Here is a 57671-nt window from a genome sequence, read left to right on the forward strand (position 1 = left end):
GCAGTTTCGCACACAAATTAATTTATTCGCTATCGCTCATATAAATTTGGTGCTCATTGCGAATGACCTACCACTATTTTTCAGAAAAACATCCGAAAAATAGGGTTAGGTCATCTTTCGAGCAAGCTCTCAGAATGACAACGTCCATATACTCTGTCATAAATACAATGAGCAATGCTCATCTATTATATTATCTGTTTGGTACGTGAATTGCTCTTTTTTCCACTGCAAGAGCTGCTTCTTTTATTGATTCTGCAACTGTTGGATGTGCATGAATTGTAGCAATTACTTCATCTATTGTTGCTTCAAGTGCAATTGCCAATGCCAATTCACCTATAAGGTCTGTTGCTCTTGGTCCAAGTATGTGAGCACCTAGAATTTCTTTGTATTTCTTTCCGGCAATTATTTTAACCATACCGTCTTCGCCCATAATCATGGACTTTCCGTTGGCTGCCAACGGGAATTTTCCTACAGTATATTCTATTCCGCTGGCTTTTGCTGTTTCTTCAGTCAGACCTACTGATGCAAATTCAGGTTTTGTGTATACACATGATGGATTAGTCTTTGCATCAAACAAATTGTTGTGACCCAATGCATTTTCTGCTGCAATTTCTCCTTGCGCTGAAGCGATGTGTGCAAGCATGATTTGACCTACACAGTCACCTACTGCATATATTCCAGGAACGTTTGTTTCCATTTTATCATTGACTGTTATTCTGCCTCTGTCATTTGCAATACCTGCTTTTTCAAGACCTATAGTTGCAGTGTTTGTTCTTCTTCCTATGGAAATAAGTGCTTTTTCTCCTGCAAAAACTTTCTTTGTTCCGTCGCTCATTTCAACAGAAACTTCTACATTTTCTCCTGCATCCTTGAATGATAAAACCTTTGCTCCTGTGTTTATTTCAACACCTTTTTTTGCAAGCTTTGCACGTATCATCTTTGTAAGCTCGCCGTCCATCATTGGAAGTATTTCAGCAAGCATTTCAATGATTGTAACCTTGCAGCCCAGTGTGCTGTAAAGTGTTGCTATTTCAACACCTATTACACCGCCTCCAACAATAACCATTGTCTTTGGAATTTCTTTAAGCTCAAGAGCTCCTGTTGAATCTATGCATTGTTTTGAATCTATTCCAGGAATAGGTGGCTTTGCAGGAATAGAACCGGTAGCTATTATGAATTTGTCTGCCTTTATAGTTTCAGTTCCTTTTTCAGTCTTTACCTCTATTGTGTCCTTGCTAGTAAATGCTGCTTCTCCTGAAATAACTTTTACTTTATTTGCTGCAAGAAGTCCTTTGACGCCGTTTACCAGTTGTTTTGTAACAGATTGTTTTCTTTCCTGAACCTTTGCAAAATCTACTTTTAAATCTCCTGCTATTACGCCGTATTTAGCTCCTTCTTTAGCTTCTTCATACAAATCCGCAGAATGAAGCAATGCTTTTGTAGGAATGCATCCCACATTCAGACATGTTCCTCCAAGATATTGTTTTTCAACCAGTGTTACTTCACCGCCAAGCTGTGCAGCTCTTATGGCTGCAACATATCCTCCAGGACCTCCGCCTATTACAACTACTTTTGTTTTATCGCTCATAATATATTAGTGAGACATGCTCACTAAAATTCACTTCCTTTCGTTTATAATATTATGTGGATATAGCCGCTTCACCCCATAAGGTTTGGGAAAGCGGCCATATATGAAATGATTATACGTACATGTTGTCTGGATCTTCCAGGTAGCCCTTCAAAGCTTTAAGGAATTCTGCAGCCTGTGCTCCGTCTACCACTCTGTGGTCAAATGACATGCTTAATACCATCATAGATGCCGGCACTATTTCATCATTTTCATTGACTATTGGTTTTTTCACAATACGTCCCACGCCTAAAATTGCAGCTTCAGGAAGATTTATAACAGGAGTGAAACCATCAATGTCATAGCTTCCCAGGTTGCTTATTGTAAATGTAGCTCCTGACATTTCATCAGGTGAAAGTGTGTTTGTTCTTGCTTTATTTATAAGATCCTTTGTTTCTTTTGTGATTGCTTTCAAGCCTTTGCGGTCAGCATTGCTTACAACAGGAACAATCAGTCCGTCATCTAATGCAACAGCAACTCCGATATTTATTTTGTCATGGAATATCATGCTGTCATCTGTGATTGATGCATTGATTTTCGGATAATTTCTAAGAGCTGTTGCACACATTTTAACAAGTATGTCAGTATAGCTGAATCTTACGTCTGCATTTTTTGCATTAAGTTTGCTTCTAAGAGCTATTGTTTTGTCAACATTAACTTCTGTTGTTATTGTAACGTGAGGAGCAGTGTTCTTGCTTTGCTGCATTCTCTTTGCAATAACCTTTCGCATGTTAGTCAATGGTTTTACAACATCTGCATTTGCTGGTTGTACCGGTGCTGCAGCTGGTGCTGCTTTAACTTCCGGTGCAGCTTTCTCAACAACTGCTGGTTTTACTTCAGCTGCCAGAACATCTTTTTGAACAATGCGTCCGTTAGGTCCTGAACCTGCTACTGTTGAAAGATCAACTCCAAGTTCTGATGCAATTTTCTTAGCCAGTGGAGATGCTTTTACTCTTCCGCCTTCAGTAACTGAGGCAGCTTTTGGTAGTGCTTCCGCCTTTGGTGCTTCAGTTTGAACTTCTTCTTTTTTTGTCTGCCGGAGCTGAGGCTGCACCTACCTGCTCGCCTTCTGCTCCAATTATTGCCAACAATCCCTTAACAGGAATGTCTTCGCCTTCTTGTGCTACTATTTTTAATAAAACACCTTCAACTTCGCTTTCTATTTCACTTGAAAGTTTGTCAGTTGTGATTTCAACTAATACATCCCCAACTGCTACTTTGTCGCCTACTTGCTTAATCCATTTTGCAATGGTACCCTCTTCCATGGTTAAACCAAGCTGGGGCATTATAATTTCTGTTGCCATATTAATGACCTCCTCTTACTTATTTAATAACTTTTTAACTGCTTTTACTATGTCTGCAGGATGTGGGAAAAATGCATCTTCCAATGTTGGTGCAAACGGAGGTACAACATTTAATGCTGCAACACGTTCAACAGGAGCATCAAGTTCATCAAACAGCTCTTCAGTAATTTGAGCTGAAAGCTCTCCTCCAAATCCGCTTCTTTTTACACCTTCATGTACTACAACAACATTGTGAGTTTTGCAAACTGATTCTTTTATTGCATCCCAATCAAGCGGAACAAGTGAACGAAGGTCTAATACTTCAACATCAATTCCTTCTTTTTCAAGTTCTTCAGCTGCTTCCAGAGCAAAATAAACCTGACGTGACCACGTGATTATTGTCACATCTTTTCCTTCACGTTTAATATCTGCTTTTCCTAATGGAATAATATATTCTTCTTCTGGAATTTCTTCTTTCTTAGCATAAAGAAGTCTGTGCTCCAAAAATACTACAGGATCGTCATCACGAATTGCTGCTTTAATAAGTCCTTTTGCATCCTTGGCAGTTGATGGGCAAACAACCTTGAGTCCAGGCATGTGTGTAAATAATGTTTCAAGGCATGATGAATGCTGTCCGGCATTTCTTCTTCCTGAACCCATAGGTGCACGTAGTACCATAGGCACTGTAACTTGTCCACCTGTCATATATCTCATTTTTGCTGCTTGGTTCATGATAGGGTCATATGAAACTCCTATAAAGTCAACATACATGAGTTCCACAACAGGACGGATTCCTCTCATGGCTGCTCCAACAGACATTCCTAAAAATCCTGATTCGCTTATAGGTGTATCAATTACTCTGTTTGGTCCGAATTCCTCAAGAAATCCTTGTGTAATGGCAAATACGTTTCCCATTTTTGCCATGTCTTCACCAAGAACTATTACATTTTCATCTCTTAGCATTTCCTCATGAAGACCTTCGCTAATTGCTTTACTAATGCTTATCTTTTTCATCTTGCAACACACCTCTCATTATCACTTGAATATACGTCTGTTGTAACTTCACTTGGATCAGGCAACGGAGATTCCAATGCAAATTCAATTGCGTCGTTTATTTCTTTTTCCATTGCTTCGTCAATTTTAGCTATTTCAGCTTCTTCTATTCCTTCAGCCAACAATCTCGTTCTGAAGTTATCAATAGGGTCTTTCTTTGCCCATTCATCTGTTATTGCTCTGTCACGGTATGCAGCAGGATCACCTTCATAGTGTCCTCTCATACGCCATGTCATACATTCAACTATTGATGGACCGTTTCCTTCACGGGCATATTCAACAGCTTGTTTAACAGCTTCATATACAGCTATTGGATCATTTCCGTCAACCACTACTCCAGGGATGTTGTATCCTTTTGCACGGTCTGAAATATATTCAACATTAGTTACAGTGTGAATGTTTACTGAAACACCGTAATTGTTATTTTCACATAAAAATACTGCCGGCAACTTCCATGCAGAAGCCATGTTAATTGCTTCGTGGAATGTACCTTGGTTTGATGCAGCATCACCAAAGATTGCAACAGTAACTTCTTTTGTACCTTTAATTTTTGAAGCAAGGGCTGAGCCTGCAGCTATTGGTATTCCGGCTCCAACTATACCGTTCGCTCCAAGTATTCCCAATGAAACGTCAGCAACGTGCATTGAACCACCCTTGCCCTGGCAATAGCCTGTTTTTCTTCCAAAAAGTTCAGCCATCATTATTTTAGTGTCTGCACCTTTTGCTATTATCTGTCCATGTCCGCGGTGTGTAGCAGTAATTAAATCTGTTTTCTCCAAAGCTTTGTTTGTTCCAGTAGCAACTGCTTCCTGACCTATTGAAGTATGAATATTTCCATACAGCATTCCTTTAGTAAAGTATTCTGTCAACTTAGTTTCAAATTTTCTGATCCTGACCATTGTTTCATAAAAGTCAAGAAGCATTTCTTTTGAATATTTTTTGTTTTTCAAAATTGAATACCACCTTTCCTAATTTTTCTTTTACTAAAAATATAGCAATAATTGTGCCAAATCCTTTTATCCTATGGAAATCAAAAATACATAAATATAAAATTGTTCAAAATCAGGACAGTTACAAATTATATTCCTTCATTTTACCGTACAATGTATTTCTGCCTATTCCAAGTATCTTTGCCGCCTTTGTAATATTGCCTCCCGTATGCTCTAATGCCTTTACAACAGCAACTGCTTCAGCTTCTTTGATAGTCATGAGAGGATTTTCCTTAATTTTGATATTTACCTTGGAAATTTTGTTCTGCATGTGCTCAGGTAAAATAATATTATCCTTTGCAATACAATAAGCATATTCAATGGCTCTCTCCAGCTCCCTGACGTTGCCCGGCCAGCACCATTTATGAAGCAAATTCCTTGCTTCTTCTGAAAGTTCTTTGTTAGTGCCATTAATCATATTGTATTGGTTTAATGTCTGATTTGCTATTAAATCTATATCCTCATGCCTTTCTCTCAAAGGAGGTGTTTCAATGTGCAGAATATTTATCAGTTTATAAAGATCCTCTCTGAAATTATTTTCTGCAACCATATCTTCAAGATTGATGTTTGAAGCACAAACAACCCTTATATCTATGGGTATTTCATTGAAGCCTCCAATCCTTACAACGGCCTTATTAATAAGTGCATTGGAAAGCTTGCTTTGAAGATCAAGGGGCATATACCCCACATTGTTTAAAAACAAAGTTCCCCCATAAGCCAGTTCTATTTTTCCAGGGCGTCCTCCTGTATTTTTTTTCGAAAAAGATCCTTCTTCATATCCGAAAAGTTCACTTTCCAAAAGGTTTCTGGGAAGTGCTTCACAGTCTACAGTAACAAATGGCCCGTCGCTGCGGATGCTGAAATTATGTATGGATTGAGCTATAATATCCTTGCCTGTACCGCTTTCTCCTTCTATTAAAACCGGATTCTCGTTTGAACCTGCCATCTTAATCAATTTTTTAATTTCTTTTATTTGTATGGATTCACCAATTATATTGAAAATTGAATACTTAGCTTGTGCCCCGTTCATTCTGTTAACCATTGTGGTAACTTCTCTGATACTTCTGAAAATATCCAAAACTCCAACCATTTCCCCTTTTTCATCCCTTAAGGGAATGGCAGTCTTCACAAAATGAACAACCCCTCTTTTGCTTTTGAGCCTGAACTCTTTGTCAACATAACCCTTTTGGGTCTTCAATACATGAAGTATTGTGGGCTCAAAATCTACGCCTTCAGTAATATGTTTTCCTACTACGTCTTTGTCAATTTTAAGAATTTTCATTCCTGCAGGATTTATAAATGTTATTATTCCCTTCATATCAACAGAAAGCATTCCGTCAGATGAGGCATCAATCAGCAGTCCCCTAAAATTATTTTGGCTTTCAAGTTCTTTGTTTTTTCTATGCATATTAGATAAATTGCTTATGGATTTGCAGATAACAGGCATGAAAGAGTTTAATCCACAGCCTTCTTCTTCTTTGAATAATGTGAGAATTAAAAACACTTTTGCTTCAGAATTGAATTTTATTGTATATACATGGTTTAAGATGTTTCCGTAATCATATGTAATTTGTTCGAAGTCAGCACTATCATTATTTTGATTTAAAATACGAAGTTCTATCAACTGGTTTTCTGCTTTATTTATGTACACGCGGTTCTTTATAAGATTAATTAAAATTCCAACCTTTTCAGAGTCATTGCTCTTGTCAACGTATAAAACATTTGAGTTTGAATCTGTTAGCATTATAACAAAATTTTTGCTGCAAAACTGCAGGCACAACTCCCTTAAAATAGAACCAGCAAGCTTAATCAGCCAATCGTTTTTTTCAGCAATGTTTTTGATTTGTTCATGTAAATCCACATCTTTTCGTTCCATCATACCTATCCTCCGAATACCTTTTATGCACCCCGTTGCCACAAAAATGTAAAACAACCCTATAAAATGTATGCAATTTTTATGCCAGTTAACTTTAAAATTTTATTTGCAAAAACTATCAATTTCAGAGCATCAAAAAACACATTTTAATATACTCAAAATAAAATGTTTATTTTTTGCACAATAAAATGCTCAAATATTTAGCATTGCGCAATTATTTAACGCAATTGTATTTGAGCATTACAATTTATATTATTTAATTAGCTGAACAGGCACTCAAGAAATTCTTCCTTTGTTATTCTTCCAAGGTAATCCTCCACTGAAAAGTCTTTCAATGAATTTTTCACTTTATCAATATCGTATTTTATACCTTTCAGTCTGTCTTCAAGAATTGATATATCTCCTTTTGCAAAGAAATCACCGTAAATTTTGCAGTTGTCTATGAGTCCGTCTTCAACCTGGAGTCTTGCTTCTACACAACCGCCTGCAAACCTGTTATATCCTTTATAGTTGAATTTTGGTGATCTCCCGTAATTCCACTCCCATGTGCCATACCTTTCATCAACCATTTTTTGAATGTTTTCTTTATCTTCCTGGGATAATTCGTATGTTTCTATAGGCTCATTGAAATATTCAAATATGTTGGTAAGGAGAAGATTTTTAAATTTCAGCACATCCGCATCTTCTGTAACATATGATTTAATATTTGTAACTCTGCTTTCAACAGATTTTACTCCTTTTGATTCAATCTTATCTCTTTTAACATTTAAGGCCTTTGATAATGTTTCAAGTTTTGAATCAAAAAGAAGCGTTCCGTGATTTAGTACTTTTCCTTTTGTAATACTTTGTGCTATTCCGGAAAATTTCTTTCCATCAATAACAAGGTCATTTCGTCCCGATAATTCGCATTTTACACCAAGCTTTTCCAAAGCCTTTATAATCGGAACATTGTATGTTTTAAAATCTATTTTTTCATTGCTGTCCGCCTTTGCTATAAAAGAGAAATTAAGATTACCCAGATCATGGTAGACTGCTCCTCCCCCTGTAACCCTGCGCACAACATTTATATTGTTTTCTTTAACAAATTCCATATTTATTTCTTCAACAGTATTCTGATTTTTCCCTACAATTATAGATGGGCCGTTTCTCCACAAAAGCACGAAGTCCTCATCCTGATTTAAATATTTAAAAATGTACTCCTCGAATGCCAGATTATAATGAGGATCAATTGAGGTATTTTCAATAAATTTCATATGTACTCCTTTTAGATTAAACTATTTTCTGTCAAAAAACACATTTTTGGGTCCTACATACAAAGGAATTCCGTAAATGATTTTTACATCTTCCCCCAGAAGCTTAAGTTCAACAGCAGCAACTCCCACGGAATGCATGATTCTGTTATCAATTCTTTCATCCATGGCTACACTTGCAGCAGAGCCTACAGCTATACCTAGATCTCCAGTGTTTAATGCGCACGGAACATCAGTATTTTTTAGCTTTTCTTCGCAATTTTCATATCCGCAAAATCCGCAGTACTTGATTCCAAGTGGTTTAATCCTTGTCCCAAGCAACACAACAATGTGAGAATTTAAAATGTTTTGTGCATCTCTTAAGAAATATTCAGGCCCTTTGCCCTCATTAACCAGTTCTATCAGTTTTTCAGACAGCTTTACAACAGTATCTCCTTCGGCAATTGCTATTTCAATATTGTCAATTCCCTTTGCCTTTGGAGCAGTCCGTGCTGCAGTCATCATTTTTTCAGCAGTCCTTCTTAAAACGTCATTTCTGATTTCAAATTCATTTACAATACCCATAAAAACTCCTTCTAATACTGGAACTTACATTACAAAGTGCCAGCAAGTTTTTAAAAATTATACAGTAAAACTGATAAAACTTCAAGAACATATTTCTAATGATAATTTTGAACCAATGAATTACATGATTTGTTCTGTTTTTTTATACTGAATTACAAATTTGTTTATTATTTTGCTAATATTTTTTAACTATCTTTAAAACTATTAAATTTCAAAGAATATTCGCTGTCGAAAATATAGTTTTCTTGATATTTTTTGCTGTCTATGTTAAAATTATTGTAATTTATGAAAGATTATTAACAGTGTAACAAAATATTCCAAAATTTGCATACATTGTTTTGAGGTACATATGGAATATAAGAAAGTTTATGTGAAGACTGTACTTACTTTAATATTGATATACAGCACATTTTTTATATCGTCTTTGTTTAGGTCGGATTTTTACGGAAATATTTTTTCGCCCCTAGCATGCATGGTTACTCTTGTAATAATGTACCGAAATACTTCTCGTATAAATGGGGAGTTTCAGCCGTTAAGCAAAAGAATTTGGACACATCTTACCCTTGCAGTGCTGGCATGGACATTATCAGATATTGTATGGTCATATTATTACTTTTTCACTCCTTTTGATCCTGGAGAGAGTCTTTTCTTGATACACTCTTATTCTGTTTCAAATGTTTTTTTATTTGCAGCAGAAATTATATGTGCTGTTGAAATTTTTAAAAAATGGAACTTGCTTCAATTGATTCTTGATTCAGTATCCATTGCCTTGTCAACAATAATTTTGTTATGGGTTGTATACTTCAACAGCAGCTTTGAAATTGTTAAGATGATATCCCAGCAGCACACAGTGGACAACATAATGTTTGTACTTGACATTGCAGCGTTGATTGGCATACTTGTAACAGCTTTCTCAATTAGAGAAGGAAAGGTAACCCTATACACAAAGTTGGTCATATGCGGAGTCTTTGTTTTTATCCTTGGTGATTTACATTATCTTTACCTGAGTTTTTATGACCTTTACAACCCCAACAGCATGACTGATTTTACATACATGATTGGTTTCTTGCTCATTGCAATAGGCTCAATTACAAAAAACTACTGGGAACACATGAAAATAAGGGAAACTTTCTCATATATCAATGTAGGACTTCAGCATAGACGTCTCACAATTTTTATATTTCCTTTAATTGCCCTTTTGTTCAGGAATTTCGATGTTCATATAATAACAAACTTTCTTGTAATCATAGTTTTTCGTGAAACATTGAGCTCATACCTGCAGAAATATATTGAACATGAAAAGCTTCTTAGCAAGGAAAAGGAAATGAACTTGCTCCTTGAAGATAAAATCAGACAAAGGACCATGGAAATTACCCAAAAAAACAAACAATTGGAAATCAAAAACTCTGAACTTGATTATATGTCAAAGAAAGATCATCTGACAAATTTGTACAACAGACGATATTTTTTCGAAAAATTCAACGATGAATTTTTGTCTACGTTAGATTCCGGAAAAACTGCTTTGTTTTACATTGACCTTGATCGTTTCAAAATTATAAATGACATGTACGGTCATAACGTTGGAGACATGGCACTTATTGAAATATCCAGAAGGTTGAAATCATATGACAACTTTGATACCATACTGGCGAGGCTTGGGGGAGACGAGTTTGTTCTTGTGAAATATGGTGATTTTACATATGACGAATTTTCTCAACTGGCAGACTCTATCATACATGATTGCAATGCTCCCATTGAAATCGGCGAATACATGCTTTATGTATCAGCCAGCATAGGAATATCCGTATACCCCGTAGATGCCAAGGACAGCTATACACTCATGAGAAATGCAGATTTGGCAATGCATGAAATGAAGGACAACGGAAAAAACGGATTTATATTCTTTGATTCAAAATTCAGCGATAAGGCAAAAAGAAAGCTTCTTTTGGAAAATTTATTAAAAAGTGCAGATTACGACAAAGAATTCAGCATTTTATATCAACCTCAGTTCAGCATAGACAACAAAAAAATAATAGGCGCTGAAGCTCTTCTCAGGTGGCACAACAAGGAACTTGGGAGTGTTTCGCCTTCTGAGTTTATTCCTATTGCTGAAGAAACAGACTGCATTAACAGCATTGGCCAATGGGTCATGGAACAAGTAATTAAGCAATCTGCCATTTGGAACAGCATTGGCTACAATATTAAAGTGGGAATCAATGTATCACCAAAACAGCTGGACAGCAAGAATTTAATCGAAACACTCACAAGAATACTTGAGGAAAACTGTCTCTCTCCAAAGTATATAGACATTGAAATAACAGAAAATGTAGCAGTAGCAGGTGAATACAAAATCCATCAGATAAACTCGCTTTTTGGAAGCCTTGGAGTGTCAGTTTCTATAGACGACTTCGGAACAGGCTATTCAGCACTCAGTTATCTTAAAATATTTCCTTTTGAAAGAATTAAAATTGCAAAGGCTCTAATAGATGTTATTGCAACTGATAACTTTGATTATGAAATTGTAAAAGCAGTAATCACTCTTGCAAAATCCATAGGCATAAGAACAATAGCCGAAGGGGTTGAATCTCAAGATCAGCTTGAAATACTAACAAGTCTTGGCTGCGATGAAATTCAGGGATTTCTTTTAGGAAAACCCATGGATAAATATGAATTTGAAAAACTTCTAAAAAACAATTAAACACAACAATATGCATACGTAATAACGGGGGGTAAAATGAAAAAAAGAATATGGACAGCATTATTATCTTTCATGATAATGCTTACGGTAGTATTGCCGTCAAAGGCATACGGGTTAAATTGGGATGTTAATAATCAGGCAGAATTCATGCAATACACATTGAAGGGAATTTTTGGTTTTGCAGAAAGTTCTGATCTGACAATCAATAAGCCAGGAACCAAAATTGAGAATAAAGTTTACAACAACATATATATATCCAAAAATGTAAAAAACGGAAAAACAATCATGAGCAATGTTGTTGTAACAGGTGGTTTGTTTGTTGAAGGAACCGGACAAAATTCAGTCTTAATCGAAAACTCGAAAGTAAAGCACCTTACAGTGAATAAGGAAGACGGAAGCGCAAAAATAATTATAAAGGGCAACACGGGAATAGATGCTGCAAAAATATATTCTGATACAATCCTGGAGCAGCAAAGTCTATCAGGTAATGGCCTTAAAAATATCAGCATTAACAAAGATATTTCTCTGTCTTTAAAAACTGACAAAAAAGTATCCTGGTCTCTGGACAAAAAAATTGCATCAATAAATTCAGGCGGCGAATTTTTGGCAAAAGATCTGGGCGATGTTATACTTTATGCAAAAAACAACGGAATAAAATTAGAATTTTGCAAAATCAAAATTGTTGAGCCCGAAATTCCAACAATTAAAATTCTTGCCATAGGAAACTCATTTTCACAGGATTCATTGAGCATGGTATATGACATTGCCAAGTCTGCAGGAATTGATGTTGTTACAGCCAACCTTAACTTCAACGGTTGTTCTCTTCAAACACACTGGATTAATGCAAGCAGCAACAACGCATATTACACGTATCAAAAATGGACATCCGCCGGTATGCGTCAAAAGCCAAAACAGACTATGAAAACAGCCTTGCTGGATGAGGATTGGGACTACATAATTCTGCAGCAGTATTCAGGATACTCTGGAATTTATTCAACATTTAAGCCGTATCTTAATTACCTTGCTTCATATGTAAAAGAGTTATCTCCAAATGCAACTCTATCATTGAACATGACTTGGGCATACGCATCTGACAGCAGCCATCAAGACTATGAAAGCTACAGAAGAAGTCAGGACACCATGTACAAAGCCATTGTCAAGACATACCAACAGGCTGCTGATGAAAGCAAAATTGATATAATTATTCCTTGCGGAACATCAATCCAAAATGCAAGAACAAATCCTTATCTCAAGGTTATAGGTGACGAGCTTACAAGGGACGGTTTCCACTTAGATGAAGAGATGGGAAGGTACATAGCAGGCCTTACAGTCTTTGAGACATTGATTGTTAATGAGGAAAATATCAACATAGATTTGTATGATGATGTTACATTCATTCCAGTAGAAGATCAGAACAATAATCTGGCCAAATATGCCAAGAAATCTGTTATGGATGCTGTTAAAAAACCTTTTAAAGCAACAATTCAGTAATACATTCATTTGAATTAAATGATTACCATACGTAAAAAGCTTATAAGGAATAAACCTTATAAGCTTTTTTCATAATCATATTATTAAAAATTCTACGCGTTTTTTTCTATTTCTCCAGCCTTTATCAAAGCCATCTTGGTAACAAGCGGGCCTACAAGCTCATAAATAACTGTTCCGCACAAAATAATAGTCTGTACTTTATATCCATATTCCGGAACTATTGATGTTGCCATTCCTGCAAGTCCTATTGCAACACCTGCTTGAGGTATCAACGTAAATCCGAGATATTTCTTCACAACAGGTTCAGCCTTGGAAACCTGGGCTCCAAATGCAGCTCCCAAAACCTTTCCAACCACCCTGAATACAACATACATGGCTCCGATTGTTCCTACTGTTGGAAGTATTGTAATATCCAACTCTGCTCCTGATATGAAAAAGAACAACAAATAGATCGGAGGAGTAATCCTGTCAACCTGTTTAAAAACTTCTTCACTGAGTTCTGATATGTTTGTGAAAACAGCACTCATGGCCATGCAAGCTAAAAGAGCAGAAAGGCCAAGCATGTCAGATACACCTATGCATAAAAATACCATTGCCACTGCAATGGTAAGCCTGTTTCCTTTTCCAGTATACCATGATGTGAGAAATTTCAAAATTACTCCAAGTATAGAACCGAACAACAATGCTCCAACTATTTCTATTACAGGATCTATTAACGTTGTAAGCATTGAACCTGCTTCCATTGAATTGATGGATTTTGCAATGGCAACAGACAATCCGAAACACATCAATGCCACAGCATCATCTATTGCAACAACCGGCAACAGTGTATTAGTAACCGGCCCTTTTGCGTTATATTGTCTTACAACCATCAATGTTGCTGCAGGGGCAGTGGCCGCTGCTATAGCTCCTAATACAAGAGAAAAAGCAACATCGTTGCCTGTTAATATGAGAACCAAATCAACAACCAGCACAGCACCCACTGCTTCAGTAAATGCTATGATTATTGGAGACTTACCGACTTTTTTCAAATATGAAAGCTTAAACTCAGCACCTATGGAAAATGCAATGAATCCAAGCGCAATATCCGGAATCAGAGAAAAGTTTTCTACTGCTTCCAGCGTAAGAATATTCAAGCAATATGGACCTGCTATAAGACCAATAATAATATATCCTGTTACGTTAGGAAATTTAATCTTGTCCATAATCTTACTTGAAAGCAATCCCAATATCATTGCGATTGCTAAATACATATAAATATTTAAACTTTCCAAACTTACTCACCAAATCCTTCCACATCTTTAATAGGGATAGAGAACATTATACCTGTATTTGGCTCACTTAGATCACCTATTACTTCCTTAATTGTTTCTCTTGTTACCTTTACCTGTTCTTCCTTCAAAACAAATATCAACAGCTTGCTTGTCATTTTTTCCTCATCAACAAGCATGTGTCTTAACATTCCAAAAATTGGAATATCCTCCATGTTGACCAAAGCCTTTGCCATACCGGTTCCTTCAACGATAGTACCGCCTTTAACTCCTGTTTCAGCTAATTTTTGCATAACTTCATCAACTAGTTCAACTTTTTTAAGAATCACCATCAACATTTCCATTTTTTTCACCTCTTTATAATTATATTAACAATTATTAATAATACTCCTATATTATTAGTTTGTCAAATTCCTGAATAGAAATGTTATGGCATAACAACCCTACAAATTAAAAAAGGCATCTTCAGCAGATACCTTTTTTACCTTTGTCATGCTTTTCAGCACTGCTTATGATTTTATTAACTGCTTCCTGAATATATCCGTCATTTAAAATTTCTATATCGCAGTATGACTTATACAATTTTATTCTTTCATCATACAAATCATATACTTTTTTTATTCCGTCTTTTAGAAGGGGGCGTGTGCTCATGTCTATGTCAGATACTATGTCTTCCACACATCTGTTTATGAACACAATGGTGGAGCTTTGTTTAAGGAAGTCAATATTTTCTTTCCTTTTAATTATTCCTCCGCCTGCAGATATGATGCAATTATCCATTTTGCTCAGCTCTTCGGCGCATCTTGTTTCTGCATCCCTGAAACATTCCTCGCTTATAGCAAAAAGCTCCTTGATTGTTTTATGTTCCATTTTTTCAACATGTTCATCCATATCTATAAACTTCATACAAAGCTTTTGGGAAAGCATGAGTCCAACCGTGCTTTTGCCGCTTCCGGGCATTCCAATCAATACAATGTTTTTCATATGTCACCTTTAGTTTTGTTGAAAAAAAGTTCACCTTCCCGTTCCATGATTAAATCAAGAACAACAAGTGCAGCAGCTGCATCGATTACAGGAATCGCTCTTTGCACAATGCAGGGGTCGTGACGTCCGCTTATTTGCAGTGTTGTGTTTTCCATAGTTGAAACATTTATTGTTTCCTGCAGCTTAGAAATTGACGGTGTAGGCTTTATAGCCGTCCTGAAAACAACCGGCATTCCGTTTGTAATGCCCCCAAGGATTCCTCCATTGTTGTTGCTTTTTAAAAACACGTTTCCATCCTGTGTATAGTATGGGTCGTTTGACTCCGAGCCCCTCATGTTTGTTATGTTGAAACCCTGTCCGAACTCAATTCCCTTTACTGCAGGTATGGAAAAAATCATGTGTGAAATTTTGCTCTCCACAGAATCAAAGAATGGCTCACCGTATCCTGCAGGAATGTTGAGTATGATTGTTTCTGCAACTCCCCCAACAGAATCACCCTCTTCTTTAGCCTTCAATATCTCCTGCTGCATGAGTTTTTTTGCTTGCTCATCTATGACAGGAAAATTCATGTTCTTCATATTCAAAATAGTCTCAGGATTTTCTTCAAAAATACTATTATCATCAATGTTATATATTTTTTTAATTCTTGTTCCTATTAAAATTCCCTTATAACTTTCAAGAACCTGCATGGCAAGTGCACCTGCGAACAAAAGAGGAGCTGTAATTCTTCCCGAAAAGTGTCCTCCTCCTCGATAGTCATTGAAGCCTGAATATTTCACATGTCCCGTATAGTCCGCATGTCCCGGGCGCATGGCAGACTTAAGATATGAATAGTCTTTTGACCTTGTATCCTCATTTAATATAATTGCGCAAAGGGGGCTTCCTGTAGTCTTTCCTTCAAACAAGCCGCTTACAATATTTGGCTTGTCGCTTTCTTTCCTAGCTGTTGAAAAACTGTCTTTTCCCGGCGCACGCCTCTCCATTTGATTTTCTATGAAATTAGTGTCTATTTCAAGTCCGGAAGGCAGGCCGTCTATTACAACACCTATGGCACTGCCGTGAGATTCACCGAATATGCTTAATTTTAATTTATTGCCTATCATTGAACTCATTTATTTCGCCTCCCAGCATCTTATAATCTTCCCAGAAGTTAGGGTATGACTTGTTGACTGCCATGCAGTCCTTAAGTATTATGTCTTCACGGCACCTTGTTGCAGCCACTGCAAGAGACATTGCTATGCGGTGGTCATTCCAGCTGTCAACAACTGCCCCTCCGTCTAAATCATTTTTTCCCTTAATAATAAGTCCGTCTTTTCGTTCCTCTATTATTGCCCCAAGCTTTCCAAGCTCTGTTGAAATAGCCTTCAGGCGGTCAGATTCCTTTATTCTTAATCTTTCTGCATTGATAATATTTGTAGTTACTCCATCCTTAAGGGATGCCAGTACTGTAAGAATTGGCACTAAATCAGGTATTTGAGATGCATCTATTGTAACTTCTTCACTCCCACTGTCATATTTTCTGACAATATCTACAATTTCCTTGTCTCCCTGCAGTGAGTCCAGGTTTAATCCAAGGCAATCCACATTGTTTCCTATTTCTCGTGCAACTATAAAGAACGCAGCCTGTGAATAATCTCCTTCAACTCTGTAATGGGCATTCTTATATGTAGATTCCTTCTTTATTTTTAGCTCCCTGTAGTCTTGGTTCTCTACAGAAATGCCAAATTTTTCAAGCATGTTTATGGTAAGGTCCACATAGCCTCGAGATTCTAATTTATCCTTTATCATTATTGATGATTCTTTTTCAAGAAGAGGAAGTGCAAACAACAACCCTGAAATAAACTGAGAGCTTACCCCTCCTGTCATTTCATAAGTTCCTCCCTTGAGATTTCCTTTTGCTTTTAAAGGCAGCTGCCCATCACTGGCTTCATAATCTATGCTGTCTCTTTTGAATATTTCGTAAAACACGTCAAGAGGCCTCTTGGACAAATTTCCGGAACCGGTAAATGTGCATTTATCTGCAAGCATCAGTCCCACAGGTATGAGAAACCTGAGGGTTGATCCCGACTCCCTGCAGTTTATGAAAGCTTCTGAAACATTTCCTTTGCTTCCTCTTATGCAAAGAGTACTGTAAGGACCATCCCCTGAAACTTCAATTTCAGCTCCAAGCTGTATCATGCCGTCCATGGTTGCCTTGATATCTTCTGACAAAATAACATTTTCAACTATGCTTTCTCCAGAGCTTAAGCCTGCGCAAATTACTGCTCTGTGGCTCATGCTCTTTGACGGTGGAGCATATATTTTTCCATTTAATTTTGCTGGCTTAATTTTAATTACAGACATATATTTCTCCATTAAATAAATTTGCTTGTTTCTTCTTCAGGTATTGTGTGAATAAATGCATTTCCAATGTCTTTTAAAAGTATGAGGTTCAATTTTCCTGATATGTTCTTTTTATCAACCAAAATATTCTTAATTATTTCTTCTCTGTCCAAATGAGGGATTATGTATTCTATACCGTAATTTTCAAGTACACCCTTAATTTTATCCGATGTTCCTTTTTCAGTGATACCCATTTCCTCACTTTTTTTAGTTATCCAGTACATTCCAACAGAAACAGCTTCACCATGAGAATATTTTTCATAGTTGAAATATTTTTCAATGGCATGGCCTATGGTGTGACCAAAATTCAAAAGCATTCTGATGCCCTTGTCTTTTTCATCCATTTCAACCGTTTCTTTTTTTATGCTTAAACATCTGAAAATAATGTCTTCAATATTATCTAAAAGTTCAAAATGGCCTTTTATGTCAAGAAGCATACTGAACAATTCTTTGTCTCTTATGCATCCATACTTTATGGCTTCTCCAAGACCATCCTTCACAAACTTCTCAGGAAGACTGTTCAGCACTTCCGGGTCCACAAGCACAAGTTTCGGATGATAAAAGCTTCCTATTAAGTTTTTTCCTTCATCAAGGTTTACTGCAACCTTGCCTCCTATGCTTGAATCTATTTGTGCAAGAAGTGATGTGGGAATTTGTACAAAATCTATACCTCTCAAATATGTTGAAGCTGCAAATCCGGCCAAATCTCCAACAACTCCGCCTCCAAGGGCAACTATCAAATCTCCTCTTGTAATTCCCATGCTCACAAGATTTGAATACACATGTTTCAAAGTATCAACTGTCTTACTTTGTTCCCCTGGCTTTATAACTATGAATGTTGGAGTAAAATTTTCTGCAGCCAGGGATTTTTCAAGTATTACACCATATAAGCCGAACACATTTTCATCTGTTACAACAGCAATTTTAATGTTGCTGTAAACTTTTCTAATTTCACGTCCTGCATTTTTTATAATTCCTTTTTCTATAATAATATTGCTTGTAATACTTCCTAAATTCATATTAAGCTTTTTCATAGTTCATCTCTTTTCTCAGCATGCTGCTGTTTTTAAAAACCGACTTCAAGGAATCAATGTCATCGTTGTCAATCATTTTGGAAATATTATTTATATCATCAATTACAGCTTCAAGTTCTGCAACTATATTTTGTTTATTTTCATGAAGGAGTTCAGTCCACAACTCACAGTTTATGTCTGCAACTCTTGTAATATCCCTGAAGCTCCCGCCATGTAAGTCTTTGCTAAGTTCAAAACTCTTGCTGTTCATCATGATGCATGCCAGTATGTGTGGAAGCTGGCTTGTGTATGCAACTATCCTGTCATGTTCTCTTGGTGACATTTCAATTATTCTCTTAAATCCTATTGTAAATAGAATTTCTTTTAAAAGCAATACCAATTCTTTATTGCTTTTCTCATCAGGCGTTATGATGTAATTTGTGCCTTGAAATATGCTGCCGTCTGAATATTTGTAGCCCATGCTTTCCTTGCCGGACATTGGATGACCTCCTATGAATTCGCAGTCACTCCTTAGAACATCTCTTGCTCCCTGTACAATCTTTTCTTTTATCCCGGATGTATCTGTTATCAAAGCTCCGTGTTTGAAATTATCCCTGTTTTTTTTCATGAACTCAAGAACTGCATTAGGGTACGTACACAAAATTACTATGTCAGAATCTTTCAGTGGAATTCTATCATCCTCAAATAAATCATCAATTATTCCCGACTCATGGGCCTCCTTCAGTACACCCCTGTCAAGGTCCAAGGCCCATATGTTTTTAACACTTAAATTTTCCCTTATAGATTTGGCCATGGAACCTCCTATGAGTCCCAACCCTACAATTGTAATATTAAAATCACATGTTATATCCATAGTGCACCTCTAGATTTCTCTGTCTTCTACCTGGGCAAGTATCTTAAGTTTTCCCATTAGGCGGTCAAATTTTTCAGGCTTTATTGACTGAGCACCGTCACACAAAGCATTTTCCGGATCGTTGTGTACCTCAATTATCAGCCCGTCTGCCCCTGCAACAACTGCTGCTTTTGCCATTGGTTCAACCATCCACCATAATCCTGCCGCATGGCTGGGATCTATTATTACAGGCAGGTGGCTGAGCTTTTTAATGGCAGGTATGGCACTTAAATCCAAAGTGTTTCTTGTGTATTTTTCAAATGTCCTTATTCCTCTCTCGCACAATATTACATTTTCATTTCCACCGGCCATGATGTATTCAGCAGACATGAGAAGTTCTTCAATTGTAGCAGACAACCCTCTTTTTAAGAGAATCGGCTTGTTTGTTTTACCAAGCTGCCTCAAAAGGTCGAAATTCTGCATGTTTCTTGCTCCAACCTGAATAACATCCACTTGTTCAACAAATTCATCCAGAAATTCCGTAGACATTATTTCCGTCACAATTGGGAGCCCTGTTTTTTCCCTTGCAAATTTTAAAAGCTCAAGCCCTTCTCTTTTCAGTCCCTGGAATGCATAAGGGGATGTTCTTGGCTTAAATGCTCCTCCTCTTAAAAATCCTGCCCCAGAACTTTTTACAGAGTTAGCAATGGATAAAATTTGCTCTTCACTTTCAACCGAGCAAGGTCCTGCAATTATTGCCAGCTTTTTACCCCCAATTGATCTGTCATTTACGTCAACCACAGTGTTGTCTGGGTGAAAAAGCCTGTTTGCTTTTTTGTAAGGTTCCTGCACAAGAATAACCTTGTCGACTATGCTTATTGTCTGGAAAGTTCCGGATTCTATGTCGCTTGTATCCCCTACAACCCCAAGAATATGATGATTAAGGCCCATTGATTCGTACACTTCACACCCGAATTGATGAATTTTTTTCTTTACATCTTCAATTTCTTTTTCGCTTGCTTGATTGTTGATTACTAATATCATGTTGCCCTCCTGGATTTTAATAAAATAAAAAAGAGTCCCCAAGGACTCTTCCTGATTTCCAAATATTATAATTATAGATTAAGCATAATCATAAGATAAGAATTTAAGTTTTGATCCTTTATAAATAAATCTATGCAGTTTTTTTGTACAAAAATAATAGTAATAATAATTACTAAAATAATAGTTATACAATTTAGCCGCCATAAACTTATTTACAACTTTCATTCTAATCCTCCTGATTTCATTTAAATTATATGTATTGTATCACATAAAATCTGGATGTCAACAAATTATTTTAAAAATTGAAGTTAGCAGCATAAATCATTATTATTTTAAGCCTTGAAACTTCCAAGTATTTTCATGTATGGAAGTTCCGTCTTAAGCTGGCTAAGCATTGACTTTATTTTGTTGTCACATAAATTGCCCTCAAAATCCACATAGAACATGTATTCCCATGTGCTTATGCGATTGGGCCTTGAGTTGATGTATGACAAATTGCAGCCATAATAAGCAAAAGTTGATAACACTTCACTTAAGGAGCCTGTTTCATGAAGAACATTGAAAACTATGCTCACTTTATTGTGATTATCTTCAACCAGCAGTTTTTTTGAAACTGCTGCAAAACGGGTGTAATTCTTTTTTTGATCATTGATTTGTTTTTCAATTATTTTTAACCCGTAGAGCTTTGCAGCTTCTTCAGAACATATACAGGCAGTGCTTTTCTTGTTAAGTTCAGCTGTTTTCTGAGCCGCAATGGCTGTGTTAATTTCATCCTTTCCTATAAATTTGTGTTTTGCGATATATTCGCTGCACTGAGCCAATGCCTGAGGATGGGAATAAACTTCCCTTATGTCTTCAGGATTGGTATCAATACAGCAAGCAAGGCAGTGATCAACTTTCTTCTCATATGTGTGGTTAATAAACAAGTCATACTTTAAAAGGAGGTCATAAACATCATTTATGTAACCTGCAGTTGAATTCTCTATGGGTACAATTCCAATGTCTGCTGTTCCTTCATACACTGATTTAAACACATCTTCAAATGTGAGTCTGTTAATTAATTTAGCCTCACTGAACAGCGATTTTGCAGCACTTTCGGAATATGAGCACTCAAGTCCCTGGTAACATACAACTTCAACCTCTTTTTTTTCCCTGCATCCGAAATCGAGCTTTTCAAGAACAGGATTCAATTTGTATTTGTATCTCATATCCATGGATTTTTGCATATTGAGAAAATACTTATATTCCATGTCATAATCTCCGGTTCTTTCTTTGTCTGCCAGTATTATTTCTTCCAGAACAGCCATGCGTTTTTCGAACAAATCCTTCATTGCTGCATCATAATCATTTAATTTTCCTATCAAATAATCATAGTCCATAAATCACCTACATTGTCCTTCCAACTGTATTTGCAATCATTTTTAACTTTCTCATTGTTTCCTTGAACTCACCGTAAGTCAACGACTGTGCACCGTCACAAAGAGCGTTGGCAGGATCATTGTGAACCTCAATAATAAGTCCGTCAGCACCTGCAGCAACTGCTGCCATAGACAGGGGTTCAACCATCCAGTTCATGCCTGCAGCATGGCTTGGATCCACAATTACCGGCAGATGGCTGAGTTTCTTAAGAGCAGGTATGGCACTTATGTCAAGAGTGTTCCTTGTGTATGTTTCAAAGGACCTTATTCCTCTTTCACACAAAATAACATCTTCGTTTCCTTCGCTCATGATGTATTCAGCAGACATGAGAAGCTCTTCCAGTGTATTTGAAAATCCTCTTTTCAAAAGAACGGGTTTGTTTGTTTTTCCGACTTCTTTAAGCAGCTCGAAGTTCTGCATGTTGCGGGCACCGATTTGAAAAATATCAACAGAGTCCAGGAACATCTCTATGTGGGCTGCATTGGTTATTTCAGAAACTATTGGCATCCCTGTTTCATCCTTCGCAAGATTTAACAGCTCCAGCCCATCAGCCTTAAGACCCTGGAAAGAATATGGCGAAGTTCTCGGCTTCCACGCTCCTCCCCTTAAAATTGAAGCTCCTTCATCATTGACATTTCTGGCAATGTCTATTATCTGCTCCCTGCTTTCCACAGAACAAGGTCCTGCCATAACGACAACATTTGGACCTCCTATTTCCATGTTGCCAACTTTAATTACGGTGTTCTCAGGATGGAGTTTTTTGTTTGCTTTTTTATATGGCTCCTGCACCTTGATGATTTTTTCAACATTCTTGTTCAGGTATATGGAGTTTATGTCAAGGACAGTAGTGTCCCCCACAAGTCCCAGCACCGTTGTGCTCTGGCCAACTATTGAATTGACCTGTATGCCGTATTTGTCAAGCATCTCTCTTATTTTTAATATTTCTTCTTCCTTTGTTCCGTTTTTAAGTACAAGTATCATAATTGCCTCCGATAATATAATTTTTTATAAATAAAAAAACCTTCCGAATCCTATAATTAAATAGGGACGAAAGGTTATAATTCCGCGGTACCACCCAAATTCAGCATGTGCTGCACTTTTTCGAATACAATAATATTCTATCCCTGTAACGTGGGAATACGTCCTGGACTACTTAATTCATCCAGTCAGCTCAAGAGGGAACTTCAAAATGATTTCTCTAATACCCGCTTTCAGTCTACGACGGGTACTCCCTGTTAGATTCGTCAGATTTACTTTCATCTGTCACAGCCGTTATATATTTTTTACATGATATAATCAAAAACAATTATTGTCAACATCTTTTTTATGTTTTTTGCAACAACAATCTTTACGCACTAATTTGCACCAAACACCTTACGTTTGGAAACATAATAGATTGCCATCATTTCTAATTAAAAAACTCCGTCTGCCATGTATTTAGTGTTCAAAATAAAGACAACCAGTTGTTATTCAATTTGATTCTTGCAGTTCGGACACTTTAAGACTGCTTTTCCCTTATCTGTTGGAACACGCATCTTTGTACCGCATACAGAACATGCTTTGACCCTGTGGTCTACAAGGTCTAATATCTTTTGCTGGTCAAGTCCTACAACAACGTCATCTCCGATTAAAAATGTCGGAACTCCGGTCACTTTTCTTCTCATCATTTCCTTGCGTGCTTCCGGATCTGCACCTATATCCCTTTCCACATAGTGGATATTATTTTCTGAAAGGAACTCCTTTGCCATAGTGCAGTAAGGTCATGTCTTTGATGTAAACAATGTAACATTTTTCATAAAATCCCTTCTTTCATAATATAATTCTATCACAACATATTAATTTTTAAGTGACATTGTCACAAGATATTTATTTTTCCCAGGTCAGAAGCCTTCTTTCACCGTCAATATTTTTGATGTCCGTAATGTCCTGGCTCACTTCAAGAACTCCCTTATATTTGCCTGCAGCATCCCTCAGAGCAAAATACTGAATCAAAATCAGTCTTCCCTTAATATTAATCCAAAACTTTGCTGAATCCTCTTTTCCTTCCCTGAAGCTCTGTATTATTTCTTCAACAATGTGGACGCTTTGGGGAGGATGGCAGTTGTTAACGCTTCGTCCTATAACTGCGGGGGAACGTGGAAAAATCCTGTCCTTTGAGTTACTAAAGTATCTGACTTTGTTGAATTCATCCACAAATGTCAGGTCAACAGGCAAGGCGTTAAATACCATCAATATTTCTTCAAAGTTCATTTCACCTGTTTCAGTTCTGAAAACACCTGCAGCAGACATTTCGTGAGATGGTGATTCCATAAAAGTTTCCTTGTCCTTATTTATGAACGGAAAATCATATTCTAAACTTTGTCTGTGCATTTCATACCAGTCTTTTTCGCTTAATACTTCACAGGCAGCAGGAATCAATATAAGCTCTTCTTTTTTCTTCACTCCGAGAATTCCAAAAAACAATCTTGCTATCGAAATGTTTATCTGCTGTTCATTGGAGCTTTCATCCTTTGTGGTTTGAATTGCTGTTTTTAATTGTTCTCTCACTTCATCGTGAAGAGCCCACATTACAGAAAGTCCTTCAAACCTTGGTGCTGCTTTTTCCATGTAAGGAAACAGTATGTTTTCTTTTTTGATATAATGAGCATTGAAACTTTCAAGTTCCAAAAGTTTTTCAAGTATTTTTTCTTTTTTTACTTTTAAGTCAGGTTCTTTTAACAAAATCTTTATTTCATCTGTTTTTTCAACCAATGCTTTGTTTTCCTTGACCATGTCATCAATATAGTTGTCATTTTGTGGTTTTTCCCACTTATAGTCTGACAAACTCTTGAAAAATGCATTTATTGCCTTGTCAAGATAAATCAAAATATCATGAGGCTCAGCTCCTTCATCAAGAATACTCTTAAAAACTTCAAAAGCTTCCTGAGGAGTTATTTTTTCAATGAATTCTTTGTGTCTTAGATACAACTCCTGACCGTCGGCCCTGGCCCCCAGCCCTTTTACATATTCCTTTAAATTTTCTTTTCTTTCATCAAAATTATTCATGCGTCACCCCTATGTGTTTTCATCGTAGTTATTACCTATATAATATACCCATCATTCAGAAGACAAAACGTTAATTTTATATTAATAAAAGCCTGTTCTGATAGTGCTGAACAGGCTTTTTATTGGAAACAATTTTAGTTGCAGGAATTATTTATTTTTATTTACACTTTTCATTAGCCTTAAAATGTTATCCATGGTTGCTTCCATATTTTCCTTACTTTTTGTGCGGCTCACAGCAAAGTCTTCAGGAAGTCTGTTTATTGTGAATATAGATGTTACTCCCATTTCATAGGCATCGTCAATTCCGCAGTCCGCCCCCCCGACTATTACGGTAACAGGAACATTTTTCTTCTTTGCTCTTTTGGCAACCCCTATTACAACCTTGCCTCTCAAGCTTTGAGTGTCAATTTTACCCTCGCCGGTAAAAATCATGTCGGCATCTTGAATTACCTGGTCAAAGTTTACAGTATCAAGCACCGTTTCAATGCCCATCTGAAGCTTAGAATCAAAAAATGCAATCATTCCGGCACCCATTGCTCCTGCTGCGCCTCCTCCTGGAACGTCCTCCAAATCAATGCCTATGTCACTTTTAATAACATGGCATAAATTTCTAAGACCATTGTCAAGTTCAACAACAGTGTCTTTGTCGGCTCCCTTCTGAGGCCCGAATATATATGCTGCTCCTTTTGTTCCAAACATAGGATTGTCAATATCACACATTGTTACAATTTCAATGTCAGCAATAAGGCCAGAGCGCTTGGACAAGTCTATTTTTGCAATATCCTTCAATGTTCCTCCCACAGGTATAAACTCTTCTCCCTGTTTGTTGAAGAATTTTACGCCTACAGCTGCAGCAGCTCCGCATCCCCCGTCATTTGTGCTCGAACCACCAAGACCAACAATGATTTTCTTACAGCCTTTTTGTGCTGCAGCCATAATAAGCTGTCCAACACCATAGGTTGTTGTTTTTTTAGGGTCTTTTCTGTCTTCCACTAATGGAAGACCGGCACAGCTTGCCATTTCTATGACTGCAGTTTCTCCACCATTGATTGTACCGTAAAAAGACTCCATGTCTTCAAAATACGGATTCTTCACAATCTTTGTTATTTTTTCTCCTCCAACGGCTGAAAGAAAGCAGTCAACACTGCCTTCTCCTCCATCTGCCACAGGAATGGACACAACCTGACAATCAGCAAAATGCTTTTTCACATTTTGGGCCATAATGCTGCATATGTCTTCAGAACTTAATGTGCCTTTAAAAGAATCGGGAATCAAAATTACCTTTTTCATAAAATCATCACCTTATTCTATTACCATTACAGAAACTCCGTCAGGAATAACTGTAACCGTTGCTTTAGAGTTGCCAAGTATCTCTTCAGCTTTTTTCAATGCCTCTTCAACACTTTTTGCCGGTATCATGTGAAAGTCCATGACAGTCTGATCGTCTGAATCCGAAACATAAATTACCCTGGCTTTTTGAAGAACACGAATGAAAACCTGTGACTGCCACTGGTCTGCTTCTGTTTTGTTTCTGTCTCTTGACATAAACAAATCAAGAGTTTTCTTAATGTCTGCCTCATCCCTGAATGTATTGTAAAATACATCTCCGCCATGGCCATCATTTGATTTTGCAAGCATGATTATTATACCGTCCTGCTTGACAGTCACTTCTGCAGCTGTCATACCCTTTACTGCCTGGTAAATGTTCTGGTCAAGAGGATAGCCTCCATTTGTGGAAATTGCAATATCAGCAGGAACCGCCTTAACTCTGCAGAGCTTTGAAAGAAACTCGCATCCCTTGGCATGAGCTTTTTCCATATCTCCTGCAACTGCATATATAACTTCCTTTTCTGCATTTATAACAACATTTACAATATAAGCTAAATTTGCTTTTCTTGAAGCCCACATCATATCCTTGTGGATTGGGTTTCCTTCAAGAATACCGGTTCTTGATTTAGGATCAGCAATAAATTCTGAGCAGTGGTTAGCAAGCACCGTCTGGCGGCTTGCTATTCCAGGAAGCACACTTTTTCTTCCCCCTGAATAGCCTGCAAAGAAGTGTGGTTCAATGAATCCCTCTGCAACAAGCAAGTCTGCTTCATGGGCAAGCTTGTTGATAATGAGCTCGCCTCCTGAGGGAAGGATTCCTAATTTTACAAGCATGCTGTCATCATCGCAGTCATGAATGTAAATTTTTTCGTTATTTACAATTTCCTCACCAAACTTTTGAACAAGTTCATTTTTTGTTGTTTCCCTGTGGCAGCCTGTTGCAATAAGAATTGTAATATCCGCTTCAGGATTTCCCTTTCTTATTTCTTCAAGCATGAGAGGCATGATTATTTTGCTTGGTACAGGTCTTGTGTGATCACTGGCAATAATCACGATTTTTTCTTTTCCTTTTGCCAGGTCGCAAAGTTTTTCTGAGCCTATGGGATTATCCATTGCGTTTTTTACCAGTTCTGTCTGGCCCATTTCCGGTTTATAGTGATGCAGTTCGCTTACAAGCACTGCATTTAATCTTTCTTCCTGAATTTCCAATGAAACGTGTTCTTTGCCATACGGCAATTTTATAATAGTCATAATAACCTCCTTGATTAAAACATATCTTAATGATTGATAAACATAATCTGCAATATTTGCATTATTAGATTTTTTTCATAACGTTATAACTTCATTCCTATTTCAATTGCCTTGAGCATGCTGTCTTCTCTTGCAATATTTTTGCCTGCAATGTCAAATGCTGTGCCGTGGTCCACGGATGTCCTGACAACATCAAGTCCCACAGTGATATTAACACCGCTGTCAAAGTTCAAAAGTTTAAGAGGAATGTGTCCCTGGTCGTGGTACATGGCGACCACAATGTCATATTCCCCGTTGTACATCTTCAGAAATACAGTATCCGGAGGTATTGGACCACAAACATTTATACCTTCTTTTTTGCATTGTTCAACAGCAGGCTGTATTTCTTCTATTTCTTCTCTTCCAAAAATGCCGTTTTCACCTGCATGGGGATTAAGTCCTGCAACTGCAATTTTTGGAGAGACATATCCCTGTTTTTTAAGTGCTTCATCTGCTAAGTGCACAACATCCATGATTCTTTGTTTTTTTGCGTTGTCACATGCATCCCTTAAAGACATGTGAGTTGTGACATGAATAACCTTTAGTTTGTCGCTCCAAAGAAGCATGGCATAAGATTTTCCATGAGTAAATTCACCAAAAATTTCAGTGTGTCCAGCATAGTTGTATCCTGCCAGATGCAGCGCTTCCTTGTTCAGGGGAGCAGTGACAACTGATGAAATGTCTTTTCTAAGAGCAAAGTCAATGGCTGCCTTCACGCTTAAAAATGCACATTTACCTCCATTGGCACTTACTTTTCCCACTTCAAAATCATCAAGGGAAATATTCATGGGGTCATGAACATTCACATACCCTTCTTTGAAATCTTTTGTATTTTCTATTTTATTGAATTTGAATCCATAACCAAACATTTCATTGTAATGCTCAAGAAGTGCAAGGCTTCCGAAAAGTATGCATCTATTCACATATTCCGGCTCACTTTTCAATGATTTCAAAGTAATTTCCGTTCCTATTCCACAGGGATCTCCCAATGTGATTCCGAACATTTTATTAATTTTGTCCATCTGTCACCTCTTTAAGTTTTCGCATTGAATATACAAGTATGTCTTCCTTTCCGAAAGCTCCTGCCTTTGTAATAACCTTGAGCCCGTCAAATGAACCGCCTCTTAATCTCATGAGAGGAATGCCTGTTGTGACTTCGCCGCTTATGGAAGACCCCAGTGCGCCAAGCTTTTTAAAAAGTCCTATGGCTGTGTCTCCTCCTGTGAGGAAAACTCCTGAAACCTTTATTTTTTCAAGTACTTCCTTTGATATTTTACCAAGCAAATCCTGTACAAAAATGCTGATTTCATTTGTAGTCATGGACTTTCCGGCACCTGATGTATTTATCATTTCATATTCTTCCAAGCTGTATGATGCAGGTGAAATAATGATCAAGTCATTTCCTTGAGCTAAAATTTTCACTGCTTCATCAACTGTGTTATTTATATTCTTTCCTTCAATTATATCAGAAACTGGAACTTTGAGTATTTTTATTCCTGAATTTTCTGCAAATTTAACCTGACTTCTCGTTACTGAACTCACACTTCCCACAACTGCCAGTGAAGGAGGAGTTCTGTATTCAATTTCAAACAGATTGTCAGCCATGGCAGCTGTTCCAACCCACAATATTCTTTTGCCTGTTTCAAGACCATTTTTGATTATCTTCTGCATATGAGCATTGCTTGACGCATCAAATGTTAATATTCTGCCGGCTGAAAAGTTAAGATTATCTTCTTGTAAATCTTTTATACTTACGTGAGTAATTTTTTCATCATATATTTTTTCAAGTATTTTTTTTATGTTGTCTTCTGTAACGGGTTTTATAGGGTCTTTTGCAAGTTCAGTTTTTGTAATTGGAATACCGTTAAGACAATGTACTCCTTCAACCGTTGTTCTGCCCAGATCAGGAAGTGCAGGAGAAAAGACTACCAAATCGCTATTAAAAACATCATCCACAGCTTTGATTTCCTCGGCTATATTTCCTCTCAATGTGGAGTCTACCTTTTTTATCACATATTTGAAACCGGAAAATTCAATGTCCTTAATGATTTTTCTCACTGTACTGTATGCTTCTTCGCCGGACATTCCTCTTGATTCAGTGTCTGCCACATATGATGTGCCATTGTTGCCTATTAAATCAGCAGAAAACACCACATCCGTAGCAATACCTCTTCTTTTAAGCTGCACGCCTGTGTCATTTGCTCCGGTAAAATCATCTGCTATTATTAAATATCTGTTAATATTAAAACCTCCTTACAGAACTTAAAGACAGACTGAGTCTGTCTTCAAATTCATGAAACATATTATGCTTCTTTATTCTTTCTGCTTGTTCCGTTTATTTTTTTATCCAGGTATGAAACAAGAAGCGGACAGCATATTGCTGTTACAATTATGGCAGCTGCAACCTGCACTGTTGCGGCTGCTGCTACAACCGCCAATGAAGGGTCAACTGCTGCTACGGCCTCAGGAGTAGCAACGGCATTTCCTGCAGTTGTTCCTATAGCAGCTCCTACTGCCGGATTTTTTGCCTTCAGCAATTTCATTACGAAGAAACCGCCAAATCCTGTTATAACTGTTGAAACAAGTCCAAGAATTATGCCCGGCACTCCTGCAGTAATGATTTGACCGAAGTTAAGAGCAGCTCCCAGTGGAAAAGCAAAGAAAGGAATGCACAGCACTGTACCCTTTGCTAAAAACTCTCTCATGTCTTCATCTGCATTACCAAGAATGAATCCTATAAGAATAGGCACAATGCAGGCTACAAGAGACATAAAAGGAATTGATGCAAGTCCTGCTGCACCCAATGCTATCATTGTGAGGAAAGGTCCGTCATTTATTGACAATATTGAAATAGCTCCAACATCTGATGCATCTCCGTATTGTCCTGCAAGAGCCGCATAAAGGCCTCCGTTTGAGTTAGTTACAGCTGCTATGACTGCTATCGGACTTAATCCCAGCACTCCGTTTATTCCCCACACTTTTCCAACAGCCCAACCTAATCCGGCTCCAAGTATAAATTTAACCATAGTGAGGCCTACGCCTTTTGCAAGAGAACTTCCGGCCTGCTTTACGTCAATTTGTGCTCCGTTGCATAACAAGAATAGTGCAATGAGTGCGCTGGCGCTGTTCTTGAACAAAGCCGTCGTAAATCCGCCTATCATTAACGCATCAGGAAAAAATGTATTAATTGTTGCACCCAGCAGCAATGGTACTACCATTAACCCTCCAGGAACTTTTTGAATGCCCTTTAAAATTTTCATATTATTCTCCTCCAATTATTTAAAATGTGTAGCCTATTCTATAAATTCCGAATTCCTTATGACCAAGAACCTCTGCTTTAGTCAGTTTTCCGTTTGAAACTTCTATTATTGTGTCAAAGATTTCTCTTCCTATGTCATCAAGTGTGGCTCCATCAGTAATTATTTTGCCTGCATTGATATCAATGTTGTCTTTCATTTTGTTGTAAGTGTTTGTATTGCCTGTAATCTTGATTACGGGAGCTATTGGACATCCTGTTGGAGTTCCTCTTCCTGTTGTGAATACAACAATTTGAGCTCCTCCGGCTACCATTCCTGTAATGGAGTCTATGTCTTCTCCGGGAGTATCCATAAAATAAAGTCCTTTTTTATCCTTTGGAACCATTTGGGCATATTCCAGTGCGTCTTCGAAGTTATACATTGTTCCGGCTTTGTGCATGCAGCCCAATGATTTTTCTTCTATGGTTGTGAGTCCTCCCTGAATATTTCCGGGAGTAGGCTGCGTCCCTCTTAAATCCTCACCCATGGCAATTGCCCTTTTTTCCACGTCGCTGACCATTCTCAGAAACTTTCTTTTCTTTTCTTCGGTGTCGAATCTGTTGACCAAAAGATGTTCTGCACCTATGACTTCAGTTGTTTCGCTCAATATGCTGCTTCCGCCGGCAGCAACAAGCATGTCTGAAGCCTTGCCTATGGCAGGATTTGAAGCAATACCGCTTGTAGGGTCTGATCCGCCGCACTCAAGTCCAAGAATAATTTCACTTATGTCAAATTCAACCTTTTGTTGTGCAGAAAGCTCAGCAGACATACTGCTTAAAATTTCAGCACCTTTAGATATGGTTCCCAATGTGCCGTTGTTTTCCTGTATTATAATGTATTCAACTCTCTTGCCTGTCCTGGCTATATCTTCCGCCATATCTTTTGAATTTATTCCTTCACATCCAAGACCCACAATCAAAACTGCTCCTACGTTCGGATTGCATCCAAAACCTGTCAGTGTTCTTACAGTCTGTCTGTAATCCACACCAACCTGGCAGCATCCATGCTGATGAGGTATTGCTACTGCACCGGGAACAAGATTTGCAATTTTTACAGCTGTTTCACTGGCACAGACCGAAGCAGGAATTACCAACAAATGATTTCTGATTCCGAATGTATTGTTTTCTCTTTTATATCCGGTTATTTTCATTTTACCGCCTCCTGTTTGTCTCCTCGTCCTCTGGTGCTTTCAATGTTGTGCACATGAGCATAATCTCCAGAATTAATGTCTCTTGTAGCAAGGCCTATGACCTGACCGTACTTTAAAACTGGTGAACCCTTTTTTATGTCCTTTATAGCCATTTTATGAAACTGAGGTATGTCTTCTTTTACAACAAATGTAAGGCCATCTGCAACTACTTCATCGCCTTTGTAAAGTGATCTTAAACAAGTAACCACATTGTCATTGTCTGAAGTTTTAAGGATTGCATTCATTAAATCATTCCTCCCCTTTGGATTTTATTCAGAATTATTAGGACACATTCATATATATTATGTCACAATAAACAAGAGCAATTTTCGTGCCAAAAAATAAAATCACTCCATACATTCATGTTTAAATTATTAAGCGTTGAAATAGGAATACTTTTTAAAAACTATTTTAATTGTTGAGAATTTATGGTAAATATCACTGCTTCAAAAAATAAAATAAGGTTGATATAATCAACCTCTATGTTGTTTTTTTCAACCTCTTCCACAAAGTAGTTCTGTCAATCTTCAATATGTCACAGGCAGCCTTTGTGCTGCAATTGTTGCTTAAATATACCTTTTCAATATATTGCTGAGTCATAGTGTGAAGGTCAACCGTCAAGTCTTCTCCAAAAGTTACAGCATTTTGACTCATTTTTACAATTTCCTCCATCTCAATTAACGTTTCAAAAGAGTTGAGGATTACGCACCTTTCCATTATGCCTTGAAGCTCTCTTATGTTACCTTTGTATTTTTTTGCAATCAATATGTCCATAACTGTTTCCGGCATTTTAATTTCTTCTTTTTTATATTTTTTTGAATATTTTTTTATGAAATATTCAGCCAGTATCAATATATCTTCTTTTCTTTCTTCCAGTGAAGGAATATACAAATTGAGAGTGTTGATTCTAAAAAAAAGGTCATCCCTGAATTTCCCCTGATTAACCAGGTCATCGAGATTTTTATTTGTAGCACATATTATTTTTACATCAACCGGAATAACCTTGTCTCCGCCTATTCGCATTATTTGTTTTTCCTGAAGAACTCTTAATAACCTTCCCTGAAATTCCAGGGGTATTTCGCTTATCTCATCTAGAAAAATAGTACCGTTATGGGCAATTTCAAACATTCCCGCCTTGCCGTTTTTTCTGGCTCCTGTAAATGCTCCATCTTCATAACCAAACAGTTCGCTTTCAAACAGCGTCGATGGAATAGCCGCACAATTTACAGCCACAAAGGGACCTTTTGAGCGAAAACTTGAATTATGTATGCCTTGACACAGCATTTCTTTTCCCACTCCCGATTTTCCGCACACAAGTATTGGTGTGTCATATTGGGCATACTTTTTTGCAGTTGAAATACATTTTTCCATTTTATTGCTTTGATAAATTATGTCTTTGAACTGATACTTGGCAACAAAGCCATGCTTGGCAAGGCTTCTTCTTATTTCATGGTCCATAACGCTTACATCGGAGGCTGCTATAAATGAAATTACAACTCCAAGGATTTCACCGTTTACATCAATTGGCACAAGGTTTGTAATCATCTTTTTATCCATTACCGTCATGATTTTTGCAATGACAGCATTTCCGCTCTGTAAAACGTCACTTATGTCCATATTGTCAAATATGCTTTCTATATTATTACCTAATACTTCATCTTTCCTAAGATCAAACAGACGTTCAGCTTCCTTGTTGAACACTGTTATTTTCTTATTTTTATCCACGGTTATTATTCCGTCATGAATGAAATCAGTTATTGCTTCCGTCTGACTTCTGATTCTTTCTTCATTTTTAATGACACTTAATACAAGCAAAGCTTCATTTATGGCAACACTTATATTTTCTTCCCTCGATTCAATGACAGAACCGTGAAAGTTATGTATGCCGGACAAAAGCCGTACAGTCGTGTCTCCCATAAATGTGTTAATCCCGTTTTCCATGGCTGTTTTTATGGCATGGTGGATATCATTCTTGTCCTGTATTGCTATGTTTGTAATTTGGTTTTTTATGAAATGGTCAATCATGTCAAAACCGTAAATAACATTGGTAAAACCTATTATCCCAATGGGCTCGTCTGTTTTTCCAAGCTTGTTGTAACAATCAATTACATCGTATACATCCACTCTGATTTCAATGGCAGGTATGTTGAACCTTTCCTTGTAATAGCTGTAGGAACCGCCGCGGCTTATTATTACCTTTGTATCTTTTGTGACATATTTGTCTGTCCTGGCAATATCATCGTGTATATTTCCATACACTGCCTTGACATTGTCATACTTGTTTTTAGCAATGATTTTTTTTGCTTTTTTCAACATGCCTTCCGTCGGTGCAAAAATCACTATTTCATTCAAAGTCTTTCCTCCCATGATATTTTTGAAAATTGAAAATATGTTTAATATTATACCACATAATCCAACAGTTTGTGCAAAATTTTGTCAGCCGGGGATCATGCTTTTATCTGTTCAATTGCTTTTTTGAAAGCATTTATATACATTGCAGTATCTAAATTGTATGCAACACCGTTATAGCCTTCTTCGAAATATGATTTTGCTGCTTCTATGCTTCCTGTAAAAATGAAGATTGGTTTTCCTGAATTTCTGCATGCATCCAGTACTCGCTTCAAAGCTTTTTTGAATTCAGGATTATCAAATTGTCCCGGTACACCCATTGCTATGGATAAATCATATGGTCCAACAAATATTCCGTCAACACCATCCATTGAAACAATTTCTTCTATATTTTCAAGACAGCCGAGAGTTTCGCACTGAGGTATAAGCATTGTGTTATCATTGCAGATTTTCATATATTTGTCGATACTCGAAGCATCTTCTGAATTTCCATATTCCGAAACCCTGCCATAAATAAATCCTCTTTTGCCCACAGGAGAATATTTTCCGTATTCTACAATGTTTTTAACCTGCTCAACAGTTTCAACACATGGGATTATGAGACCCTTTGCTCCTGCATCAAGCATCTTAAGTATAGAAGATCGTGTTATATCCTTGATTCTTACAAAGGGTGTGATATTCTTTAACTCAGCAACTCTAATAAAATCCATTGCACTTTCAACGTCAAAAGGTCCGTGTTCCGTATCAATAATTGTATAGTCAAGTCCAGTTATACCCAGACATTCCATGGCTGTGGTGCTTCCCATTTGAAAAAATGTGCCAAGAACCGCTTCGTTGTTTGATAATTTTTGCTTTACCATATTATTCATTGCTATCCTCCAGATTAATACATATATTTTCTTTAATATATACCATAGATTTCAATATGTCAAAAATGTTTCTTAGTGTACGATTTTCTTATTCATGAATAATTTGGAAAATATTGAGAATAATATGAGCATTAACCAGAAAGGAGAAAGAAATGAAAGGAATAATATTTTCAACAGTTATATTGTTAATAGTATCATTAATAGGCTTTTCCACCAATCCATCCTACGAGGATTACAAGGAATGGAACAAGACACAAGACTATGAAGAAATGGGGGCCTCCACACAAATAGAAAAATCCGTGGTAGGATTTGTTTCAGACCTGGTGGCAGACAGCACTGTTGTCAGAGAAGATTACAAGGTTTTAAGCCTCTACACCGTAGAAAATGACGACTCCTCCTACAAAGTATTGGGAATTTTCAATAATTTCTTTGTCATAGACAACGAGGAAATTCCTGTTATTGAACAATAACTAAAATCCTATTGCATATAAAAATCCACTGAGGATTGATTCTTGCTCAGTGGATTTTTTATAAAAGCAATATATGAAACTGATAATTAATATTGCTGCATATACACTTTGTTTCGTACCATTCTGTGGCTTACGGTTCCTATTACTTCATCTTCCGTTATGCCGTATCCGCCTGTGTATTTGTACATGCCAAAAGAAAACGTATATGGTATTTTAATTATTCCTTCGTCATAAACAAGAGAATTCTTCAAATTATTGATTTTATTTTTAACTGCCTCAACATCACAGTCATTTTCTATTAAAAGACAAAATTCATCTCCGCCGAACCTGTATAATTTATCGGTTTTTCTTAAACTTCTTTTTAATTTACCGGCAAAATGCACCAGTATTTTATCTCCCACGTCATGTCCGTATGTGTCATTAATATTTTTAAACTTATCAAAATCCATAAATAAAATTGTAAACGGTGTCTTGTTGTTTAAATAATCAGTAAGTGTCACAGAAAGACTGGCCTTGTTGTTCACTTTTGTCAATGAGTCTATCATGGCATAAGCCTTCATTTCCTTTACCATTGCCTTTTTCAATATTGAAGTCTGGAACGGCAGAAGAAACATATAAATTATAAGAATGCCGCTAACACCATAAGCTTCATATCCGTAATACATTATGATGTTTATAACAGCACATACATATACATACGCCAGTTGAGCGTACATGCCTTGAGGAGTCATCTCATCCATACTGTTTGTGTACAAACAGATTATGACATTGAGCATACCTACATTCACCAAATCATAAAAACTAACTGCTGCCACAATTACAAGTATTGGATTATATCCCTGGAGCAATGTACTGACTAATTTTGCTGACAATATGCATATTGCGCGCATGGACCAGTTGTAAAGTAATTTGCTGATTGAATTAAACAGTCTCTCACGTTTTATTATTTTTACTGCTAATATTTCCAGTGCCATTGACAATGTTACTATGACAACGCAAGTGGCAGGATTGAACTTAAAGACTGCAAATATTGCCACTGCTGCAAGGAATGAAATTGCCTTGTTTTGTGAATATCTTAATATTACAACCTCAAGCACCATTCCAAACACTGTTATGAGTATTCCTAAAACAGTTACTTCAACTCTGTAATTAAAAAGCATGAAGGCACTTAAAAACACAGCAACAACTATTGCAGTATACATGTATGGTTTAAAAAACTTATTCATTCCTTAAATCACCAACCGTTCTTTGTTAGACTGTCATATGTATATATATCGTCATAATTGTGTAAAAGTTTACCCTGCAGCCCTGACGGTGATAAATAAAAAAGGTTAAGCATCTACTGTGCTTAACCTTCTGCTATTTGTAATTATCTTTGTGCTTCAAATTGTCTTAAGAGTTTAACGAACAATTCTGGTACTTTTGCCATGTTTTCAGGAGATTCAACAAATGAAATTCTGAACTGAGTGCTTCCAGGGTTGAATTCGCCGTCTTTAATATCATAGAAGCCTTTCAAAGGTGCAACAAGAAGAGTTGTTTCAACTCCGTCTATGGAAACTGAGCCTTCACCTGCGCAGTACAATACGAAATCTATGGCATCAAATCCAGGTTTTACAACGTTTCTAACATCAATTACAGAGTAGATTGATGCATCAGGGCTTGAAACAATGAGTCCAGGCTCTTGTTCTTTCAATCCGTTGTATACGTTGAATATCAGTTCCTTGTAGTACTCGCGAAGTCCTTTGCACCAATCAGCAATTTGTTCCTTGCTTTCATGTGCCAGTGCTCCGAATATATACTGACCTATGGCATTAGCACAGAGGTTTGCAGTATATTCTGCTACTGAACGGTTATTGAATTCAGCATTGTCAGTTATTAAAGCACCGATTCGGAGTCCGCATGCATTCCATACCTTTGATGCAGTTTCAACACTTATTCTTCTTCCTTCAATTCCAGGAACTTCTGCATCTGTAATTCCCCATATACTTACAAGCTCGCTGCCTTCTACATAGTACAATTCACGATATGCTTCATCGCTTATCATCCACATGTTGTATTTTACGCACAGATTTGCAAGTCCCTTAAGAGTTTCATAATCATAAAGCTGTCCTGTTGGGTTGTCATATGGAATAACAAGAAGAGCTCCAGGATTGTTTTCTTTTATAGTTTCTTCAATTTTGTCCAATTCAGGAAGGCTGAACTTTCCGTCTTCGTTCAAATGACGTTTTACAGTAACAGTCTTGCGTCCTATTCTTTCTGCAAATGAAATATAGTTTGTGTAAGCTGGATCTATCATCATAAGAGGTTTTTCACCAGTGCCTGGAGCACCGCAAACGCCTATTAGCAATAATTCCATACCAGTAGAACCTCCATCTGTTACCTGAACAAATAATTTACTGGTATCAAAACCTTCGCAGCTAAGGATGTTCTTAAATGCATCCTGAGTTTCTTGCAAACCAACAGTGCTTGTATATCTGATAACGCCTTTTGCAAATGGGCTTTCTGGTGCATCAAGTGCAAACATTCTTTTCTGCATTGCAGGATTAGTTGGAAGTGATACATTCCCTATACCTACGTTAATAACAGCCTGCGGTTTAACTTTACGTTCCTCATATTTCATCTGCGCCAGTCTAACATCTGACGGCGTCCTTGATTCAAAATGTGCTGACAGTATTGGTTTACTCATTTGGTAAAAACCTCCTAAAATTAATTTAATATTTTGTTTAATTGTTATAAATTAAACGTTTTTAAATTTATATATCATTAATTGTCACGTATTCATTATAAACAAAATTTGCATTTTTGTCTATAGATTTGTAAAGATTTAAACTGACCAAAAAAGACATATTTTAAAGACATGGGTAATCATACGGCGGACAAGTTTATGAAATTATGATTTATAAAATAAAAACATTTATATTCAAAATAAATAAGGACAATACATTATCCATCTTAAGGAATAAATGCTTTGTCCAAACATTAACAATGATTATGGCTGCATGTAGACATTATAAACTTTGTTTTGTATCATTCTGTGGCTGACAATGCTTATAATCTGATCTTCTGTTACTCCATGCTCCCCATTGTATTTATACCTTCCAATAGAAAATGAGTATGGAATTTTTAAGTTATTTTCTTCATACATGAGGGAGCCCTTCAAGCTGTTTGTTTTGTCAACAACAACATTGACATCGCATTCCTTGTCAATAACAAGACAAAATTCGTCTCCTCCAAATCTGTACAGCTTGTCAGATTTTCTTAACTTTCCTTTTAAGGTAACTGCAAAATGTTTTAGAATTTTATCGCCCACATCATGTCCGTATGTATCATTTATTTTTTTAAAATTGTCAAAATCGATGAACACCAATGTAAAGGGAATTTTGCTTTGAACATATTCCGTAAGAATTTTAGTAAGGCTGGCCTTGTTGTACACGTTTGTAAGAGAATCAACCAGGACGGAGGCTTCTATTTCATGGCCCATTGCCTTTCCCATGATTGAGTTTTGAAAAGGAAGCAAGAATAAAAATATTACAGAAACAGCATTTATTCCATATGCTCCATAACCGTAGTAAAGCAAAATGTTTAATATTATGTTTATGTAAATGCAGGATGTTAGAGAATTGATGCTGTTAACGCGTGCTTCGTCTTTATTGTTGGTATACAGAAAGATTATGAGCATTAACATTAAGGAATTGATTGTGTTGTACAAAATCGAGCCAATGACTATTAACAATACAACACTTTGACCATGAAGAACATTGATTGCAGCCGGTACGCTAAGCATGCATATTATGTGCATTGCCCAGTTATATAATGCCTTGCTTACTGAAGAAAATGCATTTTCATTTTTAAAAAGCTTGTCTGCTGCAGTTTCAATTATATATGAAAGAGTTACTATGAATACACAAGTTGCAGGATTAAACAAAAAAGCTGCAAAAATAACTACAGCCCCGCCCAGGGACGCTCCGCTGTGCTGCGAGTATCTTAACATTACAAGTTCAAGAACAGCCACATATACTGCAATGAATACGCTTAACAAACCAATTTCTGTCCTGTAGCTGACTAACATGAGTATGCTGAGAAAAGCAGCAAAAATAATGGTTCCTATCAAGTAAGGCTTATATAATTTATGCATGTTCAAATTCCCCCAAAATTATAAACATTTATTAATATAAGTAGGTTTTAATCCTATCCAATAAATCGTACTAGAACTATTATACCTAAATTTTTACAATTTGTCATTAAAAAGTCATCAATTAAAATTTTTACATTATTAACATAAAATATCCATTTTATTTATTTTTCGAACAAAATTGTATCAACATAAGTTTATCATACTTACATAAAAATAATGTCTAAAAAAGTCGACAAAATCTTGGATTATTTGCTCATTTCCATATAAAAGTCTATTATTTCATCATCATTAACCAGAGTACGTATGCTGTCATAAACAGGCATTGCAGCAAATTTTACCATATCCTGCCTTGTTCTTTCAGGTAAATCAACTATGTCCATGCCGTTGTCAATAAGTGTTTGTTTCACTTCTTCAAGACGCTCATCAGCCTTAATGCGAGCATAGACTGTTGCATTTTTTGCAGCTTCTTCAATTACTTTCTTTTCCTGTTCATTAAGACTGTCAAAAATATCATTTGTTGTGATTAAAGGCAAAAAATGAGGCAGATGATTTGTGTTTATAACATAGTCCTGCGCATCATAAAACTCGAATGCTGCAATGTTTCCATAGGGATTTTCTTGAGCATCAATATATCCGAGCAACAATGACGAATGTATTTCTCCCACCGGAAGAGGTATGACTATTGCTCCAAGCAGCTGCCAGAATTTTATATGGTTTGGATTTTGAATTGTTCTAATTTTAATTCCTCCGAATTGTTCTATATCCTGAATTTCTATATTTGAAGTCATTTCTCTGAATTGTTCATCAGCCATGCCAAGCAATTTGTATCCGGCACTGCTGTATATATTATTTATCTTTTGGTAGAAATATTCATTATCCATAGTACTTCTCAATTTGTTTATATCATTATAAACCATTGGCATATCCAGTATAGATAATTCGGGAACTAAATTTACCTGATGAGCTGTAGTCTGTATAATGAAATTAGGACTTCCTTCACTTATTATAGTGCTGAGCATTTGTCTGTCATTTCCCAATGCAGCATCTGTAAACACCTCTATTTTCATTTTTCCGTTGCTCAATGTATTTACTTTTTCAGCAAATTTTTCTGCATACAAAGTGGCAAGGGAGCCTTTGGGAGAATCCAGACCCAACGTAAAAGTCATATCTCTTATATCATCTTGAACATGCTCAATTTCTTCAACTGACTGCATGTTGTAAATACACATACTGACAGGAATCATGTCAATGCAGAGTTTTAAAGTTTTCCCGGGGTAAAATGGTATATTGCTTATTTCAACTGGATGGTATCCATTGGAATTAATCACAATGGTATATTCATTAAATTTGTCAGATTTAAATATATGTAATAATGCTTTTTCAATAGGCAAATCTTCATGATTTGTTAAATCAACACTTAAATAAGAGCATTCTGAACTATCATGCTCTTGCAAAACATACAATTCTTGATTTGCTCCACTATAGATTTTATCACATGGATAATTTAAAACCCAATAATACAATTATTAACACTTCCTTTTATAAGCATATAACAATATATTCAAACTGATAAAATATGTGATATAAAAACAGCCCTTGAGAAATGTCAAAAGCTGTTGATTACTTTAATGAACGGAAGTGTAACCTTCGGTGTAGTGCGTATGTCCATCTTCATATGTGGTAACAGTTTCATAACGGTGTACATGACCGCCACTTACCTGAATATCCGGGCCTGTTCTTGTTTGGATTCTGTGCCTGTGACCGTCATTGAATGTTGTGACATCTGAAATATGATGATAATGACCGGGAATGTTAGGATCTGAAGATGTACTGCCTCTGTAATAATGCCTGTGACCATCATCTATGGTGGTTTCTCCTTCAAAGGAATGTCTGTGATTTCTGTTCCTCATCAAATCACCTCCCTAGCAACATTTTATGCAGACATGCATTTATTGTTACCTTAATCTTCTCATGATTCACAATGCAAACTATATTTTCATTATTTTATATGTAATTGTTCTTTTATTACTCTAGGGCTCATCCAGCGAATCAGATTGAATTTTGAACCTGCCTTGTCATTTGTGCCTGATAGCCTTGAGCCGCCGAAAGGTTGCTGTGACACTACTGCTCCTGTTGGTTTTACATTAACATAGAAATTTCCTGCTGAGTGAACTAACTCTTTTTCAGCCTCTTCTATGGCATATCTGTCTTTGGCGAAAATCGAACCGGTCAGTGCATACTTGGAAGTGTTGTTGCACAATTTTAATATGTCCGAGTAATTTAAATCATCATATATGAAAATTGTAAGTACAGGTCCAAAAATTTCTTCTTCCATTGTTTTAAAATTGGGATTTTCAGTTAATATTATTGTAGGATTGACAAAATAACCTGATCTGTCATCATGTTCACCTCCTATTAATATTTCAGCATCAGAAGAATTTTTTGCATATTCTATATATTTTGCTATTGAATCATATGATTTATTATCAATGACAGCTCCCATATAAGTATCAATTTCTTCAATATCACCGACTTTGATATTTGATACTTTTTTAATAAGCGTATCCTTTATTTCATTCCATACACTTTTAGCAATATATGCCCGTGATGCAGCAGAACATTTTTGACCTTGAAATTCAAATGATCCATCAATCAGCCCTTCTATGAGCGATTTTCTATCTGCCGAAGCATGAGCTATAATATAATTTTTTCCGCCTGTTTCTCCGACAATTCTTGGAAATGTTCTGTAATTCGTTATATTGTTCCCTACAGCAGTCCACATATCTTGAAATACTTTAGTCGATCCTGTAAAATGTATACCGCTCAAATGCTCGCTGGATAATACAGTATCACTTATTTCACCAGAGTTTCCCGGAATAAAATTAATAACTCCATCAGGCAGTCCTGCTTCTTGGAATAACTTATAAACTACATAAGATGAATAAACAGTTGTTGATGCCGGCTTCCATAGAATTGTATTACCGGCCATAGCCGGAGATGCACATAAATTACCGGCAATTGAAGTAAAATTGAAAGGTGATACAGCAAAAATAAATCCTTCCAACGGCCTGTATTCAATTCTATTCCATACATCTTTTGTTGATAATGGTTGTTCATTGTATATTTGCTGAATGCAATAAGCATTATATCTAAAAAAGTCAATTAATTCACATGCGGAGTCTATTTCTGCCTGTCTGCATGTCTTGCTTTGGGTCAGCATTGTAGCAGCATTTAGCTTTGCTCTCCAAGTACCTGCTGCTAATTCAGCTGCTCTTAAAAATATTGAAACCTTGTGTTCCCAAGGCATTTCTTCCCATTTGGTTTTAGCTTTCAAAGCTTCATTAATAGCCAGCTCCACTTCCTCTTTACCAGCCTTGTGATATTCTCCGATAACCTTTTTGTGATTGTGCGGAATTATGCATAGCCCTTTATTTCCTGTTCTTATTTCTTTGCCTCCTATTATTAAAGGAATATCTATATAAAAATTTTTTATTCTATATAATTCAGCCTCTAATTCCATTCTCTCACGACTTTTGGGCAAATACTTTATAACTGGTTCATTTTTGAAGTTTAACTCATTTATAACACTATTGTTCATATAGTCTCCTTGTGTTTATATTTTTACACTGCATTAAACATTAACTAAGATGCAACAAATGTTTTTAATTTTCTTTTCGTAATGTTTTATTTAACTTATGATTACTATTATATGATAACATTCTATTTGTGTCTACACAATAAATATATTAATATAAAATTTAAACTTATAGTAATTTATAACATGTAATTTCATATATGAAATAAATAATTGTAGTTAATATAGCCTGAAGCTAAATTTTTAGTATGGTTTTGCAGTTGTCTCAACATTTTTTTAATACATAAATAAAAACGTAGATTTACTGGATGTATATGTTTATAATATAAATAGCGAAAGAAGCAGGAAGGAGAACATTATGTCGCAAATTACAAAGCGGGCGTTAGAAGCTTCTTTGAAAAATCTACTTCTTAAAAAGCCCCTTGATAAAATAACCATAACCGATATTGCTGAAGATTGCGGTATTAACCGCATGACCTTTTATTATCATTTTAAGGACATATATGACCTTGTAGAGTGGTCGTGCATTGAAGATGCAACGAAAGCACTTGAAGGCAAGAAGACATATGATACGTGGCAGCAAGGTTTTATGCATATATTTGAAGCAGTATTGGAAAACAAACCATTTATTCTTAATGTATATCGTTCTGTTAGCCGGGAACAAGTAGAAATATATCTGTATAAGTTAACGTACAATCTACTGATAGGTGTTGTGGATGAAAAGGCTGCTAATATGGCTGTCCGAGAAGAGGACAAGAAGTTTATAGCTGATTTTTATAAATATGCTTTTGTGGGACTGATGCTTGATTGGGTTAAGAACGATATGAAAGAAGAACCACAAATAATTATTGATCATCTTTCTGTTCTGATGCATGAAAATATTACCTCAGCACTGAACCGTTATAGAACCGACAACAATACATCAAAAACCGATGAATGATAAAAAATATTATAGTTTTGCCGTTATGATAAAAGTTTTATCATGACGGCATTTCTGTTTAATGTGGAATTTATTTTATTTTGATAAAATACATACATAAAAAAATATTCTTGGAGGTATATATGTATTACTCAAGCGGTAACTATGAAGCATTTGCACGACCTTTGAAACCGGCAGGAGTGGAACACAAGTCTGCATACATCGTCGGCAGCGGCCTTGCAGCATTGACTGCTGCCTGCTATCTCGTCAGAGACGGACAAATGAAGGGCGAACATGTCCATATTCTTGAAAAAGAACCAATTCCGGGAGGAGCCTGTGACGGCTACAAGTATGAGAATGTAGGATATGTCATGCGCGGGGGCCGTGAAATGGACAATCACTTTGAGGTTATGTGGGACTTGTTCCGTTCTATCCCCTCTATTGAGACTGAAGGCGTAAGTGTTCTGGATGAATATTACTGGCTCAATAAAAAAGACCCAAACTATTCCCTCTGCCGTGCAACGGTCAATCGTGGTGAGGATGCCCACACAGACGGCAAGTTTGACATATCAGACAAAGGTGCCATGGAGATCATGAATCTATTCTTCACTCCAAACGAAAAGTTGCAGGACAAGCGCATCACCGATGTATTCGATGATGAAGTGCTGTCATCAAACTTCTGGCTTTATTGGCGTACGATGTTTGCCTTTGAAAACTGGCACAGCGCATTGGAAATGAAGCTTTATATCCAGCGTTTTATCCATCATATAGGTGGTCTGCCGGATTTCAAGGCTCTGCGTTTCACGAAGTACAATCAATATGAGTCCATGATATTGCCAATGGTAAAATATTTGGAAAGCTATGGTGTCCAGTTCCACTACGGTGTTAAGGTTGTTAATGTAAAGTTTGATTGCTCTGGCAATAAAAAACAGGCAACAAGCATTGAAATAATTCGTGAAGGCAAAAATGACTGCATTGATTTGACAGAAAATGATCTGGTGTTCATAACTAACGGCGGATGCGTAGAAAATTCAACAATTGGAGATCAGAATTCGCCAGCCGTTTTCAACACGGAAATCAAAGCCGGTGGAGGCTGGGACATGTGGCGCAAGATTGCAGCACAGGACCCCTCCTTCGGACATCCCGAAAAGTTCTGCCATGACCCGGAGCAGTCCAATTGGATGAGTGCTACTGTTACAACTCTCGACCAGCGTATTATTCCGTATATCAAGAATATTTGCAAGCGCGATCCATTCTCAGGCAAAGTGGTGACCGGTGGCATCGTCACAGCAAAGGATTCATCCTGGCTTCTTAGCTGGACAATCAATCGCCAGCCGCAGTTCCGCCTACAGTCCAAGGATCAGTGCCTTGTGTGGGTATACGGTTTGTTCTCCGATAAACCAGGTGATTACATTAAAAAGCCCATGCGGGATTGTACAGGAAAAGAAATCTGCATGGAATGGCTGTATCACATAGGAGTGCCTGAAAACGAAATTGAAAACATGGCTTCTAAAAGCGTCAATACCGTTCCCTGCATGATGCCTTACATCACTGCTTTCTTCATGCCCCGTGCTTATGGAGACAGACCTGATGTTGTACCTAAAGGAGCTGTCAACTTTGCTTTCCTGGGACAGTTTGCAGAAACAGCCCGTGATACAATTTTCACCACTGAGTATTCCATGCGTACAGGCATGGAAGCTGTTTACACACTTCTTGATATAGACCGCGGTATACCGGAAGTATGGGGCAGCGTTTATGATTTGCGCAACCTGCTAAACGCCACAGTACAGCTTCGTGACGGTAAAAAAGCAATAGACATGGACCTAGGTTTCAAGGAAAAAATAGTATTGAAGAAAGTTCTCAAAAAAATTAAGGGAACAGATATTGAAAGACTATTGAAGGAATACAATATCATTTGATAATATAAGCGGCATGAACTAATTCATGCCGCTTCCTATGTAAAATAATCATTTACATTTTTTCTTTTCTAAACATTGTTCCGAATACTACAGCTAATATGATGCAGCTAAAAAATACGGCTCTTTCCATAATCATATTTGTCAGTACTGTTCCTAAAATAACTCCAAAAATAAAAAATAAGATAATTCCATACAACTCCAGGCCTTTAGTCAGTTCCTGAACATTTTTTGTGTGATAATATATAAACAACTGTTCTGTTGCACTGCGAAGGTTACCCGTACACATGGTTGTGGTATATTTTCTGAAGCACTCAAACTGCAGGGCACATACAAAGGAAATTGCCGAGTTAACAATCAAGTCCATGTTTCCCTTAGGAACAAATGCAACAACAGTTAATATAACAATTTCCACAGCTACAACAATTTGTCTCCAATGAATGAGTGAATTTTGTTTAAATCTGCTCCTAATTAACTCTGATAAGACAATTCCCAAAATAAATGCTGCAATTGGTATCATGTAGTGAATTGTACTGCTAAAGTTTTTCTGTGAAATATTCAATCCCATAAGAACGATGTTTCCTGTTTGTGCATTGGCAAAAACCTTTCCTCGTGAAATATATGTATAAGCATCAAGGAACCCGCCAACAACTGCCAGCAAGGCACCTACCACGTATGATTCTGACATCTGCGTATATTCTCTTTTTAACATAATTAACCTCCAAGACATGTTGCTCAAAAAAATAACCGTTTAAATTTTAGAACTCCAAAATTTTAACACGGTTATCTTAAATAATCAACTAAAAGGTCTATATTATACGCTAAACCTTGCTATTATGCCTGCTATAACATTGTCTTTTTTCAATTCAACAGCCTTGTGCATGCACAATTCATGACAACACATACATTCAATACATTTATTGTAATCAATTTTCTTAGTACTTACATCTATTGCTTTTACAGGACAGCTTTCTACACACATATTGCATTGCTTACATTTTTTTTTATTGATTTCAGGCTTTGTTTTAAAAAAGTCTATTACCTTAATTACTGACTTATTGTTTTTTTGTTTTGTACTCCTGAAATTTTTAGGCAACTTAAAACCTTCTAAATGTGGAATATAATTATAATCGCCAACTATTTCAATTTCATCTGGATTATATTGACCCAAGTTTCTTTTTTTTGCTGCACTTAAAACAGGTATATCATCAAGCATCATTCCAAGCATATTAACAGCTGCCGTATCCAAAGCTAATGGATCTGTGCTAATCAGAATTTTGTTTGACTTATAAACAGTTCCTGCTGTAGGGCCTTCTCCCTGCATGGAAATTATGCCGTCCATTATATGAAGATCAAATTTAACTGCTTCATGTATATCAGCTAAAATTTCACCAAAATCTTCTTTGTCGGGTGCCATTTTATGATACATGGCCTTTCGAAGTCCTGGTATACAGCCAAATACATTTTTTACTGCTCCCGTATAAATATTTGCAGAGTGGGTTTTTAATTTTGGCACATTAATGACCACATCAGCATCATAGAGCGGTTTTGCCAGGTACATCTTTTCCTTGAACTTACCTTGGGGCTGCACCTCAAAAACACCTTCTCTGTCAAAGTTTTTTATAATTGCACCTTCCTCTTCAGCTACCTTGTCATATCCTGCAACCCTAAAGCCTTGGGCAGTAGGTGCAATACCGGCTATGGCTCCTCCAGAACTATCTCCAATCCACACTGTACAACCCTTATCTTTTAATATTCTTGTTAATGCCCTTACAAATTCATTGTGAGTGACTGCAGCCGAATCAGAAGATTTAGGTCCGATAAGATTAACCTTGAGCAATACAACATTACCTGACTTGACAAATTTATCCCATCCTCCTAATCTTTCCATACCATTGTTTATTTTAACAATTATGTCATATACTGAATAGTCTTTACATTCCTGGATAATAACTTTACTCATTGCTATATTTCCTTTCTGTAAATAGTAGTTTTTCAATGTCTTCCTTATACTATATTTTACTACATAAATTATAGGTATAAAATAATTTTTTCAAATATATAACATATGGGTGTTTATAAGGTTCGATACCATTAAATTTCCTTATTTTTCATATAGGTATATCATTTAATTGTGATTTATTATATAATTTATTTATGTCATCTTATTAAATGGGGGTAGGCTGTGAGTTTATTTTGGTTTGATAGGCTTCAATATTCGGAAACATTAGAAAAACTGATTATTTTTGAATTTTTTGAAACAGACTCAATAACTATCAATAGGATTACTGAGGCAACATGGAACTCGGAGCTGGCTAAAGAAATCCTTGATAAATTTACATATGAAAAACATTGTTTAATACGCAGACTTATGATTTCAAACAGCAGCATATGCTACTATTTAATATTCTATACAAATAATGATGAAGATAAAAAAATAGTTATTGAATATAAAGATATACATACAAGATGTATCTATGAGTATGGAAACTTTAAAAATCTTCAAAACTGGTTTCTTGAAATTAACAACATAGATGGAGACGCTCATTCTAAAACCTTGGGTAAAGTTAAAACCTCTACTGAATATGCAAAAAACTTACTATTTAATTACTGGAAATCAGATATAAATGCAGATGATGACCAGGGTCTGGAATTTACTAAAAGGTTATTAACATACAAAAATCCTAAGGGAGATCTCATTGAAGCAACTACAAAAGGATTTGATTTTGATTTTTTCATTTTCTTTGAAGCAAGTAATTCCTTAATTAATATAGAATTTGCTCTTAATTATAAAAATACCAAGGAAAATTATGTATGCACCCCCATGAAGTATTGCTGGGGATATGGCCCTCCTGGTGTTCCAGATAATCAAATGAAATATAACAGACTGTGGAAGGCTACAAAATTGCTGAATGGAGAATTTTCAATATTAAACTACAGTGAAAATGACAATGACATAGGATTTAGCATTATAAATGATTTAGATTATAATAAAGGTTTTTTAAATGAAACAAAATATATAATCTCCAAAAATAACTTTGAAAAATCCATTATTGAAACTGCCAGCGAAGACTGCTTGTCTTTTAAGCATTTTCATGATAACAGCAAACAAATTAAGCAATATGACAATGATTTTTTTAATGAATGGAAAACAAATAGAAGCAAGTACTAATGAGGTGAAAACATGGCAAAATGTTGGAGTTTAAGTACTACAATCAGGAATCCGGAAAGAAACGCCCCCTTTCTGAGAGTTCTTCAAGAGTTTGAAGGTGAACCTTTCAACAGCAACACACAAGCAAATTTATTTAAAAGACTTATTCAAACAAAAAATTACATGCCTATGGGACTTCCAAAGAAAATTAAAGATAAATATGAAGACCCTGAAGAATTTACACATGAAGAATTGTCAGAAATCTTATCATTAGCAAGTTATGAAAATAAGAGTATTGATAAGATTGAAGATATTTATGCTATGCGTGGCAGAACAGCGGTGTCAAATCTAAATAAAATGTGTGCTGCAGTGGCACGAGATTCACATGGACCTGTGAGAATAACACCTTTAGGTCTGGAGATTATTTCCGGCACACCTGACTTTAGCAATATCTTTTTAAGATACTTTTTAAAATGGCAATTGCCAAATGGAGTTGATCGTGGATTTAACGACTTTAATATAATTCCATTTATCGCCACCATGCATGTTGTAAAACAAGTAAATGAAATGTGGTTTTCAATGGGCAATAATCCAGTTGGTTTATCAAAAACCGAGTTTGCTTTGTTTATTCCCACGCTTACAAATTACACAGATATTAATGATACTGCAAATCAATTAATTGAATTCCGTTGTAGTTGCAGAAAACTTAATGGAGAAGACCAGAAAAGCTACATAGATGCTCAGTTTATTGAAAAAGTTATAAATGTTTTTTCTCTTCAGACTGATAATAACTTTGAAATCGAGAAGAAGATAAATACCCTTTATGATTATGCAGACTCAGCAATCAGATATTTCAGAATGACAAACTTATTTTATTACAGGGGTAACGGCAGATACATAGACTTATCTCCAAGAAGAAGTGTTGAAATTGAAAAACTCTTAGAAACTTTTTCAGGTGAATCATTGAGATTCGGTGATGTTGAAGAATATTTTGAATATATGTCAAACCTTAATATGCCTCAGCTTCCTTGGGAAAATATTGGTGACCTTCAAGCTGCGTTAATTAACCTGCGTGAAGAAGCAACTCATATACAGGCTAAAATAGAGTCAGAATTTCAAGGCCAAAGTCTTCACAGTTTCACATTTGATACTGCCATATCAGGTGACTTGACCATACTTAATAACCACATTAAGGAAACAAGAGAAATTATAAATTTATTAAATGTTGATTATTCTATTTTGCTTGAACGCAGTCTATCAAATATTGATACCTATATTTCTGAAATAGGTAAGTTATCTGCTCGAAGAAGAAGCATATCAGGACAAGACCCGTTAAACCTTGAATGGAATGTTGCCCAATCATTAATGGCCTTAGATGATGCCAAGGAAATTATTCCTCACTACAATGTAGGGGATGATAATTTGCCTACATTTACAGCACCAGGCAATACCCCGGATATGGAATGCCACTACATTGATTTTAGCATGATTTGTGAAGTAACATTGCTTAACGGAAGAGACCAGTGGTACAACGAAGGACAACCTGTTATGAGGCACTTGAGAGATTTTGAAAATAATAATTACAATGAAAATAATTATTGCTTATTTTTAGCACCGTCTCTGCACAGAGATACTGTGAATACATTTTGGTACAGTGTTAAATATGACTATGAGGGTTCTCGTCAAAAGATAATCCCTTTAACATTAGATCAATATACTAAAGTACTTTCCATTGTTAAAAACAAATACTTCAAACACAGTATTCGTGTCAATCAACGCACTTTAAAAAGCCTTTTTGATATTGTTTATTCAAAAGTAGATGAACACAACAACTCCGGTGACTGGATTTTAAGTATTGACAACTGCATAGATACCTGGGAGAAAAATTATCTTGTATAAGTGTTAGATGTCTAGACTTTGTAAGTAGAAAACAGGCTGTCTCAAAAATGAGACAGCCTGTTTCATATAATAAAATAATATTAATAATTAGTTATTAAAACTTCAACAGTTTTATTCGAACGATCTTTAATCTGGTAATTTGAATTGTTGTAGCTCATGTCTAAATAATGTATTTTATAATCATTGTTTGTTATCCATCTTTCAAGTATTGTATTCTTAGTGCCTTTATTTTCAATGACATTGGAGAGAGCAAAATTTATATTATTCCTGTTTAAGCTGTCTAGAAGCTCATATAGTTTGTATTCACAATCCTCAGTCCAACCTCCTTGTTCGTTATATGAAGCATTTGTTATTAAATATGGCGGGTCAGCATAAACGAAAGATCCTTTAAAATCCTTTGCCGTAAGCAATTTAAAATTGACATTAATAAATTCAGAGTTGCTGTCTTTTATATTTTTCAAAAATGTGATTAAATTACTCTTTATTTTACTGTTAAAATCTCTCTTCCCCACAGGAATATTATAGTTTCCTTGTTTGTTAAATCTGATTTGATTATTAAAACCAAAAACAATCAAAGTATAAAGCATAATATTCTTTTTAAACCCATTGTTTTCGTGTTTCAATGAATTGTAATCATTTCGCAAATTCAAGAACTTTTCACGATTGTAACTGGCAAGCCCATCTGAACTGGTACATCCATAATAATCATATCCAAAAACACTGCTGTCAGAAAGATCATATGTTTTTATGATGTTTTCAATTTCTGACAATATAATATCTATTTCATAAGCTTTAAATACATTCAATAACTCAATTAATTGCGAATTAAAATCAATAAACATCTTGTTGTTTGCAACAACATTTATTCCAACATTACATCCACCAGAGAATAAATCAACAAATTGATCAATATCATCAGGAAAAAGCGGAAGTATTTGCTTCAATAATTTATGTTTGCCCCCGGTATAATTAAATGGAGATTTAATATAGTCCATAGTCCTTCCTCTAGTTAACTCTGCAGTAATAAATCAACTCTTTATGATTGTCAATTTTGCTCTTTCCGGTTGTAAAGGCATTAAAGTCTGTTTCATAGACTTTAACCTCACCCTTTTGTTTCAAAATTTCAATAATTTCTTCATTTGAGATTTTTGCATTGGAGCGTCCATTTCCTTTTTTAGCCATATTGTTATAAGAAACAAGAATATGTTTTGTTCTTACATTTTCTATCAAATCCCTGAAAGTATCTACAGCTTTTACAGTACAATAATTGCTTTTTATGTGATTTCTTTGTTTTATTTTTTTAGCCTTTCCTTGCAGCTCAGGCTTATTATTCTCTGCAATATTTTCTAACAAATGATAGGCATCCCCGTACTGCCTGCTGTTATAAGGTGTATCAATATATGTAACATCTGCTTGTACTTCTTTAACAAGCACATTAGCATCACAATTATAGATTTGATTGTTTATATTAGCATCATCATTAATATTTGGCATTAATAATTCTAATTCTTTTATGTTATCAAGAGTCTCTCTATATGCATCATAATGACCGCATGTGTTTGCTACTTTATCTGCTGCATAAAGCAGTGATGTTATGAGTATATTTTTTTCACGGGCATTAATAGAATTCTGTTCATATAACACATCGATTTCATCTCTGATATAACCAATTTTTCTGGCATTTTGTATTGTAAAATATCTATTTCCAAAATTAACAGACATATAATTATCATCATTGATTATTGCTGTATTAAGTTGTTTTATAGTATGTATTAATTTTTCAGCATAATAGCTCTCAGAACTGAAAAAAGTATCATATGCAATATAATTTGATTTCAAAATGTCATTTACTATAACTACCTTGTTTTGATTGTTGTAATAGTTTGAAACAACACCTGTTCCGGCAAAGGGCTCAAAAAACGTATTAAAATCCTCAACATTTTCTCTGATAATACTTTCAATGAAATCAATTAGTTTCTGTTTGCTACCCAAGTATCTTCGGTTTGACATTTCTAATAAAGTATCATCATTATGTTTTTGAATGCTTAAATTCTTATTATTCTTTTCATTAAGAAGTTTTCGAAGCTGATCCAGGTCTTCTTGTGTCCAGATACGCCATCCTCGCCAATCCTTAACAGGTTCATTCAGCAATCCTTCATGTATCCAATTATATAATGTCTGCCTGCTAATATCGAATTCCTTCAGTATGTATTTTGTACTAATTTCCTTTAGCATTTGTCCTCCTGCATGCATCTAATGCATCTTGCTAATTTTACTATTTAATAATACCATCATATTTGAATTTCAGCAATACTAATTTAAAAGCCATCGGGGACAGAACCGTCCCCGATGACCTGCTTTAAATTTTTCCTAATTCGTTTAAATCTTCTCTTAAAATTTTCAGCACATTCTCCCTTGCTTCTGTTAAAGGAAGCCTTAATCCGCCAACATTTACTCCCATCAGATTTAATGCTGCTTTTACTGGTATTGGGTTTGCAATTATAAATAAGTTCTTAAAGATATTTAATAATTTCAGATGCATTTCTTTTGCCTTTTCAGTATCCTTGGATACGAAAGCATCTATCATTTCCTTCATTTCAGGACCTACAACATGAGAGGCTACGCTTACTATTCCATAGCAGCCTATTGACATTGCAGGAAGCAACATTGAATCGTCTCCTGAATAAACTAGAAAATCCTCAGGGACGCGCTTTATTATTTCGGCAAATTGAATTATGTTTCCGCTTGCCTCTTTTAATGCTTTTATATTATCAATTTGAGCAAGTTTTTCTACTGTTTCTGGTAATATGTTGCATCCGGTTCTTCCAGGCACATTGTACAGCATAATTGGTAAATCAACAGATTCTGCAACTTTCTTAAAATGACAATACAAAGAATCCTGGTCAGGCTTATTGTAATATGGCGTAACTACCAGAAGTCCGTCAACCCCTGCCTCTTGTGCTGCCTTTGCATTTTCTATGGTAATTATTGTATTATTAGTCCCTACCCCTGCAATTACAGGAACATCCACAGAAGCCTTTATAGTCTTATATAAATTTATTTTTTCATCTTCTGTTAGAGTTGGAGCTTCTCCGGTTGTTCCTGTTACAACTAAAGCAGTGCTCCCCTCTTCAACTAATTTAATTGCCAGTAAACTGGCAGCCTCAAAATCAACATTTAACTCTTCATCAAAAGGTGTTACCATAGCCGTTATCAATCTTCCCCATTTAATCATCTCATTTCCCCTTTCAAAAAAATACTGTAATCCATTTTATGAAATATACAGGTATTTGCTAACAAAAATTAACCTCATGAATAAAATAAAACCATCTGATTACTGCAATATTAGTAAATTTAAAGAGGGAGAGACAAAAATGGGCATAGTAATTCAAAAGTTCGGAGGAACTTCTCTTAGAAATTTAAATAATCAAAGTGAGTTTCTTAACCTAGTAAAAAAAGAAAAACAAATTGGCAGCAAGCTTGTTGTAGTTGTATCCGCAATGGGCAGAGGAGGAGAACCTTACGCTACTGATACTTTAATAAATCAATTAGAAAAAATAAGCACCACCATAAATCCAAAGAAAAAAGACTTAATTATGTCAGTTGGAGAAATAATTTCTGCAGCTCTTGTTTCCCATTTGCTAGAAAGTGAAGGTTTACCCTCAGAGGCCATGACAGGATTTCAAGCAGGAATAATCACAGACGATAACTTTAATTCCAGTAAAATAATTGATATTAACACAGATAAAATCCAAAAATATATAAATGAAAATAAAATTGTCGTGGTTGCCGGTTTTCAAGGAGCCACGGAGGATTTGGATATAACAACACTTGGCAGAGGTGGCAGTGATACTACAGCTGTTGCTCTGGGCGGATATTTAAAGGCCGAAAGGGTAGATATATTTACAGATGTGCCTGGAGTTGCTGTTACAGATCCAAGATTAGTACCAACTGCCAGATATATTGAGAAAATTTCCTATGATGATATGTACAGACTGGCAATTAACGGAGCAACCGTAATTCATCCAAATGCGGTTTTATTGGGAAAGAAATATAATATACCTATACAAATCCTGTCAACATTTACGGATGATAATGGCACACTGATTTCCAATGATAAAAGCAATTTAAAAATAACAGGCTTTGGAATCAAAAGACAAGAAAACAATTCAATTATATCCTTTATTTTCAATGATGATTATGGAGATGAAATCAAAGAAGAACTGTATAAGTTTTTGATATATGAAAATGAACACTTAATTAATACAGAATATTTTAACGATCAAGCTTCTATCGAAGTTAAAAATGAAATACTTCCTGATTTTTTACAAAGATTATATTCAAATTTCTTCCAATAAATTAACGGTGCAAATTTGCACCGTTTTGTATTTACTTACCACAGCATATGATACCCTATTTCTTTCCTGACAATTAAATTGCCCAAAGAGACTGTGCTTATATTAATATAGGCTGATACCGTTCACCTAGTATTGCTGCTTCTATTGTTTCTTCAATCATATCAAATTTAGCTATGAGGGAATTTGGTTTATTTGCTGCATCATCCTGCCCAAAAGGCACAAAGTATATATTTCTTGTATTTAGTAGCAAACCGATATTTTTAGCATTAGCTCCAAGTCCATCATTAGTCGCTATAGCTAAAACTAATGGCCTTTGATTTCTTAAATGAGCTTTGCAGGCCATGGTCACTGACGTATCAGTTATTGCATTTGCAAGTTTTGCTGTTGTATTTCCTGTACATGGCGCAACTACAAGAACATCAAGTTTTAATTTCGGTCCTATAGGTTCAGCATCAACTATTGATTTAATTATTTCTTTGCCAGTAATCTCTTTTAATTTATTTTTCCATTCTTGAGCAGTGCCAAATCTTGTATCATAAGCATCTACTGAATGTGATATGATTGGATAAATATCTGCACCTTTACTTGCTAAATCCTTGATTACTGGGAATACATTACTAAAATTACAGTATGAACCTGTTAATGCAAAACCTATTTTCAATCCTTCTATTGACATATTTATACATCCAACTCCTCTATGATATTATAAATTGTGTCCTTAATAACCATAGCGGCAGTTACTGGTGCTGCCTTTCCCGGAAGACCTAAAGCACTTATGGCTTTTATCTCCATTTCCCTTGCAGCTTCAAAATCAACTCCACCTGGTTTTGATGCTAAATCGATTATTAAACAATTAATGTCAATGCTTTTTAGCAATTCTTTATTAAGTATCATCTGAGGTATAGTATTAAAAACAACGTTCATCTTTGGCAAATATGTCTTTAGGTCTTTTGTGTGTACTGAAATATAACCATAGTTCTTTATCCATGCAAGATCACTATATTTTCTTGCTGATACATGCACGTTTGCTCCAATTCCATATAGCATTTTTGATAAAACCCTTCCAATTCTCCCATAGCCTAGCACTATGACATTTGAATTATGAATTGTAATAGGTGTTTCTTCCATTGCAATTTGAATAGCTCCTTCAGCTGTTGGTATTGCATTTAAAATCTGCATTTCTTCCCTTTTAAAATAATCGGCAGATTTAATATTCTTATTCTTTAGTTTTTTTTCATGCTCTATATTGAATTTTCCACCAATAATCATTTGTTTTTCAGACATGAAGTCAAACACCATATCAACTGGAATTACTTCATTTGAAAATGGTGCATTTACATATAAATTGTCTGTAGAAAACGGCAGTGGACCTACAATAACATCAGCATATTCAATAGCTTCATTTAAACTTACTGTTTCGTTATTATACTCCTCCAACATGTCAAACCCATATATACAAACATCTCTTCCGTCTTTCATTAGTAATTTTCCAAGCTCTAAGCTTCTCTTATCTCCTCCTAATATGGTATATTTAAAACCCATATTACTCCTCCTTATAGAGTTTTTTCAAACTGTTATATCTTATGCTAAAGGGGAGTTTTAGTGAGAGTTGGAATTTCTTAAAGTCCATAAATTTATGTAAGCACCGAAAAGTTTCACTCTAACATCACAAAATTATCACATATTTTAGTTAAATTAAAAGCAGATGAGGAACTGACAAGTCAGATCTTCATAAATAAATCAAAGGGATATCTTGCAGTCCTTGCTGACGAGCAGGTGCAATCCCTAAAGGATGAATTCAGTACAATTTTCAAGGAAGCTCTTGCAGATTTGGTGTCTGACGGATCTATAACTCAGGAAATTGCCGACCATGTTCAAAACATGCCAAAAGGTATGGGATACGGAGGAAGAGGAAGGAAGTAAAATGAAAAACCGGCTGTCTGTACAAGAGGCCGGTTTTGCTTTTTCAATAAGTATATTTATAAAGTTAATCCTGTTACTTTAAAAACAGGACCTAGTTGAATGATTTCAACATTTCCATCCATTTTAATACTTTTTTGTATG

General features: G+C 35.9%; 52 protein-coding genes and 1 other annotated feature (1 of these 53 running past the window's edge). Of the genes, 9 read left to right on the plus strand and 43 right to left on the minus strand.

Annotated elements, in window-relative coordinates; all coding sequences use genetic code 11:
* Positions 1–190 precede the first annotated feature (190 nt).
* The 8 genes from lpdA to BN358_RS17985 form a co-directional block, all read right to left on the minus strand.
* The gene (lpdA, locus tag BN358_RS17950) at positions 191–1588 is read right to left on the minus strand and encodes a dihydrolipoyl dehydrogenase (protein ID WP_019229896.1); all 1398 of its coding nucleotides are present in this window, start codon (positions 1586–1588) and stop codon (positions 191–193) included.
* A gap of 112 nt (positions 1589–1700) precedes the next feature.
* A complete protein-coding gene (locus tag BN358_RS17955) occupies positions 1701–2681 on the minus strand; it encodes a dihydrolipoamide acetyltransferase family protein (protein WP_019229897.1) in 981 nt (326 codons plus the stop codon).
* Positions 2635–2931 carry a biotin/lipoyl-containing protein gene (locus BN358_RS17960; protein ID WP_019229898.1) on the minus strand — a complete coding sequence of 99 codons (297 nt, stop codon included), beginning with the start codon at positions 2929–2931 and terminating at the stop codon, positions 2635–2637. The genes BN358_RS17955 and BN358_RS17960 overlap by 47 nt, the downstream gene beginning before the upstream one ends.
* Before the next feature lie 15 nt (positions 2932–2946).
* Complete coding sequence (locus tag BN358_RS17965; protein WP_019229899.1) at positions 2947–3924, minus strand: alpha-ketoacid dehydrogenase subunit beta; 978 nt, start codon at positions 3922–3924, stop codon at positions 2947–2949.
* Positions 3921–4886, minus strand: a complete 966-nt coding sequence (locus BN358_RS17970; protein WP_040583937.1) for a thiamine pyrophosphate-dependent dehydrogenase E1 component subunit alpha — start codon at positions 4884–4886, stop codon at positions 3921–3923. Before BN358_RS17970 ends, BN358_RS17965 begins: the two co-directional genes overlap by 4 nt.
* 148 nt (positions 4887–5034) lie before the next feature.
* Complete coding sequence (locus BN358_RS17975; RefSeq protein ID WP_019229901.1) at positions 5035–6831, minus strand: sigma-54-dependent Fis family transcriptional regulator; 1797 nt, start codon at positions 6829–6831, stop codon at positions 5035–5037.
* Positions 6832–7088: 257 nt separating this feature from the next.
* Positions 7089–8081: a lipoate--protein ligase gene (locus BN358_RS17980; protein WP_019229902.1), complete on the minus strand. Its 993-nt coding sequence runs from the start codon at positions 8079–8081 to the stop codon at positions 7089–7091.
* Between the two features lie 21 nt (positions 8082–8102).
* On the minus strand, positions 8103–8642 hold the full coding sequence (locus tag BN358_RS17985; RefSeq protein ID WP_019229903.1) for a ferredoxin domain-containing protein: 540 nt from the start codon (positions 8640–8642) through the stop codon (positions 8103–8105).
* 349 nt (positions 8643–8991) lie between these two features.
* Between BN358_RS17985 and BN358_RS17990 the strand changes: the two genes are divergently transcribed.
* Both BN358_RS17990 and BN358_RS22570 read left to right on the plus strand, forming a co-directional pair.
* Complete coding sequence (locus tag BN358_RS17990) at positions 8992–11340, plus strand: bifunctional diguanylate cyclase/phosphodiesterase (protein ID WP_019229904.1); 2349 nt, start codon at positions 8992–8994, stop codon at positions 11338–11340.
* 36 nt (positions 11341–11376) lie between these two features.
* Positions 11377–12831 (plus strand): DUF4886 domain-containing protein, encoded by a 1455-nt coding sequence (locus tag BN358_RS22570; protein WP_019229905.1) that lies wholly within the window; start codon positions 11377–11379, stop codon positions 12829–12831.
* A gap of 92 nt (positions 12832–12923) precedes the next feature.
* Here BN358_RS22570 and BN358_RS18000 read toward each other — a convergent pair whose 3' ends face one another.
* The 21 genes from BN358_RS18000 to BN358_RS18100 form a co-directional block, all read right to left on the minus strand.
* Positions 12924–14105 (minus strand): cation:proton antiporter, encoded by a 1182-nt coding sequence (locus tag BN358_RS18000; protein ID WP_019229906.1) that lies wholly within the window; start codon positions 14103–14105, stop codon positions 12924–12926.
* A 2-nt stretch (positions 14106–14107) separates the two neighbouring features.
* Positions 14108–14446, minus strand: a complete 339-nt coding sequence (locus BN358_RS18005) for a hypothetical protein (protein WP_019229907.1) — start codon at positions 14444–14446, stop codon at positions 14108–14110.
* A 121-nt stretch (positions 14447–14567) separates the two neighbouring features.
* Complete coding sequence (locus BN358_RS18010) at positions 14568–15086, minus strand: shikimate kinase (protein ID WP_019229908.1); 519 nt, start codon at positions 15084–15086, stop codon at positions 14568–14570.
* Positions 15083–16198, minus strand: a complete 1116-nt coding sequence (gene aroC / locus BN358_RS18015; RefSeq protein ID WP_019229909.1) for a chorismate synthase — start codon at positions 16196–16198, stop codon at positions 15083–15085. Before aroC ends, BN358_RS18010 begins: the two co-directional genes overlap by 4 nt.
* Positions 16176–17429, minus strand: coding sequence for a 3-phosphoshikimate 1-carboxyvinyltransferase (gene aroA / locus BN358_RS18020; RefSeq protein WP_019229910.1), 1254 nt, complete (start codon positions 17427–17429; stop codon positions 16176–16178). The genes aroC and aroA overlap by 23 nt, the downstream gene beginning before the upstream one ends.
* Positions 17430–17440: 11 nt before the next feature.
* Positions 17441–18502: a 3-dehydroquinate synthase gene (aroB, locus tag BN358_RS18025; RefSeq protein WP_019229911.1), complete on the minus strand. Its 1062-nt coding sequence runs from the start codon at positions 18500–18502 to the stop codon at positions 17441–17443.
* On the minus strand, positions 18489–19355 hold the full coding sequence (locus BN358_RS18030) for a prephenate dehydrogenase (RefSeq protein ID WP_019229912.1): 867 nt from the start codon (positions 19353–19355) through the stop codon (positions 18489–18491). The genes aroB and BN358_RS18030 overlap by 14 nt, the downstream gene beginning before the upstream one ends.
* A 9-nt stretch (positions 19356–19364) precedes the next feature.
* Positions 19365–20378 (minus strand): 3-deoxy-7-phosphoheptulonate synthase, encoded by a 1014-nt coding sequence (aroF, locus tag BN358_RS18035; RefSeq protein ID WP_019229913.1) that lies wholly within the window; start codon positions 20376–20378, stop codon positions 19365–19367.
* A 332-nt stretch (positions 20379–20710) separates the two neighbouring features.
* A complete protein-coding gene (locus tag BN358_RS18040; protein WP_019229915.1) occupies positions 20711–21757 on the minus strand; it encodes a prephenate dehydratase domain-containing protein in 1047 nt (348 codons plus the stop codon).
* Positions 21758–21764: 7 nt separating this feature from the next.
* The gene (gene aroF / locus BN358_RS18045) at positions 21765–22778 is read right to left on the minus strand and encodes a 3-deoxy-7-phosphoheptulonate synthase (RefSeq protein WP_019229916.1); all 1014 of its coding nucleotides are present in this window, start codon (positions 22776–22778) and stop codon (positions 21765–21767) included.
* A gap of 59 nt (positions 22779–22837) precedes the next feature.
* Positions 22838–23073, minus strand: a binding site (T-box leader).
* Positions 23074–23263: 190 nt separating this feature from the next.
* Positions 23264–23593, minus strand: a complete 330-nt coding sequence (locus BN358_RS18050) for a glutaredoxin (protein WP_083851656.1) — start codon at positions 23591–23593, stop codon at positions 23264–23266.
* Between the two features lie 70 nt (positions 23594–23663).
* Complete coding sequence (locus BN358_RS18055) at positions 23664–24842, minus strand: DUF438 domain-containing protein (protein ID WP_019229918.1); 1179 nt, start codon at positions 24840–24842, stop codon at positions 23664–23666.
* A 147-nt stretch (positions 24843–24989) separates the two neighbouring features.
* The gene (locus BN358_RS18060; RefSeq protein WP_019229919.1) at positions 24990–26132 is read right to left on the minus strand and encodes a glycerate kinase; all 1143 of its coding nucleotides are present in this window, start codon (positions 26130–26132) and stop codon (positions 24990–24992) included.
* A gap of 12 nt (positions 26133–26144) precedes the next feature.
* Positions 26145–27422 (minus strand): nickel-dependent lactate racemase, encoded by a 1278-nt coding sequence (larA, locus tag BN358_RS18065; protein ID WP_019229920.1) that lies wholly within the window; start codon positions 27420–27422, stop codon positions 26145–26147.
* Between the two features lie 83 nt (positions 27423–27505).
* Positions 27506–28483: a 4-hydroxythreonine-4-phosphate dehydrogenase PdxA gene (pdxA, locus tag BN358_RS18070; protein WP_019229921.1), complete on the minus strand. Its 978-nt coding sequence runs from the start codon at positions 28481–28483 to the stop codon at positions 27506–27508.
* Positions 28470–29702 carry a four-carbon acid sugar kinase family protein gene (locus BN358_RS18075; protein ID WP_040583925.1) on the minus strand — a complete coding sequence of 411 codons (1233 nt, stop codon included), beginning with the start codon at positions 29700–29702 and terminating at the stop codon, positions 28470–28472. Before BN358_RS18075 ends, pdxA begins: the two co-directional genes overlap by 14 nt.
* A 62-nt stretch (positions 29703–29764) precedes the next feature.
* Positions 29765–30721 carry a 2-keto-3-deoxygluconate permease gene (locus tag BN358_RS18080; RefSeq protein ID WP_019229923.1) on the minus strand — a complete coding sequence of 319 codons (957 nt, stop codon included), beginning with the start codon at positions 30719–30721 and terminating at the stop codon, positions 29765–29767.
* Positions 30722–30740: 19 nt separating this feature from the next.
* Positions 30741–31907, minus strand: a complete 1167-nt coding sequence (locus BN358_RS18085; RefSeq protein ID WP_019229924.1) for a UxaA family hydrolase — start codon at positions 31905–31907, stop codon at positions 30741–30743.
* The gene (locus BN358_RS18090; RefSeq protein WP_019229925.1) at positions 31904–32191 is read right to left on the minus strand and encodes a UxaA family hydrolase; all 288 of its coding nucleotides are present in this window, start codon (positions 32189–32191) and stop codon (positions 31904–31906) included. Before BN358_RS18090 ends, BN358_RS18085 begins: the two co-directional genes overlap by 4 nt.
* Positions 32192–32426: 235 nt before the next feature.
* A complete protein-coding gene (locus BN358_RS18095) occupies positions 32427–34298 on the minus strand; it encodes a sigma 54-interacting transcriptional regulator (protein WP_019229926.1) in 1872 nt (623 codons plus the stop codon).
* 95 nt (positions 34299–34393) lie between these two features.
* Positions 34394–35164 carry an HpcH/HpaI aldolase/citrate lyase family protein gene (locus tag BN358_RS18100; protein WP_019229927.1) on the minus strand — a complete coding sequence of 257 codons (771 nt, stop codon included), beginning with the start codon at positions 35162–35164 and terminating at the stop codon, positions 34394–34396.
* Between the two features lie 152 nt (positions 35165–35316).
* Between BN358_RS18100 and BN358_RS18105 the strand changes: the two genes are divergently transcribed.
* Complete coding sequence (locus BN358_RS18105) at positions 35317–35634, plus strand: hypothetical protein (protein WP_019229928.1); 318 nt, start codon at positions 35317–35319, stop codon at positions 35632–35634.
* 86 nt (positions 35635–35720) lie between these two features.
* On the opposite strand, the gene BN358_RS22575 is transcribed toward BN358_RS18105, so the two are convergent.
* The 6 genes from BN358_RS22575 to pruA all read right to left on the minus strand — a co-directional run bounded on the left by BN358_RS22575 (position 35721) and on the right by pruA (position 43367).
* Positions 35721–36860, minus strand: coding sequence for a GGDEF domain-containing protein (locus BN358_RS22575; RefSeq protein WP_019229929.1), 1140 nt, complete (start codon positions 36858–36860; stop codon positions 35721–35723).
* Positions 36861–37003: 143 nt separating this feature from the next.
* Positions 37004–38320 carry a pyridoxal phosphate-dependent aminotransferase gene (locus tag BN358_RS18115; RefSeq protein ID WP_019229930.1) on the minus strand — a complete coding sequence of 439 codons (1317 nt, stop codon included), beginning with the start codon at positions 38318–38320 and terminating at the stop codon, positions 37004–37006.
* A 303-nt stretch (positions 38321–38623) separates the two neighbouring features.
* The gene (locus tag BN358_RS18120; RefSeq protein ID WP_019229931.1) at positions 38624–39769 is read right to left on the minus strand and encodes a GGDEF domain-containing protein; all 1146 of its coding nucleotides are present in this window, start codon (positions 39767–39769) and stop codon (positions 38624–38626) included.
* Positions 39770–40014: 245 nt separating this feature from the next.
* Positions 40015–41292 (minus strand): TRAP transporter substrate-binding protein, encoded by a 1278-nt coding sequence (locus BN358_RS18125; RefSeq protein WP_019229932.1) that lies wholly within the window; start codon positions 41290–41292, stop codon positions 40015–40017.
* Between the two features lie 102 nt (positions 41293–41394).
* Positions 41395–41679: a YmaF family protein gene (locus BN358_RS18130; RefSeq protein WP_019229933.1), complete on the minus strand. Its 285-nt coding sequence runs from the start codon at positions 41677–41679 to the stop codon at positions 41395–41397.
* 89 nt (positions 41680–41768) lie between these two features.
* Positions 41769–43367: an L-glutamate gamma-semialdehyde dehydrogenase gene (gene pruA / locus BN358_RS18135; RefSeq protein ID WP_019229934.1), complete on the minus strand. Its 1599-nt coding sequence runs from the start codon at positions 43365–43367 to the stop codon at positions 41769–41771.
* 355 nt (positions 43368–43722) lie between these two features.
* Here pruA and BN358_RS18140 point away from each other — a divergent pair, with 355 nt between their 5' ends.
* Positions 43723–44304 carry a TetR/AcrR family transcriptional regulator gene (locus BN358_RS18140; protein ID WP_019229935.1) on the plus strand — a complete coding sequence of 194 codons (582 nt, stop codon included), beginning with the start codon at positions 43723–43725 and terminating at the stop codon, positions 44302–44304.
* Positions 44305–44426: 122 nt separating this feature from the next.
* A complete protein-coding gene (locus BN358_RS18145) occupies positions 44427–46202 on the plus strand; it encodes an oleate hydratase (protein WP_019229936.1) in 1776 nt (591 codons plus the stop codon).
* Between the two features lie 52 nt (positions 46203–46254).
* On the opposite strand, the gene BN358_RS18150 is transcribed toward BN358_RS18145, so the two are convergent.
* Together BN358_RS18150 and BN358_RS18155 are read right to left on the minus strand one after the other, a co-directional pair.
* Positions 46255–46911 carry a YoaK family protein gene (locus BN358_RS18150; RefSeq protein WP_019229937.1) on the minus strand — a complete coding sequence of 219 codons (657 nt, stop codon included), beginning with the start codon at positions 46909–46911 and terminating at the stop codon, positions 46255–46257.
* A gap of 102 nt (positions 46912–47013) precedes the next feature.
* Positions 47014–48162 carry a DUF362 domain-containing protein gene (locus tag BN358_RS18155; protein ID WP_157593557.1) on the minus strand — a complete coding sequence of 383 codons (1149 nt, stop codon included), beginning with the start codon at positions 48160–48162 and terminating at the stop codon, positions 47014–47016.
* A gap of 222 nt (positions 48163–48384) precedes the next feature.
* On the opposite strand from BN358_RS18155, the gene BN358_RS18160 reads away from it, so the two are divergent.
* Together BN358_RS18160 and BN358_RS22580 are read left to right on the plus strand one after the other, a co-directional pair.
* Positions 48385–49371, plus strand: a complete 987-nt coding sequence (locus BN358_RS18160; protein WP_019229939.1) for a hypothetical protein — start codon at positions 48385–48387, stop codon at positions 49369–49371.
* A 12-nt stretch (positions 49372–49383) separates the two neighbouring features.
* Positions 49384–51249 (plus strand): AlwI family type II restriction endonuclease, encoded by a 1866-nt coding sequence (locus BN358_RS22580; RefSeq protein WP_019229940.1) that lies wholly within the window; start codon positions 49384–49386, stop codon positions 51247–51249.
* Positions 51250–51329: 80 nt separating this feature from the next.
* Here the strand turns inward: BN358_RS22580 and BN358_RS18170 are convergent, their stop codons facing one another.
* The 3 genes from BN358_RS18170 to dapA form a co-directional block, all read right to left on the minus strand.
* On the minus strand, positions 51330–52244 hold the full coding sequence (locus tag BN358_RS18170) for a Dam family site-specific DNA-(adenine-N6)-methyltransferase (RefSeq protein WP_019229941.1): 915 nt from the start codon (positions 52242–52244) through the stop codon (positions 51330–51332).
* Between the two features lie 10 nt (positions 52245–52254).
* The gene (locus BN358_RS18175) at positions 52255–53484 is read right to left on the minus strand and encodes a DNA adenine methylase (protein WP_019229942.1); all 1230 of its coding nucleotides are present in this window, start codon (positions 53482–53484) and stop codon (positions 52255–52257) included.
* Positions 53485–53608: 124 nt separating this feature from the next.
* A complete protein-coding gene (gene dapA / locus BN358_RS18180) occupies positions 53609–54484 on the minus strand; it encodes a 4-hydroxy-tetrahydrodipicolinate synthase (protein WP_019229943.1) in 876 nt (291 codons plus the stop codon).
* A gap of 139 nt (positions 54485–54623) precedes the next feature.
* On the opposite strand from dapA, the gene BN358_RS18185 reads away from it, so the two are divergent.
* A complete protein-coding gene (locus tag BN358_RS18185; RefSeq protein ID WP_019229944.1) occupies positions 54624–55607 on the plus strand; it encodes an aspartate kinase in 984 nt (327 codons plus the stop codon).
* Between the two features lie 97 nt (positions 55608–55704).
* Here BN358_RS18185 and BN358_RS18190 read toward each other — a convergent pair whose 3' ends face one another.
* Together BN358_RS18190 and dpsA are read right to left on the minus strand one after the other, a co-directional pair.
* Entirely contained in the window at positions 55705–56283 is a 579-nt protein-coding gene (locus BN358_RS18190; protein ID WP_019229945.1) for a dipicolinate synthase subunit B, read from the minus strand.
* A 2-nt stretch (positions 56284–56285) separates the two neighbouring features.
* A complete protein-coding gene (dpsA, locus tag BN358_RS18195) occupies positions 56286–57149 on the minus strand; it encodes a dipicolinate synthase subunit DpsA (RefSeq protein ID WP_019229946.1) in 864 nt (287 codons plus the stop codon).
* A gap of 234 nt (positions 57150–57383) precedes the next feature.
* Between dpsA and BN358_RS25735 the strand changes: the two genes are divergently transcribed.
* Entirely contained in the window at positions 57384–57530 is a 147-nt protein-coding gene (locus BN358_RS25735; protein WP_019229947.1) for a hypothetical protein, read from the plus strand.
* Positions 57531–57586: 56 nt separating this feature from the next.
* Here BN358_RS25735 and BN358_RS25740 read toward each other — a convergent pair whose 3' ends face one another.
* Positions 57587–57671, minus strand: partial view of a hypothetical protein gene (locus BN358_RS25740; RefSeq protein WP_019229948.1) — the final stretch only. 86 nt of this gene lie beyond the right edge of the window; only the last 85 of its 171 coding nucleotides appear in the window; the start codon falls outside the window, past its right edge; its stop codon occupies positions 57587–57589.

Source organism: Sedimentibacter sp. B4, assembly GCF_000309315.1.
Taxonomy (GTDB): domain Bacteria; phylum Bacillota; class Clostridia; order Tissierellales; family Sedimentibacteraceae; genus Sedimentibacter; species Sedimentibacter saalensis.

Excerpts from the sequence above, each read along its gene's own strand:
- lpdA (WP_019229896.1), bottom strand. The coding sequence starts at position 1,588 with ATGAGCGATAAAACAAAAGTAGTTGTAATAGGCGGAGGTCCTGGAGGA.
- BN358_RS17960 (WP_019229898.1), bottom strand. The coding sequence starts at position 2,931 with ATGGCAACAGAAATTATAATGCCCCAGCTTGGTTTAACCATGGAAGAG.
- BN358_RS17965 (WP_019229899.1), bottom strand. The coding sequence starts at position 3,924 with ATGAAAAAGATAAGCATTAGTAAAGCAATTAGCGAAGGTCTTCATGAG.
- BN358_RS17970 (WP_040583937.1), bottom strand. The coding sequence starts at position 4,886 with ATGCTTCTTGACTTTTATGAAACAATGGTCAGGATCAGAAAATTTGAA.
- BN358_RS17975 (WP_019229901.1), bottom strand. The coding sequence starts at position 6,831 with ATGATGGAACGAAAAGATGTGGATTTACATGAACAAATCAAAAACATT.
- BN358_RS17980 (WP_019229902.1), bottom strand. The coding sequence starts at position 8,081 with ATGAAATTTATTGAAAATACCTCAATTGATCCTCATTATAATCTGGCA.
- BN358_RS17985 (WP_019229903.1), bottom strand. The coding sequence starts at position 8,642 with ATGGGTATTGTAAATGAATTTGAAATCAGAAATGACGTTTTAAGAAGG.
- BN358_RS17990 (WP_019229904.1), top strand. The coding sequence starts at position 8,992 with ATGGAATATAAGAAAGTTTATGTGAAGACTGTACTTACTTTAATATTG.
- BN358_RS22570 (WP_019229905.1), top strand. The coding sequence starts at position 11,377 with ATGAAAAAAAGAATATGGACAGCATTATTATCTTTCATGATAATGCTT.
- BN358_RS18005 (WP_019229907.1), bottom strand. The coding sequence starts at position 14,446 with ATGGAAATGTTGATGGTGATTCTTAAAAAAGTTGAACTAGTTGATGAA.
- BN358_RS18010 (WP_019229908.1), bottom strand. The coding sequence starts at position 15,086 with ATGAAAAACATTGTATTGATTGGAATGCCCGGAAGCGGCAAAAGCACG.
- aroC (WP_019229909.1), bottom strand. The coding sequence starts at position 16,198 with ATGAGTTCAATGATAGGCAATAAATTAAAATTAAGCATATTCGGTGAA.
- aroA (WP_019229910.1), bottom strand. The coding sequence starts at position 17,429 with ATGTCTGTAATTAAAATTAAGCCAGCAAAATTAAATGGAAAAATATAT.
- aroB (WP_019229911.1), bottom strand. The coding sequence starts at position 18,502 with ATGAAAAAGCTTAATATGAATTTAGGAAGTATTACAAGCAATATTATT.
- BN358_RS18030 (WP_019229912.1), bottom strand. The coding sequence starts at position 19,355 with ATGGATATAACATGTGATTTTAATATTACAATTGTAGGGTTGGGACTC.
- aroF (WP_019229913.1), bottom strand. The coding sequence starts at position 20,378 with ATGATATTAGTAATCAACAATCAAGCAAGCGAAAAAGAAATTGAAGAT.
- BN358_RS18040 (WP_019229915.1), bottom strand. The coding sequence starts at position 21,757 with ATGGACTATGATTATTTGATAGGAAAATTAAATGATTATGATGCAGCA.
- aroF (WP_019229916.1), bottom strand. The coding sequence starts at position 22,778 with ATGATACTTGTACTTAAAAACGGAACAAAGGAAGAAGAAATATTAAAA.
- BN358_RS18055 (WP_019229918.1), bottom strand. The coding sequence starts at position 24,842 with ATGAATAATTTTGATGAAAGAAAAGAAAATTTAAAGGAATATGTAAAA.
- BN358_RS18060 (WP_019229919.1), bottom strand. The coding sequence starts at position 26,132 with ATGAAAAAGGTAATTTTGATTCCCGATTCTTTTAAAGGCACATTAAGT.
- larA (WP_019229920.1), bottom strand. The coding sequence starts at position 27,422 with ATGACTATTATAAAATTGCCGTATGGCAAAGAACACGTTTCATTGGAA.
- pdxA (WP_019229921.1), bottom strand. The coding sequence starts at position 28,483 with ATGGACAAAATTAATAAAATGTTCGGAATCACATTGGGAGATCCCTGT.
- BN358_RS18080 (WP_019229923.1), bottom strand. The coding sequence starts at position 30,721 with ATGAAAATTTTAAAGGGCATTCAAAAAGTTCCTGGAGGGTTAATGGTA.
- BN358_RS18085 (WP_019229924.1), bottom strand. The coding sequence starts at position 31,907 with ATGAAAATAACCGGATATAAAAGAGAAAACAATACATTCGGAATCAGA.
- BN358_RS18090 (WP_019229925.1), bottom strand. The coding sequence starts at position 32,191 with ATGAATGCAATCCTTAAAACTTCAGACAATGACAATGTGGTTACTTGT.
- BN358_RS18100 (WP_019229927.1), bottom strand. The coding sequence starts at position 35,164 with ATGAATAATATGGTAAAGCAAAAATTATCAAACAACGAAGCGGTTCTT.
- BN358_RS18105 (WP_019229928.1), top strand. The coding sequence starts at position 35,317 with ATGAAAGGAATAATATTTTCAACAGTTATATTGTTAATAGTATCATTA.
- BN358_RS22575 (WP_019229929.1), bottom strand. The coding sequence starts at position 36,860 with ATGAATAAGTTTTTTAAACCATACATGTATACTGCAATAGTTGTTGCT.
- BN358_RS18115 (WP_019229930.1), bottom strand. The coding sequence starts at position 38,320 with ATGAGTAAACCAATACTGTCAGCACATTTTGAATCAAGGACGCCGTCA.
- BN358_RS18120 (WP_019229931.1), bottom strand. The coding sequence starts at position 39,769 with ATGCATAAATTATATAAGCCTTACTTGATAGGAACCATTATTTTTGCT.
- BN358_RS18130 (WP_019229933.1), bottom strand. The coding sequence starts at position 41,679 with ATGAGGAACAGAAATCACAGACATTCCTTTGAAGGAGAAACCACCATA.
- pruA (WP_019229934.1), bottom strand. The coding sequence starts at position 43,367 with ATGAACAATAGTGTTATAAATGAGTTAAACTTCAAAAATGAACCAGTT.
- BN358_RS18140 (WP_019229935.1), top strand. The coding sequence starts at position 43,723 with ATGTCGCAAATTACAAAGCGGGCGTTAGAAGCTTCTTTGAAAAATCTA.
- BN358_RS18145 (WP_019229936.1), top strand. The coding sequence starts at position 44,427 with ATGTATTACTCAAGCGGTAACTATGAAGCATTTGCACGACCTTTGAAA.
- BN358_RS18150 (WP_019229937.1), bottom strand. The coding sequence starts at position 46,911 with ATGTTAAAAAGAGAATATACGCAGATGTCAGAATCATACGTGGTAGGT.
- BN358_RS18155 (WP_157593557.1), bottom strand. The coding sequence starts at position 48,162 with ATGAGTAAAGTTATTATCCAGGAATGTAAAGACTATTCAGTATATGAC.
- BN358_RS22580 (WP_019229940.1), top strand. The coding sequence starts at position 49,384 with ATGGCAAAATGTTGGAGTTTAAGTACTACAATCAGGAATCCGGAAAGA.
- BN358_RS18170 (WP_019229941.1), bottom strand. The coding sequence starts at position 52,244 with ATGGACTATATTAAATCTCCATTTAATTATACCGGGGGCAAACATAAA.
- BN358_RS18175 (WP_019229942.1), bottom strand. The coding sequence starts at position 53,484 with ATGCTAAAGGAAATTAGTACAAAATACATACTGAAGGAATTCGATATT.
- dapA (WP_019229943.1), bottom strand. The coding sequence starts at position 54,484 with ATGATTAAATGGGGAAGATTGATAACGGCTATGGTAACACCTTTTGAT.
- BN358_RS18185 (WP_019229944.1), top strand. The coding sequence starts at position 54,624 with ATGGGCATAGTAATTCAAAAGTTCGGAGGAACTTCTCTTAGAAATTTA.
- BN358_RS18190 (WP_019229945.1), bottom strand. The coding sequence starts at position 56,283 with ATGTCAATAGAAGGATTGAAAATAGGTTTTGCATTAACAGGTTCATAC.
- dpsA (WP_019229946.1), bottom strand. The coding sequence starts at position 57,149 with ATGGGTTTTAAATATACCATATTAGGAGGAGATAAGAGAAGCTTAGAG.